The sequence below is a fragment of the Nitrincola salilacus genome (assembly GCF_046271865.1).
Classification (GTDB): domain Bacteria; phylum Pseudomonadota; class Gammaproteobacteria; order Pseudomonadales; family Balneatricaceae; genus Nitrincola; species Nitrincola salilacus.
This window is the reverse complement of record NZ_CP176580.1, coordinates 516305-573975: the sequence shown is the minus strand read 5'-3', so window position 1 is coordinate 573975 and position 57671 is coordinate 516305. Positions and strand designations below refer to the sequence as shown.

Below are 57671 nucleotides of genomic sequence, written 5' to 3'. Positions count from 1 at the left end.
TGCAACACGGCTTCCACCAGTGTTTCGGTATCCGGCCGGGGAATCAGTGTCGACGGGCTGACCTCCAGTGTCAGGGTCCAGAAATCACGCGTGCCGATAAGGTGTGCAACAGGCTCGCCCGTTTCACGTCGCGCCATCAGAGCCTCAAATTGATTGGCCACATCGTCATCAAGCATCGCTTCGGGGCGGGTAAACAGATAGCTGCGAGGTTTGGTCAGCAGATGACACAGCAGTAACTCGGCATCCAGACGCGCCGTATCTGAAACCGCTTTCAGTCGCTCAGAGAGTAACAGCGCTTCATCAATTCTCACAGCAAACCTCATTCAGCCTTATCAGGCGTCAGCACCAAGAGCACTCAGCAGTTCCGTCTGATGCTCGTGGCGCAGGGGGTTGATCACAGGATCGAGATCACCTTCAATCACCTCGTTGAGCTTATAGAGCGTCAAATTGATGCGATGATCAGTCACCCTGCCCTGTGGGAAATTATAGGTGCGAATGCGCTCGGAGCGATCACCACTGCCAACCAGTGATTTACGCGCACTGGCCTGCTGGCTCTGCTGCCGGTCGGTTTCAGCCTGCTGCAATCTGGACGCCAGCAGTGCCATCGCCTTGGCACGGTTCTTGTGCTGCGAACGCTCCTCCTGACACTCCACCACCAGCCCTGTCGGAAGATGGGTAATACGAATGGCCGAATCCGTTTTATTGATATGCTGCCCACCGGCACCGGATGCGCGATAGGTATCGATGCGCAAGTCCGCCTTGTTGATATCGATGGCGGCGGCTTCGTCCAGTTCGGGCAGAACCGCAACCGTACAGGCAGAAGTATGAATACGGCCCTGCGACTCAGTTTCAGGCACACGCTGCACCCGGTGAGCGCCGGATTCGAACTTCAGGTGAGCATAGACATTGTCTCCGGCGATCCGACTGATCACCTCTTTATAGCCGCCATGTTCCCCTTCACTGGCACTGATGATCTCAACCTTCCAGCGTTTCGCCTCGGCATACTTGGCATACATGCGGAACAGATCACCGGCAAAAATCGCCGCTTCATCGCCACCGGTTCCGGCTCTGACTTCCAGAAACACGCTGCGGTTATCATTGGGATCCTTTGGCAGCATCAGAATCTGCAGCTCGGTTTCCAGCTCAACGATCAGGCTCTGCGCCGAGGCGACCTCCTCCTGCGCCATCTCACGCATTTCGGCATCGTTCTCTGTCAGCATCTGCTGCGCTTGAGCCAGGTCATCCTGCGCCTGACGCCAGCGACCAAACTGCACGACGACCGGTTCCAGTTCAGAATACTCCATGGAGTAGCTGCGGAACCGGTTCTGATCACTGATCACATCAGCTTCGCTGAGCAGTGCCGAAAGCTCCTCAAAGCGTTCCGCCAGCTTCTCCAGCCTGTTTTGAATCGAGGGTTTCATCTATCTAGCCTGTTAGTTGTCGCTGTCAGCGTTGCTGTCGGACAATTGAAAGAGATTCTGAACCAGACGCTGCATCTCGCGCTGACCTTCTGCTGAAGCCTGCCTGAGTTGAACGGTCGGTTGATGCAGCAGTTTATTTGTTAAACCGCGAGCCAACGCAGCCATCACTTGTTCTGCCGACTTCCCGGCCTGCAACTGCCGCTGCGCTTTTTCCAGCTCCAGCTCGCATATCTGATGGGCATGATTACGAAGCGCTGTCAGCGTATCCACCGCGTCCAGTTCACGCAACTGGCGCATGAATTCGCTCGCACCTGCTTCAATGATCGTTTCTGCTTCGCGCGCTGCCTGCTCTCGCCCGCGCTGATTTTCTTCAATCACCTCACGCAGATCATCCACCGTATACAGGTAGACATCATCAAGATCACCTACCTGTGGCTCGATATCTCTGGGTACAGCAATATCGACCATGAACATGGGGTTGTGGCGGCGTTTTTTCAGCGCGGCTTCGACAGCACCCTTGCCCAGTATCGGCAATGGCGCAGCGGTTGAAGAGATCACGATATCGATATCCGCAAGGACGGCGGGTATCTCGCCCAACTCAATAGCCCGTCCACCAAACTGATCAGCCAGCGCCTGAGCCCGCTCGACCGTGCGATTGGCCACTGTCATGGTCTGTACACCAGCCCGCCGCAGGTGGCGCGCCACCAGTTCAATCGTTTCGCCGGCGCCTATCAGCAGCGCACGACTGGTGCGCAGATCAGCAAAGATATGCTGCGCCATACTGACTGCAGCATAGGCGACCGACACCGGGTTCTGCCCGATCGCGGTATGCGTTCTGACCTGCTTGGCAACAGAAAAAGTCTGGCGGAACAGGCGCCCGAGCTCAACACCAACCACGCCCTCATTCTGAGAAACAGTATAAGCAGTCTTCAACTGCCCGAGAATCTGCGGCTCACCCAGCACCAGCGAATCCAACCCACAGGCCACCCGCATCATGTGCCTGACCGCGTCTTCGCCCCAGTAAACATAGCTGCACTTCTGCAACTGAGTGGGCTCAACACCATGATATCGTCCCAGCCACTGCAGTAACTGCTGAGTTCCGGGCGTATCAGTGGAGCAGTAAAGCTCCGTACGATTGCAGGTCGAAAGAATGGACACTTCGCGAAGCTCGGCTTCGTGGCACGCCTCTCGCAACGCCTGTGCCAGTTGCTCAGGCGCAAAGGCGACACGCTCGCGCACCTCTACGGGGGCGGTTTTATGATTGATACCCAGAGCAAGCAGTGCCATAAGGGAGTTACACTTCTCAGAATAAACCAGACGTTTACAAGGGCCACATGATACACGTTTAACCCGCCTGGATTAAGCCATGCCTGTGTAATCCTCTTCCGGTTTTTCAACGCAGCATCAATCAATTGAACTTTATGATCGACTTACCGACCAATCGACAAGTGAGAACCTCTTACTCTATAGTGGTGCTGCTATTAGTTGAATTCAGGGATTACTTGCGGAAACAAGGTTAACGTGACCATGAAAAAAAGCCTTTCGGGGATACTGCTGGGTCTGTTCCTGACCGGCTGCGCCAGTCTGCCTCCTCCACAGCCTGTAGCGGATGCAGAGATTCTGGATACTCCCATGGATCCGGTGATTTATCGGACGGGTGAGTTCAACCGCGAATCGCTGTTCGAGTTGCTGAGTGCCGAAATGGCAGGGCAGTTGGGGCAGTACGAAAAATCGCTCGATATCTATCTTCGTCAGACCAGACTGAGTCGAGACCCGGTCATTGCTGAAAGAGCCACACGCATTGCTCAATTCCTGCGTAATCATGACGCCACGATTCATGCGGCCATCCTATGGTCCGAAATCAGCCCTGAAAACCTGGAGCCCAGCTATATAGCCTCAACCCTGTTACTGCAGGGGCAACAGTTTGAAGAGGCACTGCCACTGCTGGAGCGGATTCTCCGCGATCCGGATGCAGATGTGGCTCAACTGATCAGCAGTCAGTCCGAAAATTTTACACCGGAGATGGCCTTGCGCTATCTGGGCCTGCTCGACCAGATCAGTGAAAGCCAACCTCATCGGGCCGACCTGACGATCGCCCGCAGCATGCTCTACCGCCAGATAGGTGATGACGGCATGGCAATACGCCTGTTGGACGAGGGCCTGAAGCTGTCGCCACAGGACCCACAACTGGTACTGTTCAAATCTGAGATTTATAGACTTCAAGGGCGCTTTGAGGAGGGATTTGTACTTGTTTCCATGGCACTGAGCGAGCACCCTGAAGATCGCCGTCTGCAGATCCAGTATGCACAGATGCTGCTGCTCAATGGCGAGTTGGAATCTGCCGACAGCGCCATTACGGAGCTGATCAAAACCTACCCCGACGATCGACAGCTACAACTCTATTTAGCCCTTCTGTTACTGGATAATGAACAGTACGACAGCAGTCGAGAGCTACTGGAAGAACTACTGCAGTCGCCACGCCCCGATAGCCGTGTGCACTATTACCTGGGACAGATCGCGGAGTTGCAGGAAGATCCTGAGCAAGCCATCCAACATTACCTGCGCATCCCCCCTGGCGAATCCTATCTGCAATCCAGAGCACAGGTTCTGATGCTGCTGGACTCACCCGACCGATATCTGCGCATCAAGAACCTGATGACGGAAGAGATCAGACGCCATACTGAGTACCAGATCGACCTGTCATCGCTATACGCAGAGTGGTTACAACGCAATGGCTATCCGGAAGAAGCCATTGAACACCTGACGTTGACGCTCAATCAGCACCCGGACGAGATCAGACTTCTCTATGCACGCGCCATGCTGCTGGACACTGTTGACCCGGAGCAGATGCTGCAAGACCTTTACCATGCCTATGAACTGGATCCGAATAACCCGACTCTGCAAAATGCGCTGGGCTACACCCTGACCGTACATACAGATCAATATGATACGGCCTATGAGCTGATCACAGCCGCACTGGCACAGCGCCCGGATGACTCCGCCATCCTCGACTCCATGGGCTGGGTGTTGTTTAAAATGGGTGAGCTTGAAGATGCCCTGCTGTATCTGGAGCGCGCTTATGATATGTTTCCCGACCCTGAAGTCGTCGGGCACATGGTTCAGGTTCTCTGGTCTCTGGAGCGCCATGATGAAGCAAGAGCCCTGCTGAACAACAACCTGAACGAATACCCGGACAATCATCACCTCCTGGAAGCTGCCGAATATATTGGAGACCCCCTGTAATGCGCCTGCTGTTTATTGCTTTCACACTGTTACTTGCTGGATGCAGCGCCTTCAGACCTGAGCCTCTCATACCCGAAACTCCCGATCAGAATCAGGCGATGTCCATGAACAGTTGGATGCTGCAGGGTCGGATCGGTATTCGCCAGCCTGAGCGCAATGACTCAGCCAGTATGGAGTGGCTGCAACAGGGTCGTGTCTATCGCATTTCCCTGTTCGGACCGGTCGGCCAGACAGTTGCTCGCCTTGAGGGTCGCCCCGACTTCATTGAGATCAGTCTGGCCGGTGATGACGATCGCTACATTGCCGACACACCCGAGCAACTGATGCAGCGACTGATGGGCTGGAGCCTGCCAGTCAGCCATGCCGTGTTCTGGATTCGCGGATTGACTGATCCTGATCTACCCTTTATTCGACTGGATGGCGCCACCGGTGAAGTCGCCTTCCAGCAGGCTGGATGGGAGGTCAGAGCCAACCGTTATCAGCAGGTGAACGATGCCCTGCTATTACCGGGGCGTTTACGCATGACTCATGAGGAACTCGGGATTACCCTGATAATCCATAACTGGGAACCCCTCACCAACCTCTGATATCCATTTTTTAAACAAGAACTGGCGTTTACTCCTCATCAGGGGTTGATTTTTGCTCAGAATCAACCGAGAATACGCGCCTCCTTAAAACGGTGGTCCGCCGCCATGAAAAAATTATTGGGGTATCGCCAAGTTGGTAAGGCACTGGATTCTGATTCCAGCATTCGGAGGTTCGAGTCCTCCTACCCCAGCCATATTATGATGACTGACATCCTTTCATCACATTCACCCCAATCTGCAGCGATCGCGAAGGTAAAACGCATGTCCAGCTTGATGATCTTCACCGGAAATTCCAATCCAGAATTGGCAAAAAAGGTGGTGGAACGCCTGGATATCCCGCTGGGTAAGGCAGATGTCAGTCGCTTCAGCGATGGCGAAATCAGCGTTGAGATCCAGGAGAATGTACGCGGCAAGGATGTTTTCATCATCCAGTCCACCTGCTCCCCGACCAACGACAACCTGATGGAGCTGATCGTATTTGTCGATGCGATGCGCCGTGCATCTGCAGCACGCATCACAGCCGTTATCCCCTATTTCGGCTATGCCCGCCAGGATCGCCGCCCGCGTTCAAGCCGTGTTCCGATCAGCGCCAAGGTCGTCGCCACCATGATGACCAGCGCAGGCGTAGACCGCCTTCTGACGGTCGATCTGCATGCTGATCAGATTCAGGGTTTTTTCGACATCCCGGTTGACAACGTTTACGGCTCGCCGGTACTGCTGGACGACATCCTGGATCAGCAATACGAAAATCTGATGGTCGTCTCACCGGATGTCGGTGGCGTGGTACGTGCGCGTGCAGTTGCCAAACAGCTCGACTGCGATCTTGCGATCATCGACAAGCGCCGTGAAAAAGCCAATGAAGCTCAGGTCATGAACATCATCGGTGATGTCAGTGGCCGCACCTGCATCCTCGTGGACGACATGTGCGACACAGCCGGCACTCTGTGCAAGGCCGCACTGGCACTGAAAGAGAAAGGTGCAGCCCGCGTGGTCTCCTATGTGACTCACGCTGTGCTGTCTGGCCCCGCCATCAGCAACATCGTAGGCTCAGAGCTGGATGAGATGGTCGTCACTGATACCATCCCACTATCTGCTGAAGCCAGAAAATGTAAACAGATACGCCAGCTCACACTGGCACCGATGCTGGCTGAAGCTGTCCGCCGCGTCTGTAACGAAGAATCCATCAGCGCCATGTTCCGCTGAGCGGACCTCAGGGCGCAGGCGGATCTGTACCGCCACTTTGCCGATCGGAATAGTCCGTGAAGGCGCAACCCCCATCAGGGGCAATCGAATGCTGCAAATACCTGGTCGCGGGTTTTGCAGCTTTTAGTTTATAAGGTAACTGAAATGAAAAACTTTGTTGTTAACGCTGTCAGCCGTGAAGATCAGGGGAAAGGTGCGAGCCGCCGCCTGCGTCATCAGGGCATGGTACCTGGTATTATCTACGGTACTGATACACCTAAAGCAGTCTCCGTCATCGGCAAGGACCTGTACCGCCTGCTGCTGGAAGATGGCTTCTACTCCTCAATCCTGACTCTGAATCTGGATGGCCAGGAAGAGAAAGTGATCATCAAGGATCTGCAGCGTCACCCATCCAAGCCTGTCTGCCTGCACGCTGACTTCCAGCGCATTGATAACACGAAAAAGATCAAGATTCAGGTCCCTCTGAACTTCATCAACTTCGAAAAATCATCAGCCTCCAAAAATGCTGCCAAGTTTGCTGCTGAAACATCAACGGCTGAAGTACTTTGCTTGCCGCAAAACCTGCCCGAGATTCTGGAAGTTGATCTGTCCAGAATCGAAATGGGTCAGATTGCCCACCTGTCAGACATCGTTCTGCCAGAGGGTGTAGAGATTGTTGCTCTGCGTCGCGGCGAAGATCATGACCAGGGTATCGGTTACTGCTACGCTCCACGTGGCGCCAAGAAGTAATCAGCCAAGAGGCTATATGGCAACGGCATGAAGGACAGGATCGAGCTGATTGTAGGCCTGGGCAACCCGGGCCCTGAATACGCCCAGACCCGTCATAATGCCGGCGCCCTGTTGGTGGAGCAGCTTGCTGCCCACCAGCAGACCCCTCTCAAACCTGAACGGCGCTTTTTCGGCCACTATGGCAAAACCATCATTGATGGTCAGACTGTTCATTTGCTGATTCCTGCTACCTACATGAACCTCAGTGGCAAGGCTGTCGCAGCATTGGCTGGTTTTTACAAAATCGCACCCGAACATATCCTTGTTGCTCACGATGAGCTCGACCTTCCTCCCGGCTCGGCTCGCCTGAAAAAAGGCGGCGGACACGGTGGACATAACGGTCTGCGCGACATCATCGCTCAACTGGGCAATGACAAGAATTTTTATCGACTACGCATTGGCATCGGCCACCCCGGACATGCCAACCAGGTTTCAGGCTTCGTACTGAGCAAAGCTCCGGAGACTGAACGCAACCTCACTCAAGATGCCATTCTTGAAGCACTGCAGCATCTACCTCTGGCTGTTCATGGCGACTGGGCCAAAGCCATGAACCGATTGCACAGCTTCAATGGCAAGGCTTAATACAGGACCAGATCATGGGATTTAAATGCGGTATCGTCGGCTTACCCAATGTCGGCAAGTCAACTTTGTTCAACGCACTGACCAAAGCAGGCATTGATGCAGAGAACTTCCCCTTCTGTACCATTGAGCCTAACTCCGGCATCGTTCCCATGCCAGATAAACGACTGGATCAGCTGTCAGAGATCGTCAAACCACAACGTGTGGTACCCACGACCATGGAGTTTGTCGACATTGCCGGCCTGGTTGCCGGTGCATCGCGCGGCGAAGGCCTGGGCAACAAGTTTCTGGCCAACATTCGCGAAACAGATGCCATTGCGCATGTCGTACGCTGCTTTGAAGACGACAACGTTATCCATGTCGCCAACCGCATTGACCCCATCTCCGATATCGAAACCATCAACCTCGAATTGGCCATGGCCGACCTGGAGTCGGTTGAAAAGCAGCTGCAGCGCACAATCCGAAATGCCAAGGGCGGCGATAAAGAGGCTATCGCAGCCAAAGCCCTGCTGGAAAAGCTGCTGCCGCTTCTAAGCGAAGGCCTGCCCGCTCGCGCATTGAAGATGAATGTTGATGAGCTGAAACTGATTCCGTCTTTCCACCTGCTCACCACCAAGCCCACCATGTATATCGCCAACGTGGCCGAAGATGGCTTTGAGGACAACCCACATCTGGAGCAGGTACGCGAACTGGCCGCAGCCGAGAATGCCGAGGTCGTTGTGATCTGCAACAAGCTCGAATCAGAAATCGCCGAACTGGAAGATGACGAGAAATTCGAATTTCTGCAAGAGATGGGCATGGATGAACCTGGCCTGGACCGTGTGATCCGTGCCGGTTACAGCCTGTTGGGCCTGCAGACCTACTTTACAGCGGGCGTTAAAGAAGTACGTGCATGGACAGTGCTTCAGGGCGCAACAGCCCCAAAGGCGGCCGCAGCGATCCACACCGACTTCGAAAAAGGCTTTATCCGCGCCGAAGTGATCTCGTTTGATGATTTCATCAACTACAAGGGTGAACAGGGAGCCAAGGAAGCCGGCAAATGGCGTCTGGAAGGCAAGGAATATATCGTCAAGGATGGCGATGTGATGCACTTCCGCTTCAACGTCTGATCTGGCAGTTTTTTTAACAACCGCTTTCACAAGCGGTTGACATTACACGGCAAAAAGAGAATAATTTGCCGCCTTAAAAGCACAACGGCAATGTAGCTCAGTTGGTTAGAGCAACGCATTCATAATGCGTGGGTCGCAGGTTCGAATCCCGCCATTGCCACCATTTTAAGCGTTAAGCAAGGACTTAGGGGTATCGCCAAGCGGTAAGGCAACGGGTTTTGATCCCGTCATGCGGAGGTTCGAATCCTCCTACCCCTGCCACTCCTGGCTGTAAAAAACTGTTAACGCAAGGTTAACAAGCAGTACCGGTTATATCGGCAATGTAGCTCAGTTGGTTAGAGCAACGCATTCATAATGCGTGGGTCGCAGGTTCGAATCCCGCCATTGCCACCACTTTACTGGGGTATCGCCAAGTTGGTAAGGCACTGGATTCTGATTCCAGCATTCGGAGGTTCGAGTCCTCCTACCCCAGCCACTTCTTTTCTTTCTCATTCCGTACTATTCTGCTACTGACAGTCCTACACCTTCAGAGTTACTATAGGGCATCACACGGACATGGTAGAAAAGATGAGCGGGCCCACCACGACCGATGCGCTACTGGCAAAGCTATCCGGTTCGGCAAAAAGAGTTCACAGAAAGAATATCAGCTTACTTTTTCTCGGACTGAAAAAAGAGAGCTCGGCGTTCATTCTATCCTTGCTGCGAGAAGCCGGCCTGGCTCCGCTTGGCCGTGTCATTAACGATGAAGAGAGCCTGCTCACCACCCTGTCACAGCGCTCCTGGGATATACTCCTGTACAGCACTGAAGCCCCCACACAACTCAAACTTCAGACAGCGCACAGTAACATTCTCGGCCTCGCCAAGGATCTCCCGGTAATCCATATCGACGACGGTCTTACAGAAGCACAACAGACCGAATTGTTGAAAGAAAGCATCCGTCTTATCTGCCCACCCGAGAAACACCACCTGTTTTTGCTTCAGATCGAGCAGGAATTGAAGCAACTGGAGGTGCGCCGCTCTCTCAGGCAAACACAAAGCCTTCTGGAAAAATCCGAACTACGCATGCAATCCTTCATTGATGAAGTCAGAACTGCCATCTGCTTCTGCAAGGAGGGCCGTATCACTTATGCCAACGAGAGCTTCTCCATACTCTTCGGCTACGACCACAGCAGTTGCAACGGACTGCAACTCGACAAGCTGATATCGCCACTGCAACGTGAACAGTTCTGGCACAGCCTCCATGATTATATGCATGATACTGACAGCTCCGATACGGTAGAGTTAAACGCGGTTCGCTTTGACAACACCAGTTTCAAAGCCGTGGTCAGCATGGAGCCCGGGATATTTCATGACCGAGAATGCTTTCTGCTCAGCTTCAGCCAGGATGTGAAACACACACAATCACACGCCTTCGGCGATCAGGACCCTATCAGCGGACTCAAGAATGAGGCCGCTTTCATGACACAGCTTGAAAATACCGTGAAGAAAGCGCTGCATGGCGGACACGACTGTAATCTTCTGTTTCTCAGCCTGGATCAATACAAAATCATTGCTGAAGAAGCTGGACCCGCTGGCGCGGACCAACTGGTGCGCGATGTCGCAGACGTACTGCGCGAGCATGTGAATATTGCACACACCGTCGCCAGACTCGACAGCAGCAGCTTTGGTATTATCTTCTTTGATCCGGATGTGAAAAAATCCTCACAACTGGCCAACAATCTATGTCGCGCCATCGCCCATATTGATCGCAAAATACAGAACTATACCCTGCACACCACCTGCTCAATCGGCATAGCGCCGATCAATGACAGCGTACCAAGAGGCTCTGACCTGATAGCACGAGCCAAACTGGCGGCCGCTAGCCTGCATTATGGCAACCGTACAGGTAACGGCTTCAGCGTGTATCAGCCTGAAAAGCAGACCACCATCACCAACACAGACAGCAAAGCAGTCATGCGCGTGATGGACTCGATCAGCAACAACCGTTTCAGGCTGTTATTCCAGCCGATCGTGCCTCTGCACATCGAAGAAAAGGCAGCCAATTACGAAATTCTGCTGCGCTTGCTGTCTGACAATGGCGAAGAGATCTCGCCCAACATCTTCATGAGCGATCTCGGTGATGATGAAGTGATGGCGAAGATGGATTTCTGGGTGCTGGAGGAATGCCTGAAGCTGCTGAGGCTTGAATTCAATGCCGGCCGACGCAACCGGCTGTTCATCAACCTGACTGGCCGGACACTACGTAATAAAGACATATTACCTTGGCTGTCTGAAAAAATCAGAGAGCTCAGACTGCCGGCCGACCACCTGGTATTCCAGATCAGCGAATCGGATGCCATCGCTTCTCCCGAATATGCCAGAGCCTTCTGTAAAGGTTTGAAGCAGTTGCACTGCAAGACCTGCCTGAAGCACTTCGGCTGTACATCGGAGTCAGACAGTCTGCTGCGCGAACTGGGTAGCCAGTACATCAAGCTGGATGGCAGCTACATCACCGACCTGAACAGCCAACTGATCAGCATTGATCAGTTGGAGTGGATGCTGAAGCCATTACTGCAACAGAACAAGCTGATTATTGTACCGATGGTGGAGAGCACACGCCTGATGAGCAAATTGTTCCGCCTCGGCGTGCACCTGGTTCAGGGCTATTACCTGCAGCCACCCAGGGCGCAGATGGACTACCCCTTCTTTGATGACTGACATACCTGCACCCTGTATAAGGAGGGCACAGGCATCGAGAAATCAGTGCAGCCCGTCACGATCCCTGAAACCGATCAGATAGAGAATACCGTCCAGACCCAAGGTTGAGATCGACTGCTTCGCACTCTGACGCACCAACGGCTTGGCACGAAATGCGATGCCCAGACCTGCTATCGACAGCATCGGCAGATCATTGGCGCCATCACCCACCGCAATGGTCTGCTCAAGCGAAACCCCTTCACGCGCGGCAATCTCTCGCAGTAACTCAGCCTTGCGCTCACCATTGACGATACTGCCTTTCACCTCGCCGGTGACACGCCCGTCCTGAATATCCAGCTCATTGGCATAGACATAGTCAAAACCGAGTTTCTGCTGCAGATGGTTGGCAAAGTAGGTGAAACCACCCGACAGGATAGCTGTTTTGTAGCCCAGCGCCTTCAATTGCGAGACCAACGTCTCTGCGCCCTCTGTCATTTTCAGGCGTTGTGCGACCTGCTCCAGCACCGAGGCATCCAACCCCTTCAACAGCGCAACTCGACGACGGAAGCTCTGATCGAAATCCAGCTCGCCACGCATCGCAGATTCCGTAATTTCAGATACCTGCTCGCCAACACCGGCCTCCTTGGCCAGCTCATCAATCACCTCAGCCTCAATCAATGTTGAGTCCATATCAAACACCACCACGCGGCGATTGCGGCGATAGATATCATCACGCTGGAAGGCGATATCGACATTATGCTCAGATGCAGCGGTCAGAAACTCTTCGCGTAGCGCAGCCGCATCAGCCGGAATACCCCGCACCGAAAACTCAACACACGCGCGCGTAGAGCGCTGCTCGCCATGTAAAGGAATACGACCGGACAGACGATTGATATTGTCGATATTCAGCCCATGACTGGCTGCAATTTCTGTTACCCGTGCAATATGCTCTGCGCTGATACGCCGGGCCAGCAGCGTAATGATGTGGCGAGATTTTCCCTGCGCCTGCACCCATTGCTGATAGTCCTCATCCGCCACAGGTTCAAAGCGAACATGCATATTCAAGGCATGTGCCTTGAACAGCAGGTCACGCAATAAAGGAGAGGATGCAGACTGTGCTGGCACCTGAAACAGAATACCGAGCGAAAGCGTGTTGTGGATAACTGCCTGACCGATATCCAGGATATTGATCTGATAGTCTGCCAGTATATCCGTGATACCCGATGTGACACCCGGTTTATCATTGCCGGAAAGTGTCATCAGAATTATTTCATTCATGGAAGTGCCCGGTTAACGCCTGACTGAGGTGTGAATTGGAGCGGCCATTATAGCAGAGCTGACCGCTCCTGATCATGCCTGACGCATACTACGAGGCTTTCTTGCGAGGCTTTCTTGCAGGTCGTTTCTTGTCTTTCGGCGCCCCGGATCCACGTGGAGCTCCCTTGGCTTCCTTGAGTTTTCCCTCACGTAACAGATTGCGCTTACTGGGCTTGGTGCTCGGTGCCTGCCCCGGGGTGTCGCCAAGATCGAAATCGATCTTGCGCTCATCCAGATCCACTCTTACCACACGCACCTGAACCGTGTCTCCGAGTTTATAGACCTTCTTGGTACGATCACCAACCAAGCGCTGCTTACCTGGGTCAAAATGGTAATAATCACTGGGCAAGGCGGAGATGTGCACCAAGCCTTCCACATACAGATCCTTGAGTTCAACAAACATGCCAAAGCCCGTGACGGCAGCCACAACGCCCTCATAAATTGAGCCGATATGCTCCTGCATATATTCGCACTTGAGCCAGGCCACAACATCGCGGGTTGCCTCATCGGCACGGCGCTCGGCCATAGAGCAGTGCTCGCCCAGCTGCACCATCTGCTCCATTGAGTATTCGGTGCTGAAGGATGTGTTCGGCTGAAAACCGGATGGGCGCTCTATGCCCTTGATCCGACGACGACCATGGATCGCAGCACGAATATTACGATGCACCAATAGATCAGGATAGCGACGGATAGGCGAAGTAAAATGTGCGTAGGCCTCAAACGCCAGACCAAAATGTCCTTTGTTTTCGGGACTGTAAACAGCCTGCTGCATTGATCTGAGCATCATGGTCTGAATCACATGCTGATCCGGACGATCCTCAATCGCCTCAGCCAGGCGCAGATAATCCTTCGGCTCTGGCTTTTCCCCACCAGGCAGGTTGAGCCCCAGCTCACCCAGAAACGCACGCAAATTCTGCAGCTTCTGATCCTTAGGCCCCTCATGTATGCGATACAGCGCTGGCTTATTAAACTTGGTCAGAAACTGAGCTGTTGCCACGTTGGCAATCAGCATGCACTCCTCAATCAACTTATGTGCATCGTTACGGTGAACAGGCACAATCTGCTCAATTTTGCGACCGGCACCAAACAGCATACGGGTTTCAACCGTATCAAAATCGATGGCGCCACGCTCATCACGCGCTCTGCGCAATGTTTTGTACAATGTATGCAACTGCTCAATGTGCGGAACCAGAGGTGCGAGTTTTTCGCGCAGCGGTGCCTGCTGTTCTGTGTCACCCTGCCCCAACACCGATGCGACCTGATTATAAGTCAGCCTGGCATGGGAGTTGATCACCGCTTCAAAGAAGTTGTAACCAGAAAGCTGCCCTGAACGGCTGATATTCATCTCGCACACCATAGCCAGACGATCAACCTTCGGTTTCAGCGAGCACAATCCATTGGACAGCAACTCCGGCAGCATGGGAACAACAAACTCCGGGAAATAAACGGAGTTGCCACGTCGGACTGCTTCGCGATCCAGCGCACTACCGGGATGTACATAATAGGAAACATCAGCAATCGCCACCCACAGACGCCAACCACCAAAACGCTTTTTCTCACAGTAAACAGCGTCGTCAAAATCCTTGGCGTCCTCGCCATCGATAGTAACGAAGGGCAGCTTGCGAAGATCCACACGATTGGCTTTATCCGACTCAGCGACTTCAGGGCTGAGCTTGGTCAGCTCCTGACTGACCTCTTCTGGCCACTCGCTGGGAATGTCATAGTTGTGGATTGCGACCTGGATCTCCATACCCGGCGCGAGATGCTCACCGAGCACCTCAACCACTTTTGCACGTGCCGGCTGACGCTTGTTTGGATACTGAATGATCTCAGCAACGACCAGTTGACCATCTTCATAAACCAGCTCAGAGCCTTCATCCGGAATGATCATCACCTGATTCGTCATACGCTGATTTTCAGGTACCAGTACACCAAATCCGTTGTTGCCATCAAAACGCCCCACCACCTTGCGGGTATTGCGTTCAAGCACTTCAACAACCTTGCCTTCACGACGGCCTTTCAGATCAAGGCCAATCTCCTGCGCCAGGACCTTGTCGCCATCAAACAACTCACGCATGTTACGCGGGCTCAGAAATAGATCATCACCGCCAGCATCGGGGCGAAGAAAGCCAAAACCATCTCTATGACCCATCACCCGTCCGGCGATCAGTTGCATCTTGCTGATCAAACCAAACTCGTTACGACGGTTGGAAATCAGCTGTCCATCACGACACATCGCAATCAGACGGCGCCGCATTGCTTCCACCTGATCCGGATCGCTTAATTTCAGCTCCTCACACAAATCCAGATGCGCAATCGGTGCGCCCCACTTCTCAAGGAAATCGAGTATAAACTCGCGGCTAGGCACCGGGTTGCTGTATTTTTCTGCCTCGCGCTCTTGGGCGGGGTCTTTTTCTATCCAATTTTTACTCATATCAATTCCATTACTTCAGGCATCTCTGGCCCGGTCAGATCATTCTGGATCTGACATCATTACCACATCGACGCATGTGCGCTTGTGGCATATACATAAAAGCCGGCGATGCCGGCTTTTAACACTTCAAGGTATCTGCTCAATCTCCTCTTCCTCTTTCGGAGGCGGAATCAGATCCTCTTTCGATACTTTCAGCAACAACAGGATATTACCGGCGACATAAACAGACGAGTAAGTACCCACCAAAACACCGACCAACAAAGCTATTGCAAAGCCGTAGATCATTTCACCGCCGAAAAAGGCTAAAATCACCAGCACAAGCATAGTCGTCAAAGAGGTCACGATCGTTCGACTGAGGGTCTGATTCAAGGATGAATTCAATACATCGATCGGCTCACCGACTCTCATTATTCGGAAGTTTTCACGGATACGATCATATACAACAATCGTATCATTCAAAGAATAGCCTATAACTGCGAGCGCTGCCGCCAGAACCGTCAGATCAAATTCGATTCTGAACAGGGAAAAAAAGCCCAGCACCAGAAGCACATCGTGCGCCAGCGCCAGCACCGCCCCTATGGAAAATTTGAACTGAAAGCGGAAAGCCAGGTAGACCATTACCATAATCAACGCCAGCAACAATCCCAGCCCACCCTGCTCACGCAGCTCTTCACCCACCTGGGAGCCGACAAATTCATTACGACGCAAGGTGATAGATAGTGCCTCATCCTGCTGCAGCGCATTGAGGATTTTTTCTCCCAACTGAGGGTCATGCGCCTCGCCCAAGCGAATCATGATGTCATTGGCTGCACCAAAGGTCTGAACTACTGCATCCTGATAACCCGCTTCGTGCAGCTTCGTGCGAACTCTATCCAACTCCACTGGACGCTCATAACTGACCTCAACCAGACTGCCGCCAGTAAAATCCAGACCCAACTTAAGTCCATTAATCGCCAACGACCCGATAGAGACCAGTAACAAGATAATTGAAAGAGCCGCCGCAATACGGCGCGCTCCCATAAAATTGAATTCGTGTTTAAATTTGATCATCTCTGAGCCTCATATCCAAAGCTTCTGCAGCTTACGACCGCCATAGGCCAGATTAACCAGCGCCCTTGTCACAACCAGTGCGGCAAACATGGAGGTTATAATACCTACCGAAAGTGTGACGGCAAAACCTTTCACTGGCCCAGTACCCATTGCAAACAGAATAATTGCCGCAATAAATGTCGTGATGTTGGCGTCCATAATAGTCATGAAAGCGCGACTGAAGCCGGCATTGATCGCCGATTGAACTGGAGCTCCGCTACGCAGCTCCTCCTTGATTCGCTCAAATATCAGCACGTTGGCATCCACGGCCATACCCACCGTCAATACAATACCCGCAATCCCGGGCAAGGTCAGCGTCGCTGACAGCATCGACATCACGGCCACCAGCATCATCAGGTTCAACGTCAGCGCGATGTTCGCCAACAAGCCAAATACACGGTAGTAGAACAGCATGAACAGCAACACCAGCAGGAAGCCGATCTGAACCGACTTGGTACCCATCTCGATGTTTTCTGCACCCAGGCTTGGCCCGATTGTGCGCTCTTCAACAAAGTAGACCGGTGCAGCCAATGCTCCGGCACGCAACAGCAGCGCCAGCTCTGACGACTCACGGGGGCTATCGAGGCCTGTGATACGGAACTGATTGCCCAATACTGTTTGAATGGTGGCCAGCGAGATCAGATGCTTCTCAACATAAGGCACGCGACGCTCAACCAGCTCACCATCTACGCGCTCGCTGACCGTGCGGGTTTTATGCTCAACAAAGAGCACCGCCATACGGCGCTGGATTGCATTACGCGTGACACGATTCATCATCTGGCCACCTCGTGTATCCAAAGTGATGGATACCTGCGGCAGACCATTCTCATCGAAGGCAGCATTCGCATTAGCGACACTGGAACCTGTGATGATGAGATCTCGCTCAAGTGTTGCCGTTCGGCCTGGATCATTACGGAAAGGGTAAACTTCAGTCACAGCACGGCTGGCGTCAGGCCCCGCCTCGAGACGGAACTCCAGATTGGCCGTCTGCCCGATCACTCGTTTGGCCGCCGCGGCATCCTGAACACCCGGCAGCTGTACTACAATTCGATTACGCCCCTGACGCTGAACGAGCGGTTCAGCCACACCCAGCTCATTGACACGGTTACGCAGAGTGGTCAGGTTCTGTTGAACGGCATAGTCTTCGATTTCACGGACCGACTCATCCGATAGACTGATAGTCAGGTAGTAAGCCTCACCTTCTGCTGAAGTTTCAAACATGAATTCAGGAAAATCACGGCGCAGGCGAGACTGGGCCTGGTCGCGGGTTTCTGCGTCGCCAAAGCGTGCCTGAAGCCGCCCACTGTCATCAAGCTCAACCGTGCGATAACGCAAACGGTTGTCGCGCAGATTCGCTCGTATGTCACTGGCATACACTTCAATACGCTGCGATACCGCCTGAACCGTATCAACCTCCATCAGGAAGTGCACACCACCACGTAGATCAAGACCCAGCGTCATGGGCCCTGCACCGATGGCACTCAACCATTCAGGGGTCGTAGGCGCCAGATTCATTGCCACGACATAATTGTTACCCAGCAGGCTCGCAATTTCTGCCCTGGCCAGCAGCTGTTCATCACCATTATTGAAGCGAATTTCTGCTGCACTGTTTTCAAGCGACAGCGACTTGTAGCCGATCCCTTCTGCTTCGAGCCTTGCGATTACCTGCTCTATCAGTGCTTCATCCACCTGGTGGATTTCACGCGTTCCTGAAATCTGAACAGCGTAATCTTCAGGATAGAGGTTGGGCGCCGCATAAAGCCCGGCGATCAGAAGTACCAGCAGAATAAGAAGATTTTTCCACAGGGGGTAGCGATTGAGCATCTGTGCTCCGTCCTCGATGACGCTATACGGCGGTTTTCAGCCGACAGCGGTATAGCCTATCATTAAAACAAAAGCGCCACGGTTGGACCGTGACGCCTGCTAAAGGTTCAGCTATCAGATATCCTTGATAGTGCCCTTGGGCAGCTCAGCTGCAACATGCGCCTTCTGGAACTTGAGCTCAACACCATCACTGACTTCCAGCACGATGTAGTCATCAGTCAGACGTGTCACCTTACCTATGATTCCGCCAGCAGTGATCACTTCATCACCTTTGCTCAGACCACCAATCAACGCCTTATGGGCCTTGGCACGCTTGGACTGTGGGCGCCACAGGAAGAAGTAGAAAATCAGCGCGAAACCAACCAGAAACAGCATATTGAACATGCCGGGGTCCATACCTGGTGCTTCTTGCGCAAAGGCTGGAGAAATAAAGAAACTCATTAAGGTGATCTCCTGAGATTATATGATCTTGGTCATCATTCAGCCAACGGTGGTGTTTCCATCCCGCGCTGACGATAGAATTCATCAACAAAGGCGCACAATTTACCCTGTTCAATAGCTTTGCGCAAACCTGACATCAGTGTCTGATAGTAATGCAGGTTGTGAATCGTATTCAGCTGTGCGCCCAGCATTTCGTTACACTTATCCAGATGGTGCAGATAAGCGCGACTGAAATTGCGGCAGGTATAGCAATCGCACTGCTCATCAAGTGGGCGCGTATCAGTCTTATTGGCGGCATTACGCAGCTTTACAACCCCGGTAGAGGTAAAAAGATGTCCATTGCGCGCATTTCGTGTCGGCATCACACAATCAAACATATCCACACCACGACGCACCCCTTCAACCAGATCTTCAGGGCGCCCCACCCCCATCAGGTAGCGGGGACGATCAGCTGGCATTTTCCACGCCAGATGATCCAGAATCTTATCCATCTCCTCTTTTGGCTCACCGACAGATAGCCCTCCGATCGCATAGCCATCAAAGCCTATCTCCGTCAGCCCGGCCAGAGACTCATCACGCAACTCTGGATACATGCCTCCCTGAATGATGCCAAACAGTGCTGAAGGACTGCTGCCATGCGCATCTTTCGAGCGCTTTGCCCAACGCAGCGACAGGCGCATCGACTTTGCAGCCTCCTCCTCCGTTGCAGGATAGGGTGTGCACTCATCAAAGATCATGACGATATCGGATCCCAGCTCACGCTGAACTTCCATGGAGCGTTCAGGGCTCAGAAACACCTTGTCACCATTGACAGGGGAGCTGAACGTCACACCTTCTTCGGTGATTTTGCGCATCTTACCCAGACTGAACACCTGAAATCCGCCGGAATCAGTCAGAATCGGCCCATGCCACTGCATGAAATCATGCAGATCACCATGCTGACGCACGATCTCAGTGCCAGGGCGCAGCATCAGATGGAAGGTATTGCCCAGCAGTATCTGGGCGCCCGTATCCTTGATATCACGCGGCAACATCCCCTTGACGGTGCCATAGGTGCCGACAGGCATGAACGCCGGTGTTTCCACCTCACCGCGTGGGAAAGTCAATCGACCACGACGAGCCTTGCCATCCGTCCCCAGACACTCGAACTGCATAAAACATTCTCTGCTCACACACTATCCTCTTCGGCGTCCCGACGTGTCAGAAACATCGCATCGCCATAACTGAAAAATCGGTAACGCTCTCGAATCGCCTCCTGATATGCCTGCATAATGGCGTGATAGCCACTGAAAGCACTGACCAGCATCAGCAACGTTGACTCCGGCAGGTGAAAATTGGTGATCAGCGCATCAACCGAGCGAAAACGGTAGCCTGGGAAGATGAAAATATCGCTGTCGCCGTAAAAGGGCTCAATCTCACCACTGCGACTGGCGCTTTCAAGCGAACGTACGCTGGTGGTACCGACCGCAATGACTCTACCCCCTTGAGCGCGCGTTTCACGAACCGCCTCACAAACCTCATCCGAGACTTCGATATACTCCGGGTGCATCAGGTGATCCTCGATGCGATCAACCTTGACCGGCTGAAAGGTTCCGGCACCGACATGCAGCGTCACAAACGCACTGCGCACCCCTTTCTCAGCCAAAGCCTGCAGCAGCGCCTGATCAAAGTGCAAACCCGCAGTAGGGGCTGCAACTGCACCAGGCTTGCGGTTATAGACAGTCTGATAACGCTCACGATCAGACAGCTGATCCTCGCGTTTCATATAGGGTGGTAATGGCATATGCCCATGCGCTTCAAGCGCATTGATCAGGTGGCCTTCAAGCGTAAATGCCAGCTCAAACAGATTATCCCGGCGCCCCGTCACTTCAGCTTCCAGCCCACCCTCAAGCAATAATCTGGCGCCCGGGCGTGGCGCTCTGCTGGAACGAATATGCGCCAATGCGTGAGTGTGATCCACCACCCGTTCGATCAGCAACTCAACCTTACCACCGCTGGCCTTCTGGCCAAACAGACGCGCCGGTATCACTCGGGTATCATTGAACACCAGCAGATCCCCTGCCTCCGCCAGCGTCAGAAGATCACTGAACTGGCGATGTTCCGTCTCCCCCGTTGCGCCATCAACACAGAGCAAACGACTCGCACTGCGCTGCTCCAGCGGATATCGCGCTATCAGCTCATCGGGTAGATCAAAGTAAAAATCACTCAGTTGCATCCGCTTACGCTCAGTTAATGAAAAAGGCGCGCTATTTTAGCTCAAACAAAAGAAATTTTCAGTCATGATTGACCACGGATTGAAAGCGATTATAATGTGCGACCTTGATTACCGGTTTGCAGCAGGTCTGCTTTACTGAAACTGCTGCAGGTAGTCAAAAGTGTAGAGTACAAAAAGTAGATCCCAGAAGTTGGCGGTGTGGTGAAATTGGTAGACACGACGGATTCAAAATCCGTTGCCTTAACGGGCGTGGCGGTTCGAGTCCGCCCACCGCTACCAACCTGGGCTCTCTAAATTCAGTTTTTTCTGGAAAGACCCTCTTCAGCCCTCGTTGTTATTTTTACAATTGCTTATACAGTTGCTTATGACGAGTGACTCAATTTCCATGGGCTATTCTGGTATTCAAGCTCCCTGCGTCGGGTGAGCTAACACGTAAATCCCGTCCTGTGGAGCCCCTGACATGCTGACCCTGCTGTTCTCGACCTGGATCAAATTCTTTTTCCTGTTTGCACCCTTTTTCGTTGTATCCATGTTCCTTGCCCTGACCCGCGGCCAGACCCGTAAAGAGTGTCGACGTGTCGCTAATCGCGCCGTCTTTGCCTCGCTTTTCACCAGCCTGGTTCTGATGTTTTTCGGTGGCGCGCTCTTTTCCGTGCTTGGAATCACCCTCGACTCTTTCCGTATCGGTGCCGGCATACTGCTGTTCCTGTCTGCCGTGAGTCTGGTACGAGATGGTATCCGTACCCACGCGACCGGCATGCCGAAAGAGGAGCGTGATGATGTCTCTGTCGTACCGCTTGCCATACCCACCATCATCGGTCCGGCAACCATCGGCGCGATACTGGTCTATGGTGCCGAGCTGACCGGATGGGACCTGCTCACCGGCATTCTCGGCATGACGCTGGCGCTGGCCTGCCTCTTGGTACTGCTGCATCTGAGCACTTTTTTTGAGGAGCTGCTTGGCCGCACGGGACTGAACATTCTGAGCAAAATCACCGGCCTTATTCTGGCAGCAATGGCTGCTCAACTGGTTATGAGTGGCATCAAAGGCTTTTTAACAGGCATCTGAATCAGCTTTTTTCTTGTTCTAATGCGAAAACGTGTCCCGCCAGACCTACACCTGCTTCTGACATTGTCTCATAGGTATGGTTGGCTCCCGCTTCGGTGATGGCAGCTGCATGATCTGTATGCATGCTATGGGAGACTATGACGCCTTGAAACCCATACTTGCGCAGCTTACGCGCAGCAATCACCTTGGCTTCGACATCATTCGCCGCCAGAATCACATAGCGAAGACCTGGTGCTTCCATGTTTTTCCACAACAATTGATCCTCCGCATCTGCGAAAACAACATTGCGCCCATCAGTTACGTGTTTCGACACTTTAACCGGGTCTGAATCCAGACCAATCATGGGGATATCACGGGGTTTGAGAAAATCATAGGCTGCCGTTCCCGTCCGTCCCATCCCGACAATCAGGATCTGAGCATCGCCCAGCGATACAGGCTGTTCGTCTGGATGAAAGCACTCACGCTCCATTGGCAATAACCGACGCGACATCTTTTCATACAAGGGGTGTGCAAGCCGATTCAGCGGGGCAGACACTACAAACGAAAGCGCGACTGTCAGCGCAAGCGGTATCAGCCATTGCGGCAAGACAACGCTGGCGACAATCAGACCAAACTCACTGTAGTTAGTCAGGCTCAAACTCGACAGAAAGGCACTGCGCGCCCTGAGCTTGAAGATAATCAACAGAAAGAAAAACAGCATTCCCTTGAGAGGAAGCAGAACAATCATGGCAAGCGCAAACATCCATGCCTGAGCATCAGGTAACCCTCCAATGCCTATCTGAAGGAAAAAACCAACAAGAAATATCTCCTTGATACTCCACAGAGACTGAGACAACTCACCCGCACGTTTATGGTTTGCCAGAAGCGCACCAAACGCCAACGCACCCAGCTCAGAGCTCAAACCCACAAACTCAAAACCTTGCCCTCCAACCACCAGCGCCAGTAGTAAACCAAGTAATACCAATAGCTCATCATGTCCACTGGCATCAAGCAGCCGATAAAGCACAGGACGCAACAGAGGAATACCGAATATAACGAATGCCCAGGCAGAGGGGGACTGCCCACTGGCAATACTCATCACCAACAGCGCAATCAGATCCTGCACAATCAGAATACCGATCGCTACGCGGCCATGAAAGGCCCTCAACTCACGTTTACCTTCCAGGACCTTGGCTGCCAGAACCGTACTGGAAAAGGACAGAGCAATCGCCAACATCAACGATGAATACCAGTCCACATCCAGAAGCAGCCATATACCTGGCATGAACAAGAGGCAGGAGATAAGAAAGTGCAGTAAACCGCCACCGATCACTTCCGGTCGGACCAGATTGCGCAGCTTGAGCTTGAGACCAACCGTGAAAAGCAGTAGCAATACACCAAGATGCGCCAGGTGAGCCAACATATCACTGCTTTCTGCTGGCAACCCAATCCTGCTTCCGATAGCCCCGATGGCAAAACCGGCCAGTAGATAGCCGACAAGAGGCGGAAGCCCCACCATTTTGACTACCAGGCCGGTCATAAATGCGAATACGATCCAGACAGCTTCAACCATTGATCAATCAACCTTGATTAACTCAATTGAACTGACAATCTAACACAGGCCATATTGCCAGTAACTATAAGCTCTACGCTCAAAGTGAAAAAAAGAGATTTTACAGTCTGTCGTTTTCTACGTATAAGAAACGGGTTCTCAAGCGCAATGCCACAACTCCCAGCAGCATGACCAAGAGCATTCCGAGTAACAGGAGAGGCATCGCTGCCGCGCTAAACTTATCAATCAGAGGCCCCGTGAGACTGGGAGCCACCATCGCACCAACTCCGCAGGAAAGGAAAATCAACCCGGTCAACTTGCCATTAAGTTTCAACAACAGGCTTCCCAGGGTGAACAGTGTTGGAAAAATCGCCGACATCGACAACCCAAACAACAGCGTAATCCAGAACAGCGATAAAGCACCCTTGATAAGGCTGATGATCATCATCACTGCCAGTAGAAAGCATCCCAGCAGTATCGTCATGTAACGCCCAGTCCTCAGTAGCGGAATAGCCAGTAATCGACCGATAGACAGACTGAACCAGAACACTGACACCAGATAAGCCGAATCCGAACTACTCAACCCCTCCAGAACTGCATAGGTGCTGATCCAACCGGCGTAGGTCATCTCGATCCCGACATAAATACTGAACATCAACAGCAGAATCAGAAACAGCGGCAGATCAACAGGCTTATCTTCTGATTCGGCAACCTGCGTCTCAGGAGGTGATGGGCTGGGCTGAGGAAAGAGCATCAGACCTACCATCAACAGCAACAGCGCCACCGCCCAGAAACTCCAGATGACCGCACCTGATAAATTCAGAGACCATACCACCAGCAGCGGCACCGTCATCGCACCCAGACCAAAGCAGAAATGCAAGGCACTGATATAGGGACCAGAGCGCTCCCGGTAGCAGCGCATCAGCATGAGGTTGCCACCGACATTGATCGAAACCTCGGCGTAACCCAACACAAAGATCACCAGCATCATCAACAACAGAGGACTAAGCGGCACCAACAACATGCTGACGAGCGTCAGCAGAATCATCACCAGGATGATACGATGGCCATCAAAACGATCCAGCAGGCGTCCGGTGATAACCGCCCCACACATGACCCCCAGCGCACGCGCTGTAAACAACAGCGCAATCTGGCTCATTGTTGAACCCGTCTGTTCAGCCAGATGCGTCAGGCTTGGCCCAAGAATACCGCTGACCATGCCTATCGCGATAAACATCAGAAAATAGGACAATGTGGGCTGTGACAGCGCGCCTGACCGCACTGCAGCAGGCAGTGAATTTGCCATGGATTGCTCTATGTAGAAAGGAGTGACTGTATGATTCTGAACTTTTCTGCTGACACAGTCGAGCGGCAGTGTGTATCCAAGTGTATCAGCAGATATATCGGATCATAGAGCTACATTTTTTCCCACTGATCAATCTCGTTGACCCAACCCACCCCCTGTAGATAGATCAAATTTGATGTGATGAGCTTGGATCCTCTCTCAACTATGACTACGTTTTTATTATTTTCTCTGTCAATCAGATAATAACCCCTGTCATCTAGAGTGCCACCAAACTGCACATTTGTTACCTGGCCATTAATTGTAACCGTCATCTGCTGATTGTAGCTATTACCGCTTAAGATGAACGTACCACTTGCAGATACATTTGCCTGCTCAGTATCCAGCAAATTATCGGATGAGTCTTGCAAACTAACACGCACCAGTCGATAAGTACCATCCAACCCCTGGTTACTGACGATGTTTTTGATGGCGAAATTCTGTTTAGCCGTACTCCATTCAAGAATGGTTGACTGCCCATTAACCGGGAAATCATCCACTATGATTGACCTGCTGACACCATGACGGAAGTCGGCACCGCCTGACTGGGCCGATGAAAATGTTCTTGTCGCAAACAGATCACCATCGGCATAAGCCTTGAGCACATGAGCCCCTTCGCTCAACAGATTGTAGTTAAACAAAAGTGAGAAGCCTGTATTTTGATGCCCGCATATCTGCTGCGTATCACCTCGGGGAGTACCTGATCCAGCCCTGCCGATAAACTGATCATCAATATAGATTTCAATGATTTCTGATGTGCAATGCCAACCTGAAATAACACCTATTCCAGCTTCTGTAGTGCTTGGTGCAGGATTCTCAACAGTTCCTGTAGCGAAAACAGTAGACGTGAACATCATCATTAACGCCATCCAGAGCAGTCTCATATGCAGTTCCTTTTATATCCATATTGAATAAAGAAATTCTGCCCTAATCGCTCTGATTTAGTCAACCAAACAGATCGGTACTTGAATAGGCTTAAGCCAGTATAAACACCACACAGGCTGCCGTCATGACACCCATGGTGCCATTGAACCAGCGCCAGTGCAGCGGTGTTTTAAGGAGCTTGCCCAAGGCAACACCAAACAGTGCCCAGAGTGAGATGCAAGGCCAGGCGACAAGCTCACTGAAGGCGGCCAGAAAGAGCGCATTCAGTACGGGGTTTCCTCCCTCCGGCAGAAAGCCGGCCATCAGCGCCAGTCCCATGACCCAGGCCTTGGGATTGGCAAACTGAAAAGCAGCCGCCTGCCAGAGCAGCAAAGGCTTACTGTCACTATCGATATCAAGATTTGGCGGTGCTGCTCGGGCAATTTTCCATGCCAGCCAGAGCAAATAGACGCTCCCGACTATTTTGAGCACCGTCTGCACCATGGGATATCGCTCAAATAGAAGCCCCAGCCCCAGTGCAATCAGACTGAACAACACAAAGCAGCCCAGTAATATTCCCGTGATATGCGGTAGCGTTCGCCGATAGCCGTAATTCGCACCGGAAGCGGTCAACATCACGTTATTAGGTCCTGGCGTCAGTGTCATGGCCATCATGTATATCGCAGCAGGCGCCAATAGCAACAACCCCTCCATGTTCATCTGCCATCCCAGAGTCAAACCGCCTTCGATCGCCATAATCATCACCGTCCACAATTGTATGGATCCATTCGAATTAATTGCACACTATTGAAAGGTACAATATGAGCATATACTCTTAGATTAAAGGTTCAATTGGATTATTGTTACCATGACATTTTCGACTCAGGCATTTTCAACTCAGACAAAAGCTCGTCAACGCTGTAGTTGGTTGCCAGATCTGACTATTTACCCAGGCCCACGTTACCGCGCTCTGGCCGATGCTATCAGCGATGCGGTGCGCAGCGGCGCACTCCCGGCGGGCACTCGTCTGCCTCCCCAGAGATTGCTGGCCGATGCACTGGGCGTGACGACCGGCACTATCACCCGTGCCTATGCCGAAGCGGAAAGACGCGGCATTCTGACAGCCCTGGTTGGCAGCGGCACCTATGTCCGGGACCACAACACCAACAAGACGCCAATTTTCAACCATCCGGTACAGCTGGAGCAGGGCGAAATTGATCTATCAATGAGCCTGACCATTCCAGACCCTACCCGCATAGAGCGATTCGGGCGGGCGCTGCAGCAGGTCAGTGGAGATGCTTCCGCATTGGCCGCAGCGCTATCCTATCAACCCGAACAGGGTATGTTTGAGCGCCGCAACACGCTTGCCCAATGGCTGACCCGATATGGCGTGACCGCTACAGCCGAAGATCTACTCCTGACACAGGGTGGCCAGCATGGCATCTTCACCACACTACAGTCCCTGCTGCGACCTGGCGAGCTGGTCTTGTCGGACAATCTCACCTATCCGGGACTGATCGCCGCCTGTAAACAACTGGGTCTGCGTCATCAGGGTATCGCCATGGATGGTGAAGGGATGGATGTTGCCGCTTTGGAAAGAGTCTGCCAGCAGCAACACCCGAGACTCATCTATCTGATGCCAGATCTGAACAACCCGACCAGTATCCGCATGTCGATCAAACGACGCCATCAACTGGCAGAGCTGGCAGCGCGCTATGATTTTCTGATTCTGGAGGATGCCACTCAGGCATTGCCTGCCAGCGAAAGACTGATGCCCTTGTGCGAGATAGCACCAGAGAGAGCCTGTCATCTGTTCAGCTTTTCCAAACTTCTGGCCGGTGGTATCTGCGTTGGCGTCATCAAGGCACCAGAGCATCTGATGCGACTGATGAAAAATGCGCTGCGCGCCCAGTGTTGGATGTGCCCACCACTACCGGCAACCATTTTGTGTCAGTGGATCGACAGCGGTGAAGCGGATGAACAGGCACAGTGGCAGTGGCATGAGGTCAGTGAGCGTCAGCGACTGGTCGCTCATTATCTTGAAGGCTATGTCTATCGACACAACCTGTATGGCTTCATGGTCTGGCTGAATCTCCCGGATCCCTGGCGAGCCAGCGATTTTGTCCAGGCAGCCATGCGTGAGGGTGTCAGGATACTGAGTGCTGAACCCTTTTGCGCCGGCAACCATCCAGCGCCGCAGGCGGTACGCTTCTGCGTCAGCCCACCTGGTGACAGGCAGCAGCTGGAGATCGCCCTGCAACGCTTACAGAGACTGCTGCAGACACCACCGCAGTGCATGAATATGCTGGTCTGAATACAGCGGGGAGGAAAGTCGCCACGGGCAACGGTTACTCCCCCAGCGATTTTGCCTGAGTAATCTTGGTATAGCCGATCTGGCTGCACAGATACTCAACCAGGGTATCGGCAGCCAGTTGCACCGTCATTTCAGGTGAATAGTCCGTCACCTGGGTGATTGGCATACCGGCATAGCCGCAGGGATTTATGCGCTGAAAAGGCTCCAGATCCATAGCAACATTCAGGGCCAGGCCATGGAAGGAGCAGCCTCTTCGCACGCGCAACCCCAATGAAGCAATCTTGGCGTTCTCTACATACACACCGGGAGCATCAGGTCGGGCCATTGCCGTGACCCCCTGAGATGACAGCAGCTCGATCACCGCATTTTCCATCAGTGTTACCACATCACGCACACCCAGTTTACGCCGTCGCAGATTCAGCAGCAGATAGACCACCAACTGGCCGGGACCATGATAGGTAACCTGGCCGCCTCGATCCACCTGTATCACCGGGATATCGCCAGGGTTCAATACATGTTCGGCCTTACCCGCCTGACCTTGTGTATAAACAGGCTGATGTTCGAGATACCAGATTTCATCCGGAGTATCATCCCCACGCTGATTCGTGAAAGCCTGCATCCGGTGCCAGATCGGCTCGTAGGGTTGCGGCCCAAGGTGACGCACAATCACCGTATCAGCGGCACCAGCCACATCTGACTGGCTCATAACACCATATGCACGCGGCCGGAGGCTTTAAGATCTTCAAACAGTTTTTGCAACTGCTCCTCACCGGTCGCTGTAATTTTCAGTCGAATAGACTGAAAACGGCCATTACGACTGTCATTCACCGTTACCTGTGTAATATCAAGATCCGGTGCATGAATCTGCACGGTTTCTATCACATAGCTGCGAAAAGTCTCATGCGCATCACCCACAACCTTGATCGGATATTCAGGACAGGGAAAAGATATCTTGGGTGCTTCTTTCATTTCGCTCATACACGCCCTTCTCCGGCCATCAGCTCACGCTGTTGCCGGGTAAAATAATCAAACATTTTTCGCCAGATTGGCCCTTTATTACCCTGACCAATCATCTGGCTGTCCACCTCAATAACCGGCACGACACCACGCGTGGAACTGGTGATCCACACTTCGTCCGCCTGTATCAGTTCAGTGTAGCCGAAATCAGTTTCCTGCAGTGAAAGTTGATGCTCCAACGCCAGCTCGATGACCAGCTCGCGGGTTGTACCACCCAGAATGCCATAGCTCATGGAAGGGGTAAAAATAACCCCGTCACGCACGATAAACAGATTACTGGAGGCACCTTCCATCAGGCGTCCATCCCGCATCAGTAGTGCTTCATCTGCTCCAACCTGACGCGCCTGCTGCTGCGCCAGAATATTTGGCAGCAGGCCTGTTGCCTTGATATCACAACGACGCCAGCGCTGATCCTCGGTGACGATGACACGGTACTCGACCTGCTGCTCAGGTCCCGCCGCATAGATATCCTTTATCGGACTGCAGCAGGCAAAAACCGTCGGCTGCAAATCTGCTTCATAGGCAACGCTGCGCCGACCCGCGCTACCACGCGTTACCTGCAGATAGGCAGACAGATTACCGCCACCATTACGACTGATCAGCTCTGACAGTATCGCCTCCCAGGGATGGTTCACATCCAGCGCAATCATCCGCAAGCTGTTTTCCAGTCTTGCCAGATGCTGTTCCAGCCGAAATCCCTGCCCCCGATAAAAGGGGATCACTTCATATACGCTGTCGGAAAATAGAAAGCCGCGATCAAAAACCGAGACTCTGGCCTCGTCAGCTGGCAAATACTGCCCGTTCAGATAAACAATATCAGCATTCATCGCCACTTAACCACCCAGCTCAGATCACTCACGCCATCAGGAGAAAAACCCCAGAAAAAACAACATGATCGCATGCCAGATACGTTTCAACAGGCTGCCCTGTTCAACGCTTTCGAGCGCAATCAAAGGCATGCTGCGAACCTGTTCTCCATCCATTGAGACAACAATCTGACCCAACTCCTGTCCCTGCATCACCGGTGCCTTGATGTGACTGGGCATGTCCAGCGTAACATCCACATTATCTTCCTGCCCACGCGGCAGAGTCACAGCCAGTCGCTCCGCCAGACCGAGCCTGACAATATCACTGCTTCCACCCCAGATACGCGGCTCGTTCAATACCTGACCCGCATCATAGAGCGCCTGGGTTCTGTAAAAACGGAACGCATAGTTCAGCAGACTCTGGCTCTGCTGCGCACGGGCCTCTTCGTTCTCAGCGCCCATCACAACCGTTACCAGACGCATACCATCACGAACGGCAGAGGTCACCAGGCAGTAGCCAGCATCATTGGTAAAACCTGTCTTGATCCCATCAACACTTTCATCACGCCACAACAGACGATTACGATTGGGTTGGCGTATCTCGTTATAGGTGAACTCTTTTTCGGAATTGAGCTTGTAATAGTCAGGCGATTCAGTAATCAGCGCCCGCCCCAGAATCGCAAGATCCATAGCAGAAGAGTAATGCTGCTCGCCCGGCAAACCTGTGGCATTTTCAAAATTTGTATTGGTCATCCCCAGGCGCGCAGCATGCTGATTCATCATGTCTGCAAAAGCACGTTCACTGCCAGCTACATATTCTGCCAACGCAACCGATGCATCATTACCTGACTGAATAATCACCCCTTTGAGCAGATCAATCACGCTGACCTGAGTACCCTCCTGCACAAACATGCGTGAGCCGCCTGTACGCCAGGCCTTTTCACTGATCGAGACCATGTCCTGCTCGGAAATATTGCCATTCTGCAGTTCCCGCTCAACGATATAACTGGTCATCATTTTGGTCAGACTGGCTGGTGCGAAGCGCTCATTTTCGTTATGAGCAGCTATCACCACACCGGTTTCAGGATCCATCACCAGCCAGGCACGCGCGCCAATCTGTGGAGGAGCAGGAATCATAATCGAAGCCAGTGCAGGCATACTTGCCAGTAACAACGCCAACGTCAGGAGAGTTGCCGAAAGAAAGTTAGATCGTTGAATAGCCATGTTTACTCTTTAGTCTGAACAGTTTTGTTATCATCGAATTGACCTGATCACTCCGTCAGGGTTCCATCTACCGGCAATTTTTGTCATAGGTCCACCAGTTGCGGCGCCCCCAATCCAGCGGCCTTGAGCATTGCAATCAGTGAATCCAGCGTCGTCTGTTGCGCAAGAGGTCCTACCTGAACGCGATAAAGTGTCCGAGTTGACTGAGCGGCAGGTCGAATCACGACCGGTAGATCCTTAACCAGACTTTGGACGCGCTGCTGCACCTGTAGTGCAGTTTCCTCTGTAGAATAGGCGCCAACCTGCAGGAAGCTGTTATCTTTGCTGACAACAGTTGGCATCCCTGCGGGTGCACCTGTCGATGTAAACTGAATTTCAGGTTGTGATTCGAGCGTGATAGCCTCTACCTCGACTCGCCCTGTACCTGTACGCACTATATCCAGACGATAAGCCGCGGCATATGACAGATCGATGATTCTTCCTTCATGAAAAGGTCCACGATCATTGATGCGTACTATCACCTCGCGCCCGTTATCAAGATTGGTGACCTTGGCATAGGTAGGCAGCGGCAACGACTTATGTGCCGCCGTCATCTCATACATATCATATACTTCGCCATTGGAAGTCAGATGACCATGGAATTTTTCACCATACCAGGAAGCCGAGCCCTGCTCACGATATCCCTGCGATGTTGGCATGACATGATAAGTTCTCCCGAACACCTGATACGGGCTGAAATTACCGGAGCGACTGTAGGCTTCAAAACGCGGCTGCGCATCCGGCACCCGGCTCACATCCGGTGGATTCTTGGGCATCTTATCGTGCAGCATTGAGTAACGCCCAGCGTTGGTAGCTGCAGGAGGCGTCTTAACCTCTCCCACCTTGGGCTTTTCAGGCGGGGAGGAACAGCCAGCAAGTACCACAATAGCCAGCAGGAATATAAACAGTAAGCGCATCATTTTTCCACGTTCACTCGATCTTTAGTTGCTCACGAGCCTGGCGTATCTCCTGACTCAACTCGTACACAGCCATAGCGTACATCCGGCTGTGATTATAACGCGATATGACATAAAAATTCTGCAATCCAAACCAGTATTGCTCGCCATCATCAGTTGTAAAACTCAACAGAGCCGCCGTTTGATCCAAGGATACATCACTACTGGTATGGATACCTCTGTCACGCCACTCCCGCAAGGTCAATGAAGGTAACAGACTGGCATTGATCCACTCCGGATCTGCCGGCTCATTCATCACTACATTGCTGCGTACTTCACCTCCCGGTATCCAGCCATGCTCTTTGAAGTAGTTGGCTACACTGCCGATGGCATCAACCTCATTACTCCATATATTGCGTTTGCCATCGCCATCAAAATCAATGGCATAGCTACGATAGCTGGAAGGGATGAACTGCCCATAACCCATCGCACCGGCATAGGAACCGATCAGCTCACCTGCTGGAATCGACTCTTCGCGAATCAGCCTGAGGTAGTCCTCTAACTGTCCACGAAAGAACTCAGCACGACGCGGGTAATCGAACCCCAGTGTCGCCAGTGCATCCAGTACGCGATGACGGCCCATGATCCTGCCGTATCTCGTTTCCACGCCAATGATCGAGACAATGATTTCAGCCGGCACACCGAAGGTGTCTTCAGCACGTTGCAAGGTTTCTTCATGCTCAGACCAGAACTCCAACCCCTGACTGATACGAACAGGCTCAACAAACAGGGCGCGATACTCTGTCCAGTTGAAGCGTCGTTCGGCAGGGCGATCCATCAGGTCCAGAATACTCTGCTGGCGCTGTGCGTTGTCCAGAACATTTCGCAGATACTGCTCATCAAAACCTTCCCCAACCAGTCTGGCGATCATTTCTGCCGCATCCGGATGATCAGCATAACTGCCTTGAAACAGCTCTTCAGCAACGGCTGTCTGCACTTGCCAACCGAGCAGGAGAGTCACTGCTGCCGGCAACCAGGGTCTGAATACCTTTTTAAACATTACAACTCCTTAGCGCCTGAACTTTCTGGATTGAGCCTGAAGCGACATCAGGATGCCAAAGCCGGCCATCAATGTCACGATGGATGTCCCGCCGTAACTGACCATCGGCAGCGGCACCCCTACCACCGGTAAAAGACCGGTAACCATACCTATATTAACCATGACGTATACGAAGAACGTCAGCGTGATGCTGCCTGCAAGCAGGCGTGCAAAGCTATCTTCACCATTGATCGCAATCATGATTCCACGCGCAATAATCAGGATATACAGCAGTAGCAGTAACAATACCCCATACATGCCCAGCTCTTCGCCGATCACGGCAATGATGAAGTCTGTGTGCGATTCCGGCAGAAAGTTCAACTGCGACTGGGTTCCCTGCAACCAGCCCTTACCGGAAATTCCACCGGAGCCGATAGCGGTTTTGGACTGAATAATGTTCCAGCCAGAACCCAGCGGGTCACTCTCGGGATTAAGAAATGTAAGTACTCGCTGTCGCTGATACTCTTTCATTCCCATCCACAAGACGGGTAATGCAGCCGCACCTGCCACACCTGCAAGCAGAATATAGCGCCAGAGTACCCCTGACAGAAGAATGATAAATATACCGGATGCGGAGATCAGCAGACTGGTGCCAAGATCTGGCTGCCGCATGATCAGCCCTGTCGGTATCGCAATCAGAATAAAGCTCGCCAGCAGATGCTTGAAGCTGGGCGGGAGTGCACTGCGTGCAAGATAGGCTGCAACCATCAGTGGCAGAAAAAGCTTCATCAGCTCGGATGGCTGAAATCGAAAGCCGGGCAACGCCAACCAGCGCTGCGCACCTTTTGCTCCAACCCCATATAGCATCACGGCCACTAACAAAAGTACGCCGACAACATAGAGCCAGGGTGCCAGCTTTTTATATGCTCGCGGCCTGATCTGAGCAAGCCCGACCATGACCACAAAGCCAACAAACATACGTATTGCCTGCCGTGTGACGTACTCTGTATCCTGCCCCGATGCGCTATAGAGGATGAATAACCCATAGCTGCACAGCAGAAAAAGCAGGAGTAACATCCAGATGTCCAAGCGCGTGTAACTCCACCAACTGGCCGGGCGCTGGAAGTGAACATCCGCCCCCGGCATGGTGCGCTGAAAATCTCGGTTACTCACTACTTGGCCCACTCCAATTGACTCGTATAATCATCCAGCAGCCAGGCATCCATCAACTCACGCGCCACCGGCGCTGCTGTGCTGGAGCCGCCTCCGGTATTTTCAACAATAACAGCCACAGCTATTTGCGGATCATCAACAGGTGCAAAAGCGATAAACAGCGCATGATCGCGATGCCGCTCATTTATCGCATCCGCATCATATTCAGCATCCTGCGCAATCCCGATGACCTGCGCCGTTCCTGTTTTTCCCGCCATCTCATACTGCATACCGCGCCCGACCGCACGCGCCGTTCCTATCGGCCCATGCACGACATCCACCATACTCTGCACAACCGGCTCCCACAGCTCCGACATCTTGACATTCAGGTCAGGCACTTTTGAATCATCCACACCCAGCTCCGGACGGGTCAACGTGATCCCTTCATCGCTCTCCCTTAACACTCCCTGCAACAAAGCAGGCTGCATCCATGTACCTCGATTGGCTAACACAGCCGCCGCAGTCGCCAACTGCAGGGGGGTAGCCACCAGATATCCCTGGCCAATACTCAGGTTCACCGAGTCACCGGGGTACCAGGGCTCGCCAAGTGTCGCCCTTTTCCACTCCCGTGACGGCAGCACCCCTCGAATCGCTTCGGGCGTATCCAGAGCCGTCACCTGACCAAAACCGAACATCTCCAGATATTCGGACATATGATCAATACCCATACGGTAGCCGACATCATAAAACCAGGTATCACTCGACTGCGCCATGGCGCTGTTAAGATCAGTCCAGCCATGCCCTGAACGGCGCCAGTTGCGATAACGCCGCCCACCCGGTGTAATCTCGAAATAACCTGGGTCAAACACCCTATAGTCCAGAGGTACTGTATTACTATCAATCGCAGCCATTGCGATAACAGGCTTGATGGTTGAACCCGGTGGATAACCACCACGTACTGCGCGATTGAACAGAGGTAGATCTCGAGAGTCACGCAATTCGTCGTAGTCTACAGATGAAATCCCGGTCACAAAGAGATTGGGATCATAAGCAGGTGTACTGACCAGCGCCAGAATCCCGCCCGTATCAGGCTCAATAGCGACAATCGCCCCCCTTTTACCTTCGAGCAATGACTCAGCAAACTGTTGCAATCTGAGATCCAGGCTCAGAACAAGATCTTCACCGGGTACAGGGTCTTCCCGCTCAAGGATACGTAACACGCGCCCCCGGGCATTGGTCTCAACCTTCTGCCAACCCACCTTGCCATGCAGCACCGACTCGTAGAATTTCTCTATCCCCAGTTTGCCAATATAGTTGCTACCGGCATAGGTCACAGGGTCGAGAGTTTCCAGGTCACGCTCATTGATACGTCCGACATACCCCAGCGCATGCACCAGTGAGCTGCCATAGGGATAGTAGCGAATAAGATCAGCCTCCACCTGAACACCGGGGAAGCGATGATAGTTGACCGCGAGGCGTGCGATCTCATCCTCTGTCAGTCGAAAGCGCAGAGGGACTGTCTCATAAGGGCGCCGCCGTTGCTGCATTCGTTGTTTGAACCGATCCACGTCACGGTCACTGATCTCAATCAGATCAGCCAACCCCTGCAGTGTTTCCTCCATATTGCGAATCTCTTCGCGTAGCAGGGTGACACTGAAGGTTGGTTGATTATCCGCCAGCAATACGCCGTTCCGATCATAGATCAGACCTCGCCTGGGAGGTACTGGCTGCAACTGCACACGATTGCGCTCGGAGATGGCCGTGTAGCGCTCAAATTCCACCACCTGAAGGTAGTAAACACGTGCGATCAGAATGAGGAAGAGGACACAGACAATAAACAGAGCCAGTAATGCTCTGCGCCCGAAGGTCGCATTCTCTTCGCTGTAGTCCTTTAACCGTTCAAAGGGGGCCATAGAGTTACATCATTTGTGATATGGGTGACCCTGAAGCAGGGTCCAGGCACGATAAATCTGCTCAGCCAACAGGATTCTCACCAGAGGATGCGGCAATGTCAGCGCCGAAAGGGACCATTTCTGATCTGCCGCCGCTATACAGCGTGGATCCAGCCCATCCGGACCACCCACCAACAGGCTGACGTTGCAGCCGTTCATCCGCCAGGCTGCAGCCTGCTCTGACAACTGCTCGGTCGACCAGTTCCTGCCGTCCACAGCCAGCGCAATAACCCGGTCACCCTTACCTATTGCTGCCAGCATCGCATCGCCCTCTGCACGCATGGCACGTGCGGGGTCTGCCCCCTTTCCACGGTGCCCAAGCGCCAACTCGACCAGCTCAAGCTGAAAATCAGGCGGCAGGCGTTTGGCATACTCGCTATAGCCAGTTTCGACCCAGGCGGGCATGCGAGTACCCACTGCAATCAGACGTATACGCACTGTTACTGACTGACCACCCGCTCTTTTCCTTCGTTCTCAAAACGCCATAGACGCTCAAGATCATAGAAACTGCGCGCATCTGGCATCATCACATGTACAACGACATCCCCCAGATCGACCAGAACCCAGTCTCCTGCATTCTGCCCCTCAGAACCCAGCGGCTGCAGGCCTGCCTGCTTGACCTTTTCTATCACTGCCTGTGCGACAGACAGTACATGACGCTTCGACGTTCCACTGGCGATCATCATGAAGTCGGTGACACTGCTTTTACCGGTTACATCCAGCAATACAATATCCTTGGCCTTCATATCATCCAGCGCGCTTTGTACCAATTCGATCATTTGATCCGCTTGCATCAAATATTTTGCCTCATTTATAGCCATACAGCTTATTTTGTTTAATGTAATGCCAGACCTGATCAGGCATCAGATAGCGGGGTGAAAACCCATCTGCTATAAGGTTTCTGATCTGGGTGGCTGAAATACCCAAGGGTGTCAATTCATGAATCAACACCCCACCGCAGGGCCGACGACTCAACGCCGCCGGTTTATCTATGCGATGTTTTTGCGTCAACTCGCTGACCTGCACCTCGGGATGAAAGTGATAACCCGGGCGCGATACGACAATGATATGACACAGCGACAGAAAAGTATCCCACTGCCGCCATGTTGGCAGGGTTAAATAGGCATCCACCCCCATCACCATCACCAACGGGCGTTGATCACCCAACTCCCGGCGAAGTGATTTAAGTGTATTCAAGGTATAGGAGTCTTGCTGCGACTCAATCTCGCGTGCATCCACTGCCAGGCAGGACTCCCCTTCAACAGCCAACGTCAGCATGTCATGACGCTGCCGGGCCGTACAGCCCGGTTCGTCTCGATGAACCGGCGAGCGCGACGGAATCAGATGTACCCGGTCACACGCCAGCCACTGCTGAATTTCCAGCGCCGTGCGCAGATGACCATTGTGCACGGGATCAAAGGTTCCCCCCATGAACACCCAGGGTTGCGAGTCACTCATCACTCAGCTGCGCACATGGCCATCGCCAAACACGACATATTTTTCGGAAGTCAGCCCGAGCAGGCCCACCGGTCCACGTGCATGTATTTTGTCGGTCGAGATACCTATCTCGGCTCCCAACCCATACTCGAAGCCATCGGCAAAGCGTGTCGAGGCATTGACAATGACAGAGCTGGAATCAACATCACGCAGGAAAATACGTGCATCCGTATAGTTTTCGGTGACAATCGCATCCGTGTGCTGAGAGCTGTAGTGATTGATATGATCGATCGCCTGCTTCAGGCTATCCACCAGACGGATCGACAGAATCGGCCCGAGATACTCAGTTGACCAGTCCTCTTCCGTTGCAGGAACAGCATAGGGCAATAACGCCAGTGTGCGCTCACAACCACGCAGTTCCACACCCAGACTCTTCAACTGTTCAGCCAGCTCAGGCAATATTTCAGGAGCTCTGTCGGCATGGATCAACAGGGTTTCCATGGTATTGCAGGTACCGTAGCGGTGAGTCTTCGCATTCAGCGCGATATTGATCGCTTTGGTCTTGTCTGCCATCTGATCTATATAGACATGGCAGATACCATCCAGATGTTTGATCACGGGCACTCTGGCTTCAGCAGAGATCCGCTCGATCAGACCTTTGCCACCTCTAGGTACGATCACATCAACATACTCAGGCATGGTGATCAACTTGCCGACCGCAGCACGATCTGTGGTTTCCACGACCTGCACAGCAGTCTCGGGCAGTCCCGCCTGTTTCAGCCCCGCACGGATACAGGTGGCTATCGCCTGATTGGAGTGAGCGGCTTCTGAGCCACCTCTCAAAATTGTGGCATTGCCTGATTTCAGACACAGACTGGCCGCCTCGACTGTCACATTGGGGCGAGACTCATAAATGATACCGATCACGCCAAGCGGAACGCGCATCTTGCCAACCTGAATCCCACTGGGACGATAGCTCATACCGGTGATTTCACCGATCGGGTCGGTCAGTGCTGCCACTTGCTGCAGACCTTCAATCATCGCATCGATACGTGCCGGCGTCAGTTCCAGACGATCCAGCATGGCACTATCAAGACCCTTCTGGCGCCCGGCCTCCAGATCCTTCGCATTCGCAATTGCCAGCGCTTCGCGACTCTGATTGAGCGCGTCCACCATAGCCAGCAAGGCTTCGTTTTTTACATGGGTATCCGCACTGGCCATCAGGCGTGACGCTTCACGTGCCTGCTGTCCCAGTTGGACCATATACTGCTCAACATTCATCTCACCGGTTTCCCGAATTTTGTGGCGTATCAAAAGGGCCATTATAGCGCCCCTGAGCCTCTGGGTCATGGGCTGTTTGAGTGATCTTTGACTGACGTTTGGTATATCAGTGGAGTGGGACTCGCACCCTATTGCTGTTATCATCGCGCTTTGACCATTATCTATCTGATACAGTGGAATTTTGCCTGTCGATGAACCATCAGGACACTCAGGAAACGAACCCCGTCAGGTCCGGGAAGGAAAAGCGCAGGGCTGTTGTCCGGGTCGCCCTTACACTATTACTTTCAGCACTTCTCAGCGCTCTGATTCTGGTACTGGATAGCCGCATCAGTGCTGAGCGTCATGCCAACGAGCTGGCCAGCGACCTGGCAAGAACATCTGCAATTCTGGTACAGCCACTGCTTTTGAGTAATGATCGCATCAGCCTGAACTATCTGATCAACGAAATTACGGCGCAGCAGATGATCGGCGGCATACGTCTGACAGACGCCAATCGCACTGTACTGGCTACCGCCGGTGAGCAACAGGGAGACGCTCACACGATAGAGCTGGTACGCGGTGATGAGTTGCTTGGCGAGCTGATGGTCTGGAGCAACCCTGAGCCGGTGCGGCTGATGATACAGCGCCAGCAATGGCTGGCAGCCCTTCTGGCCCTGTTGACCTCCATAGCTGGCCTGATCTCCCTGTGGCTCGCGCTCAGACCACCCAGCCCAGCCAGGCAGACTCCTGCCGATACACAACCCCGTTTCGAAGAGGTGATGCAGTCAGTCACAGAGGATGAGCGCGACAGTATCCCCGTGCTGACCGACACCCTGTATCGCCAGCCTGTGCCGCAGGAAGCACTAAAGGCAACTGCTCCAGAACCCCATGCCGAAACTGAAGCAGACCAGCCAGTCACACTCACAGATGCCACTCCTGTCAGATCGCCGGCGACAGAGCCCACTGCAGCGCCACCTGCAAACGAAGCCTCATATGATAGCGACCTGACTGAGCCGGCCCCTATCCATGACGAAGATGAGATTCCCGATCTGGATATGCACGATACGGCTCCAGAGACTGCTCCAGAGACCACTCCAGAGACCACTCCAAATAAGGGGCCGGCGATGGATATGCCATCAGACTCTGAGCCTGATTCTGATGATGACCCTCTTTTCACTTCCACTCAGGAGATAGAAGAGGAGGAACTGGACAATGAAGCACTGGTATCGTTACTCAAACCCGAACGCGAAAGATATGGCAGCATGCCAGCCTTTTCACCCTCCGGACGCCAGCAGTCGGAAGGGTTGGATGATGACCCGGCTCTGGATATTTTTGAACTTGACGAGATGATGCCGGAACCCCAACCAACAGAACCGGCACGCCCCAACCCATTGATGGACGCAGGCGAGGAACAGCTGGATCTGTACCGCTTTGAACAGGATCTTGAGCTGCTGCTGTCACCGGAAGAAGCGGGTTATCTGTTCCTGATCGACAGCACCAGCGCACATGCCGAACATGTTGATGAGGCGGACAGGCAGCATCTGCTGAAGACCTATCGTTTGCTCGCCAATTCGGTTGCCGTGATTTACAGCGGCCGTGTCGAACCGGTCAATAACGGTGATCTGCAACTGATATTTGATAAACCCGAACAGCAGGATGCACACGGGGTAAATGCCATGTGTGCTGCCATGCTCTTCACCCATCTGTACAAGCAGTACAACCAGAGTCGTATTCGCCTGTTCAGCCCGGTACTGAATCTGCATATGGCGCTCGTACGCGGTCACAGGCAAAAACTGGATCGCCTACTGGAAGAGGCGCGTTTTCTGACGCGCACCACACAGACTAATGAGCTGATCAGCCATACCGGCCTGACGGAAGCACCCGACCTGAAGTCGTCACTGCTATCCGGGGCCAGCATCCGCCGTGAAGATGAGGACAAGGTGCTGGTACTGCAGATTGGCAGTTCCTATCAGGAACTGCTGGAGAAGCAGGCACGCCACCTGCTGACCAAGCTGAACAACCGTAACAAGCCGACCCAGGGTTCACGCTGAAGCAATCCCTGGGTCAGCTATTGCGGCAACATCTCACACCTCGGTGTCGGGCACCTCTGCACTTTCACTCTCAGGCTGCTCCTTACCGGGAATCACCTCCATCGAGTCAACCCGCTGGAAGCCTCGCGGCAGCTTATTGCCACGCCGTCCCCGCTCACCGACATAGCGCTCAAGATCGCCATTTTTCAGTTTCAGATGCTGCCGGCCTGAATTGACCACCAGCGTATCACCATCATCCAGAACCGCCAGCGCCACCAACAGCTCTTCACGCGCCGCAGCCCGTGCTGACGGAATATTCAGGATCTTGTTGCCTTTACCCCGACCAAGTTCAGGCAGCTCAGTGACCGGGAACACCAGCAAGCGCCCCTCATTGGTGACAGCGGCAAGTCGCTGCGAAGAGATATCTCTGACTTTGATCGGCGGTAACACCTGAGAGGCCTTCGGCAGTGTCAGTACGCCCTTGCCATTCTTGGTCTTGCTGCTCATATCGGCAATACTGGTAATGAAACCATAACCAGCATCAGAGGCCAGCAGCACCTTTTCCTTCTCTGTACCACAGATCATGCCATCTATCGTTGCATCCTTGGGCAGGCTCAACTTGCCGGTTACAGGCTCACCCTGACCTCTGGCCGATGGCAGCGTGTGAGTATCCAGCGTATAGCTGCGCCCAGTAGTATCAATCAGAATTGTCGGCTGATTCATCCGCCCGGCACAGGCGAGCTTGAAGGCATCCCCCGACTTGTAACTCAACCCGGCGGCATCAATATCATGTCCCCGCGCAGCACGAATCCAGCCCTGTTTGGAGATCACCACCGTCACAGGATCGGACGACAGCAGATCTTTCTCACTGAACGCCTGAGCATCCACCACACTCTCGATAATAGGAGAGCGGCGGGCATCACCATACTCTTCAGCGGCTGCTTCTATCTCTTCTCGCATCAGGCGACGCATCAACTCATCGGACCCAAGCGTCTCTTCCAGATGTTTACGCTCTTCATCCAGCTCATTCTGCTCGGTGCGAATGTTGAACTCTTCGAGCTTGGCCAGATGACGCAGTTTCAGGTCCAGAATCGCATCAGCCTGAATACCAGTGATACCGAAGCGCTCCATCATCACCTGTTTGGGGTGATCCTCCTGACGGATAATCGCGATCACTTCATCGATATTCAGATAAGCGATCATCAAACCTTCAAGGATATGCAGGCGATCTATCACCTTCTGCAGACGATGCTGTAAACGGCGGCGCACCACCTGGGTACGCCAGCTCAACCATTCGACCAGTATCTGGCGCAGATCCTTGACCTGGGGACGGCCATCAATACCGATCATATTCAGGTTGACGCGATAACTGCGCTCAAGATCAGTAGACGCAAACAGATGCGCCATCAGTTGCTCAACATCGATACGATTGGAGCGCGGGATGATCACCAGACGGGTAGGGTTTTCATGATCTGACTCATCACGCAGATCACTGACCATCGGCAGTTTTTTCTGCAGCATCTGCTGCGCTATCTGCTCCAGAATCTTGGCACCTGATACCTGATGCGGCAGTGCGGTAATGACGATATCGCCCTGTTCTTTCACATAAACCGCTCGCATCCGCACAGATCCACGCCCGGTCGTATAGAGCTTGCGCAACTCTTCACGCGGCGTGATGATCTCGGCATCTGTCGGCATATCCGGGCCAGGTACAAACTCACACAGAGCATCCAGATCAGCATGCGGGTTATCCAGCAGATGGATACAGGCGCTCGCCACTTCGCGCAGGTTATGTGGCGGTATATCAGTCGCCATGCCAACCGCAATCCCGGTGCCACCATTAAGTAACACATTGGGTAGGCGCGCCGGCAGCACTTCCGGCTCATCCATCGTGCCATCAAAGTTGGGCACCCAACTGACCGTACCCTGCGCCAGCTCCTTCAGCAGGACTTCGGCATAGGGGGCCAGACGTGACTCCGTGTAACGCATCGCCGCGAATGACTTGGGATCATCCGGTGAGCCCCAGTTACCCTGCCCATCCACCAGTGGATAGCGGTAGCTGAAAGGCTGCGCCATCAGCACCATCGCCTCATAACAGGCGGAATCGCCATGCGGATGGAACTTACCCAACACATCACCGACGGTACGCGCCGATTTCTTGTACTTGGCCGTGGCCTTGAGCCCCAGTTCCGACATCGCATACACGATGCGTCGCTGCACCGGCTTCAGCCCATCGCCGATATGCGGCAGAGCGCGATCCAGAATGACATACATGGAGTAATCGAGATAAGCCTTCTCAGTGAAGGTTCTCAATGGCAGGCTCTCTGTTTCACCGCTAAAGGTTGTTTCTATACTCATTCACAGATCCACTTCAGTCAGTTGCGCAAGACAAGACTCCATCGCCGGAGCCATGATCGAGCAGAAGTATGCCAGCTCTGAGCGATGCCTGCATCTATTGATAACTCCGGTTTCGGAGTTCGGGTTGGCTGTATTGACGAAGGATGGTGGAACAGCGAGGACAATCTGGAAGTTAAGGCCAGTGATGCTAAAGGGATATCCCGTAAATTTACACAGTATATTGAACAGTATGAGCATGTGCAGTATACAAAGCTAGCTCCTGAGTACAAAAAGCACACAATGTGCTATGCTTCGACTCATGAAAGTGATCACATGGAACACAGAGAAGAACAAGCTTCTCCAAGAGGAAAGGAACATCTCTTTCGAGGATGTGGTGTTACACATCTCGATCGGAGGTATTCTCGATACGTTCGAGCATCCCAATCAGAAACGGTATCCAGGCCAGCAAATTCATGCGGTTGAGATAGAGGGGCATGCTTATCTGGTGCCCTTCGTGGAGTCGGAGGATGAGGTTTTTCTGAAAACGATCATCCCGAGCCGAAAAGCGACCAAAACCTATTTAGGAGGTCCAAAATGAGCAGGTTAGATAAAGAAGAGCAGGAAATTCTGGACGCATTCGATGCTGGAGAGCTGCAGCAGTCGCCAGACAGTGAAGACAGGAAACTGCAGCATCAACAATACGCTGAGGCCATGTTCAAGAAAGATGCCCGTATTAACATCAGACTATCCTCCAAGGATCTGAGGGGGCTCCAGAAGAAAGCCCTGGCAGAAGGCATCCCCTACCAAACACTTGTGGCCAGCATCCTTCATAAATATGTGGAAGGTCGCTTACACGAGGATCGATAGCTAACTAGGCCATGCACCGGCTCATGTCTGGATTGATCAAGCCGAGAATTTCAATACTGGGTGCCGAAGTTGCCGGTACTGTTGAAGCCATTGGGAGCAGTGTTACTCGGTTTTCTCTGGGGGATCGTGTATATAGTGACATTTCTAATGAGTATCACTTCACTCAAGCCAACACCGCTTCGCAGCTCGACTTAATTCAGGCGTTAATGGCCGCCTCTGAAATGCTTCTTACGAGATGTCGATTAGTCATCGCCGTAATCGACGATATATACACCAACATCGAACGGCGAGGAACATAGAATGAGCAAAGTATTCGTAAACATTGCGCTTAGCCTAGATGGCTACATGGCACCAGAAGGGATGACCATGGAAAATCCCGAGTACAAGAACTGGGGCGAAAAGTGGGGCTCGTTAATGGCGTGGCTCCTCAATCAACAATATATGCGGGAGAAGCTCAAGTTCGGTCCCGGGGGAGAGACTGGCCCGGTCAACAACATGGTTCGCCACACCTTTGAGCGTACTGGTACCAACATTATGGGTAAGCGTATGTTCGATCAAGGCGAGGTTAGCTGGCCAGAGGAGGCTCCGTTTCACACGCCAGTATACGTTCTTACCCACGAGAAGCGAGACCCATGGGTGCGCCCTGGAGGAACGACGTTTTACTTCATCAATGAGGGACCAGAGCGTGCGCTGGCGCTAGCTCGGGAGGCAGCTGAGAGTAGGGACATTCGCATTTCAGGTGGCGCAGATGTGATCCAGCAGTACCTGAACCTCGGTGTTATCGATGAGCTGGAAATCGCCTTGGCACCCGTGTTCTTCGGCGGCGGACGGCGTCTCTTCGAGAACCTACGGGAGCCCGGGCCGCAGTTTCGCATTGACAAGGTTCTTGATGGTCCAGCCGCCACACACTTGCGCTATGTGCGTCAGTGAGGGCGGCCTAAAACCGGTTGCAGCAAACGCCTTTCGGGGAAAAATGCGATTGTGATATAGACGAAACAGGGGCAAAAAATAGTTTGCCCCTGATACCGAAAATTACGCGTCAACGCCGCCTAAAAATTCTTCCAACTGCATTTCTCTCAAAACATGATCTTGAATGGGTTGCTTGGCAGCGTTAATTTCATCAACACCCCAAACCAGGCCGACCGCTGTGCGTGTAGGGCGTTTGCCAGTAGGCATATCTGCTAGCGCTAAATAAGCATCTACGACCATATGTGGATCAGGAGCTTGATCACTCTGCATAAATTTACCGAATTCCTCGAACATAGCGGCAGGAATCTTCGCCAATTCGCCATAGCTGTCTAGTACGTCTGTGCGTGTAGGTTCTTGCCCTGCAGCACTTAGACCTGTCGGGAATGGGCCAGGTTGCACTATGGCGATATCAATACCGAAGGACGCCACTTCGTAGCGTAAGCCTTGGAGGTAGCCTTCCAAAGCATGTTTGGTAGCGGCGTAGGTAGAGAAATACGGTGCCGAAATCTGTCCAACCATTGATGAAGTGTTAATGATCAGGCCTGACTTGGCCTCACGCATAATGGATGCCTATTGGAAAGAGGACATAGGCAACTTGTCCCTTAATGAAATTTGCAGGAGATGTGATATATCGAAGCCAGGTCTTTATCGTGAATTTTTGAACGAAGATGGCTTGATGAAAGCTGTCATTCTTAAGTATCACGAGCAGATGCTAAATCCTGTACTGCAGATGTTAAACAGTGATATTCCATTTCGAGAGACGCTTGATAACCTAGTGTCATTTGCCACCTCAATTAGTGATCGTCAAGAGGCCCCAAAGGGATGTCTTTTGATAAAAATGCGCGAGTCGCGAATGTACTTGGGTGAAGCAACACGAGCACAAATCGATTTTATTCAGGAGCAAGCATTAGTTGCTTACAAGAAATGGGTGGAGCATTCAAAGTCCAAAGGCGAGTTTTCCGCAGACATGTCATCAGAGTTTGTAGCAACTTATATCGATGCGCAGCTAAGTAATGCTTCGTCACAGATTGCCCGTGGTGAAGATCCGCAGATGGCTAAGAAGGTACTTGTCGCCGCTTTTTCTATCTTAAGGTGAGTATCTGTTAGTTCAGTGTTTCTGTAGGAAGTAACGGTTCATGACATGACCGACGTACTTACCCTTGCCAGCATCAAGCGCACAATCACACCATGAGCAGGTGAGACCGGCAGCATATAGAGACGCCCGAAGGTATTATGCGTTTTTACCGAGGTTGTGATATTCAGGCGATGACAGCGGTCATCAGCCGATTGAAGTGTCATGGCTACCAGCACACTCAGATGGCGATCGTCGGCCAGCAGATGGAGAGAGCTGTCATCGCAATGAACGACCTCAAAGAAATCAAGTCGTTGCCCAGGTTCTGGTGGTGAGGGGGAATGGGTATCGGTAAAACCAGCAATCGGCCTGACACCCGCCAGACGTGACAGACTGTCTCTGATAAAAAATGCCAGCCTCAGCAAACGTGGACTGCTTTCGGTCATCCGACAATAGGCCTGAAAGGCTGTCATACCCTGTGGCACACTGGCATCGGCATGGTGGAAGAAGTTCAGTTGATCCTGTGGCGCAATCAACGGCGTCCCCTCAGCATTCTGATAAGTATCCATACTATTCACTCCTGTTTACTACCTGAATCAGTAATTTCACTGCCAACCATTTGATTGGTATGCATATCCCGGATGCCTTGGGTGAGACGCCGTGAATGCATCCTTGCAGGCTTAAATGCCGCGCCCCTGCGGCATACACTCACCCAAGACCTCCGGGATATGCTGCGAAGTCACTGATTCAGATATGACAAAAATTAGAAGCGTCGTCGTGCACTACCACCCCAGATTGAAATGGATTCCAGGACTGAACGAAAACCCAGGATCCGCGACAATGAGTTTGCTGTCGCCGACCTTCTTAGCCAGACGGACAGTAAAGCTCTTTGTCCCCGTAATATTTTCGATGGATGCGAGGCTTGCAGCTTTAATTAATCGTGGATCCTTTACCCATTCTCTAACGTTATTTGGTGAAATCTTAAAAGATACATACCAAGCACCAGATAAAGCAGGCGACAAGTCACCTTTTGACTCCTCCTTCATCACTGTGATGTCTGTAATAACATACTGGTCCGTGTAACAAAAACCAGAAGCATCGACATCATATACAGACATTCCAAGACTGGTAGGAACATATGCATTACCCGCTTTTTCGATCAGACCGACATTGACTAATGGATTCAGAATATGTTTATTGCTTTCAACAAGTGATTCTTTTACTGGCAACTCCTTGAACAGCAAGGATGATGCGCAACCTTTTTTATCTGTGTATTTGGCAAGTGTGTTTCTAACCTCACTTTCCGTCGGCCCACCTCTGCTACAGCCGGTGATTCCGAAAAACACGATAGTGGTTACGATCACAATTCTTTTCACAAAACTTCCCTCCTTGTAATATAAATCCTGAATCCGTAACTTCATGATCAAGCAGTCCCCCTCCGAGACCTATACATCCGCTGCCGGTCTGGCACTGGACGGGCTTTGTCTATCCCACAAACTCACTGGGATCACATCCTACATTTGAATAGAATTTGACCTACATCATGTACCCAAGAGCATCGCATTGAAAGTCGACCACAGCAGCACGACATTAATTTCATCTTTTGATACTCAAGCTCATAACATTCCTCTAAAATACAAAAAACTAAAGCCAGAAACTATAACGAAAATTGAAACGCCGTAAAAAGCAAAAAAAAACGACCTTAGCCTCATGTTTTTCGATGGCATTATTGCAGTGAATGCCAGTATTACAAATGCAAGAAAGCATAAGTACGGCCTAATAAAAAACGCAATATATAGCAAAGGAGTTAATACAATTACTGAACATATAAAAATTCTTTTATCTAGTTTATTTTTTTGATAAAAGCTCATGGATTAATTTGTTCCAATAAAAATACTATCCAGCATATAAAAACAAGTCCACTATAAATTTGACCACTTTAGTTTTAGATTGAGCGTGTTTGAGCTTGTTCCCGGCATCAACATCGCTGCTTGGGTGAATAACTAGTTATGTCTATCTTAACACTAGAACCCTTGCCTGCCGCTGTAGGGTTATTAGTAATTTCATTGAATCTGAAGTCACGACTTAGACAACAGTATTACTAACCACAAAGTTAAAGTGAATAAAAAAGTAGCCACTCTCAAAAAATTATTCCTACCTCTTCCTAGCGATGCCGTATTGGTCATCATTGGCCACCCAAATAAAAATGCCACTATTTGATAGTTAAAGATCAGTGAAAAAAATAAGTGACCAATAACATTATTGACCGAATAGTTTTCACCAACTAGGATAGCTGTTATCAATACAGTTAAAAAAAATAAAAAACTATCCCGCTAATTATATTTGACCTACCATTAATTGCATTCATTTTTGTGCATAGAGTCAAGGCTTGTACAGTATTAAGTGCCGAATCCTGCAAAAACTCCTGATGTGTTACTGATAGCCGATGATAAGCCTTGACCTTTTTAACATAAACCTGAATTCTGTCGACTTAAACTATTCGAATAAATAAGAAAGCTCTTTAACATTCCCTTCTTTTATTATTCGCTCAAGCGAATATTCTTTTAAATTCTTGTACTTTATATCTGCACCATTCTCAACTAAAAGCTTAGCAGCCTCAAGGTTGTCGGAAATTGCGGCAATTAATAATGGTGTATTAAATTTCACATCATCCATGTAGACAAAATTAGGGTCTACTCCCATCTTCAACAACTCTCTAAGATAGTCATTATTCATGCTAGTTACTGTTTTGAAAAGCAAAAGTGATAACGCTCTATCTCTATTTGATTTATTCGGTATGTGGCTTATAATTTCGACAATTAAGTCCAAAGGCATTTCCTTTGAAAGGAACATATCAAAAATATTAAAACCTTCTTTTGTCTCTTGTGCGTAGTCAGCACCATGTCGCAAAAGAATTCTTATACCTTCTATGTTGTCATTGAGCGCAGCCGTTAATATAGGTGCATTATAAATCTCTGCGCTACATGATTTTAGCACGACATTTGGATCGCCACCAGCCTCTAGAAGCATTGACAAAACTTCATTACTAGACCATTGAGCAGCAAAATATATTGGTGAAATACCCTCAAAGTTTTGAGTGTCAGGATTTGCATTATGCGATAACAACTCGCGCACCAAAACAATATCATTATATATAGATGCGATTAATAATAGTCCAGCGCCACAAGAATTTGTTATATCGGGATCCCTCTGGGATCGGAGTAATTGAAGTGCTAGTGAGTTTTTGTAGTCTCTGCTGTCCATTTCAATAATTGCTTGATTGATGGCAGTTCTAGGATTATTTAACTTTACACACACACACTCTGCAAGTGTTTTATTAATATATGTGAATTGCAATACTAGCACAGCAGTAATAATGATTTGTTTATGGTTCATAAATAATGCTTCTTTATTAATCCCAGTTTTGAAGCTGCCAAGCTTGTTTTCCAGCTGTTTCTTCACATGTTTTTAAGTTTTCAGGAAAGCGTGTGACGGTTGTGGCAATTTTTCGTGCTATAGCAACGTGAGGGACAACTTTTTCTCCATGTACTGCTTTCTGTAGTCTATCGAAAATATCGGCCTGTTTATCTGCGACGTCTATTTCAAAAGGAACCTCACCTCCACCTGCAATTGTTCCGACAATGGCGCACGCAAGAATACCTGAACCGGAGTCGTCATGAGTTGACGTTGGGGGGCTTAGACCGCTTGCAAGGTTTTTTGCTAGCTCATCGGTCATACAGTTACCTTTAAATATAGTCATATGCGGACCTGATGCTGCACATGCTTGTGCTGGTGTTTCAAGGCAAGTTGTTTTTTGACCAGTTCTAGGGTCGACATTAAAACTTCGACAAGCAGGACTCAACCCCGACGGATCTACCCATCCCGTCGGATTACTTACATACGCATAACTGTTCAACCCACCTGCCAGTCCAATCGGGTCCTGCGTAATATATCGCCCCTGCTTCGGATCATAGAAACGATACCGGTTGTAATAGAGCCCCGTCTCTTCATCCAGCCACTGCCCTTGGAATCGGATCGGCTGTTTCAGGTCCGGTACGGCTTTTTCGTCGCGGATTGCTGCCCAGTCATCCGGCTTCGCGGTCCAGAGCAGGTGTCCGTCGGAGCCGATCAGTTTCATCGGAGTGCCGAGATGGTCGGTCAGAAAGGCGCTGTAGTGGGTGTCGTATGCGGGTTCGTCTGACGGATCCTGTGGCTCTCTGAGTAGCCACTGATCATCCAGTTGTTCGGTGCGCTTGGTTTCATCGACTCTGAACAGCGGGACAAAACTGCCGGGTTCGTAGAACACGGTGGTGCGTTGATCGCAGTTGTCTTCATGCACCAGTTGATCGCCATCCCATCCGTAGCGGATGCTGTGGCTTTGGCTGCGTTCAGGGATGATCTGTTTGCAGATGCGGCGCGACAGGGCATCGTAAATGTAATAGGTTTTCGTGGTGGGATAGCCGGGCCGTTGGCGTTCAACGCAGGAGAGGCGGTGCAGGCCATCGTACTGCAGGGTTTGCAGATCCTGAGGTGCGCGGCGCTCTATCAGGTTGCCGGCATCGTCATAGCGGAACTGTGTATGATCCAGCTGCTCAATACGGTTGTTGTGACAGGCACTGGGGTCGGCATGGGCCCCGGACCCGACGCGATTGCCCTCTTTGTCCAGTGTGTAGTGCTGCTCGGTGTTGCGGGTCGGGTAGTGTGGGCTGTAGAGCGAACTGCCGGTCAAACGCCCACTGGGGTCATACTGATACGCCTGGGTCTGCTGGGTGATCAGCGGCTGACCGGACTCCAGTGGCGGCACGGACTGGGTGATGCCGGTCAGGCGGTAACGGGCATCGTACTGGTACTGATTGATCTGGATCGGATCGGAGTGATCACTGAGTGGTTGAGTGCCACCGAGGTAGATATCACGTTGTGCTGCCAGTAAGCCAACTGGGCTGTAACGCCGCTCACGCTGCATTAAGGGTTGTGCCTGAGAACGTGCCTTGATCTGGCGCTGTTGCTCACGGTGCAATGCATCCGGCTCCAGTGTCATCTCCAGATTACCCAGACGCAGGGCCAGCAGATGCCCGCTGCCGTAGAGGAGGGCCCCCATGGCATGCTCACCCTGCTGCGAGATCCGGGGGATGCCCTGGGCGTTGTATTCCGTTTCGTTACGCCACTCCCAGACCACCAGATCCGTGGTCAAGGGGGGCAGAAGCTGGTCATTGTGTTCGGGCGGATTAGCTTCGGCATATTGCAGGGCGAGATGCGCGTTCTTATGCCACTGCTGTTCAATCAGGCGTGCGCCGGTGGGATCGTAGGCCCACTCCACCCGGGCATAGATATTATCCGCCTGGATCATCCGACCGGCGGCATCATAGCGATACTGCTCCAGCAGCGACGGAGACAGCTCGGTGGCGGGCAGTTCACGGGCCAGCAAGCGCCCCACGCCGTCATAATACATCTGGGTCGTGTGCGTGGTCGTGTGCGTGTTAGCGTTTACCACTTCCTGCTGCTGGATCAGGTCGCCACAGCGGTTATAGGTGTAGCGACGTTCCCGACCATCAAAGCCGACCTCGCGCACCACCCGATCCATCACATCATATTCAAAGTGGTAGGACGCGCTCTGGGCATTGATGATCTCCGTCAATCGACCGGCGATATCGTAACGATACCGACGGGTATGACCATTGGCATCGGTCTCGGCGATGACCTGGCCTTGGTCATCATAGCGCAGGGTCTGGTACACCCCCTTGGCATCGCTGGCCTGGGTCAGCAAGCCGTGCTCATTATAGGTGTACGTCAGTTGGGTGCGATCCGGCAGCGTGACACTTAGGCGCTGGCCAAGGGTGTTGTAGGTAAATTCAGTGATCTGTTTCAGTGGATCGGTGGTGCGGATCAACTGACCCAGTGCGTTGTAGGCATACTGGGTGGTGTGGCCGGAACAGTCAGTGATACTGGCGAGTTGACCGAAGGATGTCCAGGTATAACTGTGAGTCGCGCCCTCGGGATCGATCCGACGCGTGGGGCGATCGGGTAACGCCCGGAGTCCGTACTCGAAGCGGGTACGGTGCTCATTGGCATCGATGATCGACGTGAGGTTGCCGCGCTCATCATAGGTATACTGGCGCACGGCATTGTCGGGTGTGGTCACCTTGGTCAGACGGCCCAGCGGATCGCGTCGGTAGGTATAGATCTGCCCGGTGGGCAGGCGCAGGCTGCTCAGATGCCCCTGGCGGTCGTGACTGAAGGAGGTGACGCCGCCCAGCGGATCAATCTCAGAGATGCGCTGACCATCGCCGTTGTAGTTGAAGTGCAGCTCACTGCCATCGGCCCGATGGTGAGCATGCCAGCGCAGATCAGGGCCACTGCCGACGAAGGCATAGCGCTCTTCTCGTCCGAGGTTGTCGGTCACGCTGGTATGGGTCGGTTGATAGTCATAGCTGCGGGTCAGACCATCCACCTCTATCTGGCGCAGCACCTTGCCTTCGGGGGTGTGCTCGGACCATTCGTAGCGCATTGTCAGGCGTCCGGGGACGGTATAGCCGATCAGGATATGACTCTGCCATTGATACTGAATCACGATCCGGTTAGCCCGGTCATGTACGGCGATCAGATCACCGCTGGCGTTGTAGCTGAAGGTGACCAGCGTGCCGACCGCCTCATCGTCGCTGCTATCTACAACACCACCTGCAACATCACCTGCAACACCACCTGTCACATCACCGGCCACCTCTGTGGAGGCCTGCAGATGATCAGAGAGCAGACTGACCGAGGTCAGACGGACACCCGGATCGCCGTCTTGCAGCGCCGGTACCGACTGGTAGTGAAAATGATACCGGCGTCCGGCGCTGTCAATCACCTGTTGGATATTACCCGCAGCATCACGCTGATACTGGGTGCAGTAGCCCTGATGCGTGTACTCAGCAGCGAGTTGCCAGCTGTCAGGGACAGAGCCAGGCTTCAGCAGGTACACTCGCTGACCGGTGGAGACGAAGTAGTAGGTGTCATTCAGCGTATCGATCTCGTTCAGGCCCTGGAACGCAGGATGCTGCAGTGGGTGATCCTCGGGTGACCAGAGACCACCGCGGGCGAGCCAAAACTGTTCGGTATCGGAAAAGGCCATGCAGCCGGATTCAAGCGCGGTAAAGCGGATACGCCGCCCATGGGCATCCTGCAGGATCAGGGAGGGTTTCGGCTGTGCGGCGGAGTCGTCATCGGATGCTTCAGCCGTCGGATCAGATGCAGCAAGGGCATCAGGATCTTCAGGCTCGTTAGATTCGTCGGGCTCAGGCGGCTCCAGCGTCAACTTGAGATTGTTCCCCGTCACCGACCAGCCTTGCCCCAGAATCCCGACCTGTGCATTGTTGGACACATAACCGCGGCTGAAAACAAACGGAGCTGGTGCCGGCAGGGCAAAATCGGCCGTGGCGGGCAGGAGCTTAGCGCCGAGAATTGGATTGACCGGGTTGCCGCAGTTCGGGGAGCAAGGTGCAACTTTATCAGCTTCGCCTTCACGCGGTGCACCGACTGAGCCACCACCGATCAGTACTGTGCCCAGCCCCTCGATAATCACACCACCGCAGGACGTGTCATCCAACATGCGTGCCGCTGGTCGGCCATTGATGAATACGCTGGAGGAGCCGGTGGTGATCATCGCCGGAGGGGTACCACACGCCACCGTATCGCCCACCCGTGCTGCTGGCTGATTACCGATGAAGACATCAGGCGAGCCGCTGGTGATCGGCGTGCCTTTGCTGGTGGTGGACGAACAGACGTGTTTGTCGCCTAAGCGGGCGGCGGGCTTGCTCATGAAACGCTCCTTGTTGAAAACGACTCATGCGGACTCCTGCATGAGCCTGCCAATGACCTGAATGGCAGCGACCGAACTATAACGTGAGTTGGATTGTTTGCCAACTACTCTACTGATACCCCTCAACTATCTTCACCCCCTTGCGTTCGGCAAGGTCATGGAAGATCTCGCCCATATATCGGCGCAAGCTTCCGTAGATCACCTTTTGCCTCTTCTTTGGGATGAACACCACATGGCACTTACAACCCCAGCGCATATGCACCGAACTTTCATAGTCTCGCATAGGGTTACCTTCATTTTTCTTAGTCGAAAATCTGCACCAGTCGACCATCAATATTCATGGTCTTATGTAGCGCTGGGTAGGCGATTACCACTGGAGTCAAGCTTAAATGAAAGACGAACTCAGTGCCCAAATGCCAAACCCTATCAGAAGAATTCCAGACAGGCGGGACACCCAATGAGCAAAGACATCTGGTAAGCGATGTCGGATGAGAGCAATGCCAGCACTCAAAAAAGTCCACCAGAGCATTGAACCAACAAAGACACCGACTACGACTAACGCAGAACCCATTTTATCTGTTGTTGATGCAAGGCCGAGGCCAGCAAACAGAGCAGCAAAGGACAGAATTGTCATGGGGTTGGTTGCTGTCAAAAGAAACGTGGCTGCCACAGTCTCGAGTAAGTGACGTGCTGACACTTCTGCAGCGCTTTTGGAAGGTTTGGGCGTCATACTTTTCCACCCCAGCCAAAGCATAAATGTGCCTCCTGCTAGGCGAAGCGGTATATCCAAGTTGGCCAGTGTGCCAGAGAATGCCACGAACCCGATGGCCGCGAGGGTTGCATAAACGCCATCCGCGCATGCTGTACCAAGACCTCCAGCCACTCCTGCGATAAATCCTCGCTCTAGGGTACGGTTGATACAGAGTGCACCAATTGGGCCAAGAGGTGCGGCGACTGCCAGTCCGAGAAACAGGCTTTTTATGAATAAGACTAAGTCCATCAGGGAACCTCCTTCTGAACAAAAGCTCCGGCAACCGGAGACGAGAGGGTGATGACTGTTTCACTACGACTGAGAAAGTTCTGCCCCTTGATATTGGCCAAAAAATTCTCTATGTCCGGTGTGGCACCAACGCGAAGCTTGATCAGGTAAGACCAGGCTCCTGTGACATGGTGGCATTCAAGGATCAGCGGATGGTTTGCGACATAGTGACGGAATGCTTCTTCATCCGCATCGTCACGCAGGGCGATCCAGACAAAGACAAGTGTTTGTGCTCCCAAAGCTACCGGGTCTAAGTCTACTGTAAAGCGTCGGATAACCCCTGCCTCTATAAGGCGGCGGATGCGCTCTTTTACGCTGGATGGTGAAAGGTCGACCATGCCGCCAATATCGGCCAGCGAGCGCTTAGCATCCAAAGAAAGTAGTTTAATGATTTTTAGGTCTATTTCGTTCATTTTTTGCATTTAATTCGGTTTAATTTACATTTATTCGTAAATAATATTGTTTTTATTTAATGTTGTCGATTTTTTTATTTCCACATCAATGCTATTTGGTTAAGTCCGATAGGCTACTATCTGTGGCTCGAAAAACGGGAGATAGCCATATATGAACTCTGAAGACATGACCCACGACGGCTGTTTTTACAACGCCAAGCAGTACCCTGATGCAACCAGCTATGATAGCCTTGAGTCCGTCAGAAGATGATCGGAATTCAATATGTTATCCTTTATTCGCAGCCTGGCTCTTCTCTTGATAGCCCTGGTGCTAGTGGCAGGCTGCAGCACCTCTCCACCGCGCAATCCGGAAAGCATCTGCTCCATCTTCGATGAACACCCCGGCTGGCACCGTGATGCACTGGATATGAATGAACGCTGGGGTACGCCTGTTCCGGTGGCCATGGCGATCATGTATCAGGAATCCACCTTCCGCCACAACGCCCGGCCGCCGATGCAATATTTTCTCGGTTTTATTCCGACTGGACGCGCCAGTTCTGCCTACGGCTATAGTCAGGCACTGACCAGCACCTGGAATGAATACAGCCGTGAGACCGGCCGTCGCTTTGCCTCGCGCAGCAATTTCTCTGACGCGCTCGACTTTATCGGCTGGTATACCGATAAATCACATAAGATCAATGGCATATCAAAATGGGATGCCAGAGCGCAGTATCTGGCTTATCATGAAGGCTGGGGTGGATACCGCAACCGCAGCTTCCAGCAAAAGAACTGGCTCATGAATGTCGCGGATCGGGTGGATCAGCGAGCTGGACGTTTCACCACTCAGTACAACAGCTGTAAGGACAACCTCAGCCGGCGTCGCTGGCTCTGGTAATCAATGTGCGTTTTTGATCAGGAGAGTGATCATGCCCGTGGAGAATAACCGTCTGTTACTGGAACTGGAAAAGTTCCGTCGCGATATCAACCGCAGTGTTATCAACCCTGAGATGCCTGAACTGTCGCTACAGGATCTGAAACCTGTGTTGACGATGATTGCCCATACTCGCGCCTCCTACCTCAGCGAGTTGCTGGAGATTGCCAGACTGTCACCCGATGCAGGCCCTTCTCCCGATCAGGTGAAGCATCTCAAGACCTGTCGTGAGACCTATGAAGAGCTGGTGGCTGCCATGAATGCGTTGGAAACAGCGATACAGCGAGATTACCTGGATGTACGTACGTCCAAAGGATGAAGGGATCTCACCTGCGCATGAAAGTCACCAGACTATTGCCTCCTCTTCTGCTCATACTGGCAAGCGCTGGGCTCGCCCCTGCCATCTGGGCCACAGACAAGCTGACCAGCCCGCGTCTGACACCCGATCAATGGCAGGCGACGGATCAGCTTGATCACCCTCTGCTCGGAAGCATCTGGTCACTGCCGACTGGCGGTATCAGTGCTGCAGACTTGCTCGACAGTCTGCCACGAGGCGGCTGGTTATTACTGGGCGAGCAGCATGACCATCCGGACCATCATCGGATTCAGGTCACACTGTTGAAGACACTTGCGCAGCAGGGCCGCCTCGGCGCTGTCGCCTTTGAGATGCTGAATACGGAGCAGCAGCCCCTGCTCGATCAATGGCTGGGGCGGGGTGATGAGGTCACACCTGAAGACCTTGACTGGAATCCCGGCTGGCCCTGGGAGCGCTACGAACAGCAGGTCAGGTCAGCGTTGAATCTGGCTGAAAGAGTGGTCGCAGCGGATCTGCCACGCGCACTGCAACGCAAGGCCTATACGGAGGGCGCTCCGGCAGGTGCACTGGATGCTGCGCACAGCGAGTTCATGAAAGAACTGCTGTTCACCAGTCACTGCGGCAAACTGCCACGCGAACATCTCGGTCAGATGCTGCAGGTGCAACTGGCGCGCGATCAGCAGATGACCGATGCGCTGGCGCAGCATGTTTATCCACAGCGAACAGGCGTTCTGATCACTGGCGCCGTTCATGCCCGACAGGCTATCGGTGTCCCACGCTGGATTGAACCGGAGCTACCGCATCTGAGTCTGCTGCTGAGCAGCCTAGATCATAAGACAGATGCTTCGGCCTATCTACCGAACAGTCTGGAACTGGACGTGTCCGAACGCGAGTTTCTGCTCTTCACAGCGGCCCTGCCGGAGCAGGACCACTGTGCCGACATCAGCCCATGATTTCGATCTGCTCTCCATTTATCCGCACCGGCCAGCAGGCCACACTGACTCCAGCATCCTCCAGGCAGACGCCATCAGCCAACCTGAAATGCTGCTTGTAGAGTGGTGAAGCGACGGTT

At 52.4% G+C, this 57671-nt stretch carries 54 protein-coding genes and 6 tRNA genes (2 of these 60 running past the window's edge); 24 read left to right on the top strand and 36 right to left on the bottom strand.

Annotated features, from left to right (window positions below):
• The 3 genes in view from prmC to hemA are tightly spaced (at most 21 nt apart) and all read right to left on the bottom strand, a layout consistent with a single transcriptional unit that may run on beyond the window.
• Positions 1-311 carry the 5' end (the start) of a peptide chain release factor N(5)-glutamine methyltransferase gene (gene prmC / locus ACK3CJ_RS02670; protein ID WP_409524853.1) on the bottom strand. It extends 637 nt beyond the left edge of the window, so the window shows 311 of its 948 coding nt (coding positions 1-311); it begins with the start codon at positions 309-311; the stop codon falls past the left edge of the window.
• A 21-nt stretch (positions 312-332) separates the two neighbouring features.
• Complete coding sequence (prfA, locus tag ACK3CJ_RS02665; protein WP_409524852.1) at positions 333-1421, bottom strand: peptide chain release factor 1; 1089 nt, start codon at positions 1419-1421, stop codon at positions 333-335.
• A gap of 12 nt (positions 1422-1433) precedes the next feature.
• Positions 1434-2708, bottom strand: coding sequence for a glutamyl-tRNA reductase (hemA, locus tag ACK3CJ_RS02660; RefSeq protein WP_409524851.1), 1275 nt, complete (start codon positions 2706-2708; stop codon positions 1434-1436).
• A gap of 240 nt (positions 2709-2948) precedes the next feature.
• Here hemA and ACK3CJ_RS02655 point away from each other — a divergent pair, with 240 nt between their 5' ends.
• The 12 genes from ACK3CJ_RS02655 (at position 2949) to ACK3CJ_RS02600 (ending at position 11607) form a co-directional block, all read left to right on the top strand.
• Positions 2949-4664, top strand: a complete 1716-nt coding sequence (locus ACK3CJ_RS02655) for a tetratricopeptide repeat protein (protein ID WP_409524850.1) — start codon at positions 2949-2951, stop codon at positions 4662-4664.
• Positions 4664-5251 (top strand): lipoprotein insertase outer membrane protein LolB, encoded by a 588-nt coding sequence (gene lolB / locus ACK3CJ_RS02650; protein ID WP_409524849.1) that lies wholly within the window; start codon positions 4664-4666, stop codon positions 5249-5251. Before ACK3CJ_RS02655 ends, lolB begins: the two co-directional genes overlap by 1 nt.
• 118 nt (positions 5252-5369) lie before the next feature.
• Positions 5370-5445: transfer RNA gene (locus ACK3CJ_RS02645), tRNA-Gln, on the top strand.
• 67 nt (positions 5446-5512) lie between these two features.
• The gene (locus ACK3CJ_RS02640) at positions 5513-6454 is read left to right on the top strand and encodes a ribose-phosphate pyrophosphokinase (RefSeq protein ID WP_409524848.1); all 942 of its coding nucleotides are present in this window, start codon (positions 5513-5515) and stop codon (positions 6452-6454) included.
• Positions 6455-6598: 144 nt separating this feature from the next.
• A complete protein-coding gene (locus ACK3CJ_RS02635) occupies positions 6599-7183 on the top strand; it encodes a 50S ribosomal protein L25/general stress protein Ctc (protein WP_409524847.1) in 585 nt (194 codons plus the stop codon).
• 27 nt (positions 7184-7210) lie between these two features.
• A complete protein-coding gene (pth, locus tag ACK3CJ_RS02630) occupies positions 7211-7804 on the top strand; it encodes an aminoacyl-tRNA hydrolase (protein WP_409524846.1) in 594 nt (197 codons plus the stop codon).
• Positions 7805-7818: 14 nt separating this feature from the next.
• A complete protein-coding gene (gene ychF / locus ACK3CJ_RS02625; RefSeq protein ID WP_409524845.1) occupies positions 7819-8910 on the top strand; it encodes a redox-regulated ATPase YchF in 1092 nt (363 codons plus the stop codon).
• Between the two features lie 86 nt (positions 8911-8996).
• Positions 8997-9073 (top strand) — tRNA-Met (locus tag ACK3CJ_RS02620).
• A gap of 23 nt (positions 9074-9096) precedes the next feature.
• A tRNA-Gln gene (locus tag ACK3CJ_RS02615) sits at positions 9097-9171 on the top strand.
• A 55-nt stretch (positions 9172-9226) separates the two neighbouring features.
• A tRNA-Met gene (locus ACK3CJ_RS02610) sits at positions 9227-9303 on the top strand.
• Between the two features lie 6 nt (positions 9304-9309).
• Positions 9310-9385 (top strand) — tRNA-Gln (locus tag ACK3CJ_RS02605).
• Positions 9386-9477: 92 nt separating this feature from the next.
• Positions 9478-11607, top strand: coding sequence for a sensor domain-containing phosphodiesterase (locus tag ACK3CJ_RS02600; RefSeq protein WP_409524844.1), 2130 nt, complete (start codon positions 9478-9480; stop codon positions 11605-11607).
• 42 nt (positions 11608-11649) lie between these two features.
• Here the strand turns inward: ACK3CJ_RS02600 and serB are convergent, their stop codons facing one another.
• From serB to queA, 7 genes are all read right to left on the bottom strand, one after another.
• Positions 11650-12864, bottom strand: coding sequence for a phosphoserine phosphatase SerB (serB, locus tag ACK3CJ_RS02595; protein WP_409524843.1), 1215 nt, complete (start codon positions 12862-12864; stop codon positions 11650-11652).
• 88 nt (positions 12865-12952) lie between these two features.
• Complete coding sequence (rnr, locus tag ACK3CJ_RS02590) at positions 12953-15337, bottom strand: ribonuclease R (protein WP_409524842.1); 2385 nt, start codon at positions 15335-15337, stop codon at positions 12953-12955.
• Between the two features lie 126 nt (positions 15338-15463).
• Positions 15464-16387 (bottom strand): protein translocase subunit SecF, encoded by a 924-nt coding sequence (gene secF, locus ACK3CJ_RS02585; RefSeq protein WP_409524841.1) that lies wholly within the window; start codon positions 16385-16387, stop codon positions 15464-15466.
• Positions 16388-16396: 9 nt separating this feature from the next.
• Positions 16397-18250: a protein translocase subunit SecD gene (gene secD, locus ACK3CJ_RS02580; protein ID WP_409524840.1), complete on the bottom strand. Its 1854-nt coding sequence runs from the start codon at positions 18248-18250 to the stop codon at positions 16397-16399.
• 114 nt (positions 18251-18364) lie between these two features.
• Complete coding sequence (yajC, locus tag ACK3CJ_RS02575; RefSeq protein WP_151702526.1) at positions 18365-18691, bottom strand: preprotein translocase subunit YajC; 327 nt, start codon at positions 18689-18691, stop codon at positions 18365-18367.
• 35 nt (positions 18692-18726) lie between these two features.
• Entirely contained in the window at positions 18727-19845 is a 1119-nt protein-coding gene (gene tgt / locus ACK3CJ_RS02570; protein ID WP_409526540.1) for a tRNA guanosine(34) transglycosylase Tgt, read from the bottom strand.
• Positions 19846-19859: 14 nt separating this feature from the next.
• The gene (queA, locus tag ACK3CJ_RS02565; RefSeq protein ID WP_409524839.1) at positions 19860-20906 is read right to left on the bottom strand and encodes a tRNA preQ1(34) S-adenosylmethionine ribosyltransferase-isomerase QueA; all 1047 of its coding nucleotides are present in this window, start codon (positions 20904-20906) and stop codon (positions 19860-19862) included.
• A 192-nt stretch (positions 20907-21098) separates the two neighbouring features.
• Here queA and ACK3CJ_RS02560 point away from each other — a divergent pair.
• Both ACK3CJ_RS02560 and ACK3CJ_RS02555 read left to right on the top strand, forming a co-directional pair.
• Positions 21099-21185, top strand: a tRNA-Leu gene (locus ACK3CJ_RS02560).
• A 184-nt stretch (positions 21186-21369) separates the two neighbouring features.
• On the top strand, positions 21370-21975 hold the full coding sequence (locus ACK3CJ_RS02555; RefSeq protein WP_409526539.1) for a MarC family protein: 606 nt from the start codon (positions 21370-21372) through the stop codon (positions 21973-21975).
• 1 nt (position 21976) lies between these two features.
• Here the strand turns inward: ACK3CJ_RS02555 and ACK3CJ_RS02550 are convergent, their stop codons facing one another.
• The 4 genes from ACK3CJ_RS02550 to ACK3CJ_RS02535 form a co-directional block, all read right to left on the bottom strand.
• Positions 21977-23527: a cation:proton antiporter gene (locus ACK3CJ_RS02550; RefSeq protein WP_409524838.1), complete on the bottom strand. Its 1551-nt coding sequence runs from the start codon at positions 23525-23527 to the stop codon at positions 21977-21979.
• 100 nt (positions 23528-23627) lie between these two features.
• Positions 23628-24812, bottom strand: a complete 1185-nt coding sequence (locus tag ACK3CJ_RS02545; protein WP_409524837.1) for an MFS transporter — start codon at positions 24810-24812, stop codon at positions 23628-23630.
• A 110-nt stretch (positions 24813-24922) separates the two neighbouring features.
• Complete coding sequence (locus ACK3CJ_RS02540) at positions 24923-25732, bottom strand: hypothetical protein (RefSeq protein ID WP_409524836.1); 810 nt, start codon at positions 25730-25732, stop codon at positions 24923-24925.
• A 91-nt stretch (positions 25733-25823) separates the two neighbouring features.
• On the bottom strand, positions 25824-26432 hold the full coding sequence (locus ACK3CJ_RS02535) for a LysE family translocator (protein ID WP_409526538.1): 609 nt from the start codon (positions 26430-26432) through the stop codon (positions 25824-25826).
• Positions 26433-26580: 148 nt separating this feature from the next.
• Here ACK3CJ_RS02535 and ACK3CJ_RS02530 point away from each other — a divergent pair, with 148 nt between their 5' ends.
• A complete protein-coding gene (locus ACK3CJ_RS02530) occupies positions 26581-28026 on the top strand; it encodes a PLP-dependent aminotransferase family protein (protein WP_409524835.1) in 1446 nt (481 codons plus the stop codon).
• Positions 28027-28060: 34 nt separating this feature from the next.
• Here the strand turns inward: ACK3CJ_RS02530 and lipB are convergent, their stop codons facing one another.
• The 12 genes from lipB to ACK3CJ_RS02470 form a co-directional block, all read right to left on the bottom strand.
• The gene (gene lipB / locus ACK3CJ_RS02525; protein ID WP_409524834.1) at positions 28061-28732 is read right to left on the bottom strand and encodes a lipoyl(octanoyl) transferase LipB; all 672 of its coding nucleotides are present in this window, start codon (positions 28730-28732) and stop codon (positions 28061-28063) included.
• Positions 28729-29004, bottom strand: a complete 276-nt coding sequence (locus tag ACK3CJ_RS02520) for an HP0495 family protein (RefSeq protein WP_409524833.1) — start codon at positions 29002-29004, stop codon at positions 28729-28731. Before ACK3CJ_RS02520 ends, lipB begins: the two co-directional genes overlap by 4 nt.
• The gene (locus ACK3CJ_RS02515; protein ID WP_409524832.1) at positions 29001-29870 is read right to left on the bottom strand and encodes an aminotransferase class IV; all 870 of its coding nucleotides are present in this window, start codon (positions 29868-29870) and stop codon (positions 29001-29003) included. Before ACK3CJ_RS02515 ends, ACK3CJ_RS02520 begins: the two co-directional genes overlap by 4 nt.
• A 36-nt stretch (positions 29871-29906) precedes the next feature.
• On the bottom strand, positions 29907-31073 hold the full coding sequence (locus tag ACK3CJ_RS02510) for a D-alanyl-D-alanine carboxypeptidase family protein (protein WP_409524831.1): 1167 nt from the start codon (positions 31071-31073) through the stop codon (positions 29907-29909).
• A gap of 83 nt (positions 31074-31156) precedes the next feature.
• Complete coding sequence (locus ACK3CJ_RS02505) at positions 31157-32029, bottom strand: septal ring lytic transglycosylase RlpA family protein (protein ID WP_409524830.1); 873 nt, start codon at positions 32027-32029, stop codon at positions 31157-31159.
• Between the two features lie 13 nt (positions 32030-32042).
• On the bottom strand, positions 32043-33068 hold the full coding sequence (mltB, locus tag ACK3CJ_RS02500) for a lytic murein transglycosylase B (protein ID WP_409524829.1): 1026 nt from the start codon (positions 33066-33068) through the stop codon (positions 32043-32045).
• A gap of 9 nt (positions 33069-33077) precedes the next feature.
• On the bottom strand, positions 33078-34220 hold the full coding sequence (rodA, locus tag ACK3CJ_RS02495; RefSeq protein WP_409524828.1) for a rod shape-determining protein RodA: 1143 nt from the start codon (positions 34218-34220) through the stop codon (positions 33078-33080).
• A complete protein-coding gene (mrdA, locus tag ACK3CJ_RS02490) occupies positions 34220-36112 on the bottom strand; it encodes a penicillin-binding protein 2 (RefSeq protein ID WP_409524827.1) in 1893 nt (630 codons plus the stop codon). Before mrdA ends, rodA begins: the two co-directional genes overlap by 1 nt.
• Positions 36113-36121: 9 nt before the next feature.
• Positions 36122-36589, bottom strand: a complete 468-nt coding sequence (rlmH, locus tag ACK3CJ_RS02485) for a 23S rRNA (pseudouridine(1915)-N(3))-methyltransferase RlmH (RefSeq protein ID WP_409524826.1) — start codon at positions 36587-36589, stop codon at positions 36122-36124.
• A 2-nt stretch (positions 36590-36591) separates the two neighbouring features.
• On the bottom strand, positions 36592-36945 hold the full coding sequence (gene rsfS / locus ACK3CJ_RS02480; protein WP_409524825.1) for a ribosome silencing factor: 354 nt from the start codon (positions 36943-36945) through the stop codon (positions 36592-36594).
• Positions 36946-36958: 13 nt separating this feature from the next.
• Positions 36959-37609 carry a nicotinate-nucleotide adenylyltransferase gene (nadD, locus tag ACK3CJ_RS02475; protein ID WP_409524824.1) on the bottom strand — a complete coding sequence of 217 codons (651 nt, stop codon included), beginning with the start codon at positions 37607-37609 and terminating at the stop codon, positions 36959-36961.
• Between the two features lie 3 nt (positions 37610-37612).
• The gene (locus tag ACK3CJ_RS02470; RefSeq protein WP_409526537.1) at positions 37613-38869 is read right to left on the bottom strand and encodes a glutamate-5-semialdehyde dehydrogenase; all 1257 of its coding nucleotides are present in this window, start codon (positions 38867-38869) and stop codon (positions 37613-37615) included.
• Positions 38870-39060: 191 nt separating this feature from the next.
• Between ACK3CJ_RS02470 and ACK3CJ_RS02465 the strand changes: the two genes are divergently transcribed.
• The gene (locus tag ACK3CJ_RS02465; RefSeq protein ID WP_409524823.1) at positions 39061-40899 is read left to right on the top strand and encodes a hypothetical protein; all 1839 of its coding nucleotides are present in this window, start codon (positions 39061-39063) and stop codon (positions 40897-40899) included.
• Between the two features lie 33 nt (positions 40900-40932).
• Here ACK3CJ_RS02465 and parC read toward each other — a convergent pair whose 3' ends face one another.
• Positions 40933-43236 (bottom strand): DNA topoisomerase IV subunit A, encoded by a 2304-nt coding sequence (parC, locus tag ACK3CJ_RS02460; protein WP_409524822.1) that lies wholly within the window; start codon positions 43234-43236, stop codon positions 40933-40935.
• A 298-nt stretch (positions 43237-43534) separates the two neighbouring features.
• Between parC and ACK3CJ_RS02455 the strand changes: the two genes are divergently transcribed.
• Genes ACK3CJ_RS02455 through ACK3CJ_RS02440 form a run of 4 tightly spaced genes read left to right on the top strand, consistent with a single transcriptional unit; the run spans position 43535 to position 45012 of the window.
• Positions 43535-43813, top strand: coding sequence for a hypothetical protein (locus tag ACK3CJ_RS02455; protein ID WP_409524821.1), 279 nt, complete (start codon positions 43535-43537; stop codon positions 43811-43813).
• Positions 43810-44082: an antitoxin gene (locus ACK3CJ_RS02450; protein WP_409524820.1), complete on the top strand. Its 273-nt coding sequence runs from the start codon at positions 43810-43812 to the stop codon at positions 44080-44082. Before ACK3CJ_RS02455 ends, ACK3CJ_RS02450 begins: the two co-directional genes overlap by 4 nt.
• Before the next feature lie 11 nt (positions 44083-44093).
• Complete coding sequence (locus ACK3CJ_RS02445; protein ID WP_409524819.1) at positions 44094-44381, top strand: alcohol dehydrogenase catalytic domain-containing protein; 288 nt, start codon at positions 44094-44096, stop codon at positions 44379-44381.
• A 1-nt stretch (position 44382) separates the two neighbouring features.
• A complete protein-coding gene (locus tag ACK3CJ_RS02440; protein ID WP_409524818.1) occupies positions 44383-45012 on the top strand; it encodes a dihydrofolate reductase family protein in 630 nt (209 codons plus the stop codon).
• A gap of 102 nt (positions 45013-45114) precedes the next feature.
• Here the strand turns inward: ACK3CJ_RS02440 and ACK3CJ_RS02435 are convergent, their stop codons facing one another.
• Complete coding sequence (locus ACK3CJ_RS02435; RefSeq protein WP_409524817.1) at positions 45115-45612, bottom strand: SDR family NAD(P)-dependent oxidoreductase; 498 nt, start codon at positions 45610-45612, stop codon at positions 45115-45117.
• 115 nt (positions 45613-45727) lie between these two features.
• Here ACK3CJ_RS02435 and ACK3CJ_RS02430 point away from each other — a divergent pair, with 115 nt between their 5' ends.
• Positions 45728-46147 carry a hypothetical protein gene (locus ACK3CJ_RS02430; RefSeq protein WP_409524816.1) on the top strand — a complete coding sequence of 140 codons (420 nt, stop codon included), beginning with the start codon at positions 45728-45730 and terminating at the stop codon, positions 46145-46147.
• A gap of 38 nt (positions 46148-46185) precedes the next feature.
• On the opposite strand, the gene ACK3CJ_RS02425 is transcribed toward ACK3CJ_RS02430, so the two are convergent.
• The 7 genes from ACK3CJ_RS02425 to ACK3CJ_RS02395 form a co-directional block, all read right to left on the bottom strand.
• Positions 46186-46692 carry a DUF2867 domain-containing protein gene (locus ACK3CJ_RS02425; RefSeq protein ID WP_409524815.1) on the bottom strand — a complete coding sequence of 169 codons (507 nt, stop codon included), beginning with the start codon at positions 46690-46692 and terminating at the stop codon, positions 46186-46188.
• Between the two features lie 213 nt (positions 46693-46905).
• Positions 46906-47544, bottom strand: coding sequence for a hypothetical protein (locus ACK3CJ_RS02420; RefSeq protein ID WP_409524814.1), 639 nt, complete (start codon positions 47542-47544; stop codon positions 46906-46908).
• Positions 47545-48619: 1075 nt separating this feature from the next.
• On the bottom strand, positions 48620-49585 hold the full coding sequence (locus tag ACK3CJ_RS02415) for an ankyrin repeat domain-containing protein (RefSeq protein WP_409524813.1): 966 nt from the start codon (positions 49583-49585) through the stop codon (positions 48620-48622).
• On the bottom strand, positions 49536-53921 hold the full coding sequence (locus ACK3CJ_RS02410) for a PAAR domain-containing protein (RefSeq protein WP_409524811.1): 4386 nt from the start codon (positions 53919-53921) through the stop codon (positions 49536-49538). Before ACK3CJ_RS02410 ends, ACK3CJ_RS02415 begins: the two co-directional genes overlap by 50 nt.
• Positions 53922-54030: 109 nt before the next feature.
• Positions 54031-54177: a transposase gene (locus ACK3CJ_RS02405; protein ID WP_409526536.1), complete on the bottom strand. Its 147-nt coding sequence runs from the start codon at positions 54175-54177 to the stop codon at positions 54031-54033.
• A gap of 129 nt (positions 54178-54306) precedes the next feature.
• On the bottom strand, positions 54307-54921 hold the full coding sequence (locus ACK3CJ_RS02400; RefSeq protein ID WP_409524809.1) for a LysE family translocator: 615 nt from the start codon (positions 54919-54921) through the stop codon (positions 54307-54309).
• A complete protein-coding gene (locus ACK3CJ_RS02395; RefSeq protein ID WP_409524808.1) occupies positions 54921-55382 on the bottom strand; it encodes an Lrp/AsnC family transcriptional regulator in 462 nt (153 codons plus the stop codon). The genes ACK3CJ_RS02400 and ACK3CJ_RS02395 overlap by 1 nt, the downstream gene beginning before the upstream one ends.
• A gap of 253 nt (positions 55383-55635) precedes the next feature.
• On the opposite strand from ACK3CJ_RS02395, the gene ACK3CJ_RS02390 reads away from it, so the two are divergent.
• Genes ACK3CJ_RS02390 through ACK3CJ_RS02380 form a run of 3 tightly spaced genes read left to right on the top strand, consistent with a single transcriptional unit; the run spans position 55636 to position 57552 of the window.
• Complete coding sequence (locus ACK3CJ_RS02390) at positions 55636-56247, top strand: hypothetical protein (protein WP_409524807.1); 612 nt, start codon at positions 55636-55638, stop codon at positions 56245-56247.
• Between the two features lie 31 nt (positions 56248-56278).
• Positions 56279-56602, top strand: coding sequence for a hypothetical protein (locus tag ACK3CJ_RS02385; protein WP_409524806.1), 324 nt, complete (start codon positions 56279-56281; stop codon positions 56600-56602).
• 17 nt (positions 56603-56619) lie between these two features.
• The gene (locus ACK3CJ_RS02380) at positions 56620-57552 is read left to right on the top strand and encodes a ChaN family lipoprotein (RefSeq protein WP_409524804.1); all 933 of its coding nucleotides are present in this window, start codon (positions 56620-56622) and stop codon (positions 57550-57552) included.
• Here the strand turns inward: ACK3CJ_RS02380 and nirD are convergent.
• Positions 57542-57671: the 3' end of a nitrite reductase small subunit NirD gene (gene nirD, locus ACK3CJ_RS02375; RefSeq protein WP_409524803.1), read on the bottom strand. The gene runs 221 nt beyond the window's last position; only the last 130 of its 351 coding nucleotides appear in the window; its start codon lies beyond the right edge, outside the window — the gene reads right to left on this strand; its stop codon occupies positions 57542-57544. The genes ACK3CJ_RS02380 and nirD overlap by 11 nt on opposite strands.

Bases quoted from the DNA above. Each gene is read 5' to 3' on its own strand.
- prfA (WP_409524852.1), bottom strand. From the start codon at position 1,421: ATGAAACCCTCGATTCAAAACAGGCTGGAGAAGCTGGCGGAACGCTTT.
- hemA (WP_409524851.1), bottom strand. From the start codon at position 2,708: ATGGCACTGCTTGCTCTGGGTATCAATCATAAAACCGCCCCCGTAGAG.
- ACK3CJ_RS02655 (WP_409524850.1), top strand. From the start codon at position 2,949: ATGAAAAAAAGCCTTTCGGGGATACTGCTGGGTCTGTTCCTGACCGGC.
- lolB (WP_409524849.1), top strand. From the start codon at position 4,664: ATGCGCCTGCTGTTTATTGCTTTCACACTGTTACTTGCTGGATGCAGC.
- ACK3CJ_RS02640 (WP_409524848.1), top strand. From the start codon at position 5,513: ATGTCCAGCTTGATGATCTTCACCGGAAATTCCAATCCAGAATTGGCA.
- ACK3CJ_RS02635 (WP_409524847.1), top strand. From the start codon at position 6,599: ATGAAAAACTTTGTTGTTAACGCTGTCAGCCGTGAAGATCAGGGGAAA.
- pth (WP_409524846.1), top strand. From the start codon at position 7,211: ATGAAGGACAGGATCGAGCTGATTGTAGGCCTGGGCAACCCGGGCCCT.
- ychF (WP_409524845.1), top strand. From the start codon at position 7,819: ATGGGATTTAAATGCGGTATCGTCGGCTTACCCAATGTCGGCAAGTCA.
- ACK3CJ_RS02600 (WP_409524844.1), top strand. From the start codon at position 9,478: ATGAGCGGGCCCACCACGACCGATGCGCTACTGGCAAAGCTATCCGGT.
- serB (WP_409524843.1), bottom strand. From the start codon at position 12,864: ATGAATGAAATAATTCTGATGACACTTTCCGGCAATGATAAACCGGGT.
- rnr (WP_409524842.1), bottom strand. From the start codon at position 15,337: ATGAGTAAAAATTGGATAGAAAAAGACCCCGCCCAAGAGCGCGAGGCA.
- secF (WP_409524841.1), bottom strand. From the start codon at position 16,387: ATGATCAAATTTAAACACGAATTCAATTTTATGGGAGCGCGCCGTATT.
- secD (WP_409524840.1), bottom strand. From the start codon at position 18,250: ATGCTCAATCGCTACCCCCTGTGGAAAAATCTTCTTATTCTGCTGGTA.
- yajC (WP_151702526.1), bottom strand. From the start codon at position 18,691: ATGAGTTTCTTTATTTCTCCAGCCTTTGCGCAAGAAGCACCAGGTATG.
- tgt (WP_409526540.1), bottom strand. From the start codon at position 19,845: ATGCAGTTCGAGTGTCTGGGGACGGATGGCAAGGCTCGTCGTGGTCGA.
- queA (WP_409524839.1), bottom strand. From the start codon at position 20,906: ATGCAACTGAGTGATTTTTACTTTGATCTACCCGATGAGCTGATAGCG.
- ACK3CJ_RS02550 (WP_409524838.1), bottom strand. From the start codon at position 23,527: ATGGTTGAAGCTGTCTGGATCGTATTCGCATTTATGACCGGCCTGGTA.
- ACK3CJ_RS02545 (WP_409524837.1), bottom strand. From the start codon at position 24,812: ATGGCAAATTCACTGCCTGCTGCAGTGCGGTCAGGCGCGCTGTCACAG.
- ACK3CJ_RS02540 (WP_409524836.1), bottom strand. From the start codon at position 25,732: ATGAGACTGCTCTGGATGGCGTTAATGATGATGTTCACGTCTACTGTT.
- ACK3CJ_RS02535 (WP_409526538.1), bottom strand. From the start codon at position 26,432: ATGAACATGGAGGGGTTGTTGCTATTGGCGCCTGCTGCGATATACATG.
- ACK3CJ_RS02530 (WP_409524835.1), top strand. From the start codon at position 26,581: ATGACATTTTCGACTCAGGCATTTTCAACTCAGACAAAAGCTCGTCAA.
- lipB (WP_409524834.1), bottom strand. From the start codon at position 28,732: ATGAGCCAGTCAGATGTGGCTGGTGCCGCTGATACGGTGATTGTGCGT.
- ACK3CJ_RS02520 (WP_409524833.1), bottom strand. From the start codon at position 29,004: ATGAGCGAAATGAAAGAAGCACCCAAGATATCTTTTCCCTGTCCTGAA.
- ACK3CJ_RS02515 (WP_409524832.1), bottom strand. From the start codon at position 29,870: ATGAATGCTGATATTGTTTATCTGAACGGGCAGTATTTGCCAGCTGAC.
- ACK3CJ_RS02510 (WP_409524831.1), bottom strand. From the start codon at position 31,073: ATGGCTATTCAACGATCTAACTTTCTTTCGGCAACTCTCCTGACGTTG.
- ACK3CJ_RS02505 (WP_409524830.1), bottom strand. From the start codon at position 32,029: ATGCGCTTACTGTTTATATTCCTGCTGGCTATTGTGGTACTTGCTGGC.
- mltB (WP_409524829.1), bottom strand. From the start codon at position 33,068: ATGTTTAAAAAGGTATTCAGACCCTGGTTGCCGGCAGCAGTGACTCTC.
- mrdA (WP_409524827.1), bottom strand. From the start codon at position 36,112: ATGGCCCCCTTTGAACGGTTAAAGGACTACAGCGAAGAGAATGCGACC.
- rsfS (WP_409524825.1), bottom strand. From the start codon at position 36,945: ATGCAAGCGGATCAAATGATCGAATTGGTACAAAGCGCGCTGGATGAT.
- nadD (WP_409524824.1), bottom strand. From the start codon at position 37,609: ATGAGTGACTCGCAACCCTGGGTGTTCATGGGGGGAACCTTTGATCCC.
- ACK3CJ_RS02470 (WP_409526537.1), bottom strand. From the start codon at position 38,869: ATGAATGTTGAGCAGTATATGGTCCAACTGGGACAGCAGGCACGTGAA.
- ACK3CJ_RS02465 (WP_409524823.1), top strand. From the start codon at position 39,061: ATGAACCATCAGGACACTCAGGAAACGAACCCCGTCAGGTCCGGGAAG.
- parC (WP_409524822.1), bottom strand. From the start codon at position 43,236: ATGAGTATAGAAACAACCTTTAGCGGTGAAACAGAGAGCCTGCCATTG.
- ACK3CJ_RS02455 (WP_409524821.1), top strand. From the start codon at position 43,535: ATGAAAGTGATCACATGGAACACAGAGAAGAACAAGCTTCTCCAAGAG.
- ACK3CJ_RS02450 (WP_409524820.1), top strand. From the start codon at position 43,810: ATGAGCAGGTTAGATAAAGAAGAGCAGGAAATTCTGGACGCATTCGAT.
- ACK3CJ_RS02445 (WP_409524819.1), top strand. From the start codon at position 44,094: ATGCACCGGCTCATGTCTGGATTGATCAAGCCGAGAATTTCAATACTG.
- ACK3CJ_RS02440 (WP_409524818.1), top strand. From the start codon at position 44,383: ATGAGCAAAGTATTCGTAAACATTGCGCTTAGCCTAGATGGCTACATG.
- ACK3CJ_RS02435 (WP_409524817.1), bottom strand. From the start codon at position 45,612: ATGCGTGAGGCCAAGTCAGGCCTGATCATTAACACTTCATCAATGGTT.
- ACK3CJ_RS02430 (WP_409524816.1), top strand. From the start codon at position 45,728: ATGAAAGCTGTCATTCTTAAGTATCACGAGCAGATGCTAAATCCTGTA.
- ACK3CJ_RS02425 (WP_409524815.1), bottom strand. From the start codon at position 46,692: ATGGATACTTATCAGAATGCTGAGGGGACGCCGTTGATTGCGCCACAG.
- ACK3CJ_RS02420 (WP_409524814.1), bottom strand. From the start codon at position 47,544: ATGAAGTTACGGATTCAGGATTTATATTACAAGGAGGGAAGTTTTGTG.
- ACK3CJ_RS02410 (WP_409524811.1), bottom strand. From the start codon at position 53,921: ATGAGCAAGCCCGCCGCCCGCTTAGGCGACAAACACGTCTGTTCGTCC.
- ACK3CJ_RS02405 (WP_409526536.1), bottom strand. From the start codon at position 54,177: ATGCGCTGGGGTTGTAAGTGCCATGTGGTGTTCATCCCAAAGAAGAGG.
- ACK3CJ_RS02400 (WP_409524809.1), bottom strand. From the start codon at position 54,921: ATGGACTTAGTCTTATTCATAAAAAGCCTGTTTCTCGGACTGGCAGTC.
- ACK3CJ_RS02395 (WP_409524808.1), bottom strand. From the start codon at position 55,382: ATGCAAAAAATGAACGAAATAGACCTAAAAATCATTAAACTACTTTCT.
- ACK3CJ_RS02390 (WP_409524807.1), top strand. From the start codon at position 55,636: ATGTTATCCTTTATTCGCAGCCTGGCTCTTCTCTTGATAGCCCTGGTG.
- ACK3CJ_RS02385 (WP_409524806.1), top strand. From the start codon at position 56,279: ATGCCCGTGGAGAATAACCGTCTGTTACTGGAACTGGAAAAGTTCCGT.
- ACK3CJ_RS02380 (WP_409524804.1), top strand. From the start codon at position 56,620: ATGAAAGTCACCAGACTATTGCCTCCTCTTCTGCTCATACTGGCAAGC.